The following is a 56,365-nucleotide window of genomic DNA, read 5'->3' as shown; positions in this document are numbered from 1 at the left end:
TTATGGTCTCCTCCTATGTTTCCCTTTTGATAAGTAAATTTAGTTTAGCACATTTTTTCCTTTTAGAAAAAAGACTATTTAATTGGACAAGCGCATACTATAGAATTAAATAAATAATGATGGGAAATTACAGTATTCAGGTTGTCATTCGAAACACAAGAACTTATAATAATACTTTGAGACAAGGAGGAGCAAGCCATTGTACTTAATGAAGAACTTTTTATTTGTAATCGCATGTATTGCGTTATTATCCGGTTGCGGCATGTCAGCTGAAGAAGAAATATTTACCCATTTAGAAAATGCGGTAGGATTGGAAGCCAATTTTGAAAAGCAACAACAGCCACTCGTTGAACTTGAAAAGAAGGAACAAACAATATATGAAAAAATCATTAAGCTGGGGATGTCTGAATTCGAACAAATCAAAGGGTTATCCCAAGAGGCTATAGAAGTTGTTAATGAGCGTGAATCAAGGATTGAAAAAGAAAAAGAAAGTATCGAATCATCTAAAAAAGAGTTTTTATTAACTGAATCAAAAGTTGGTAAACTTAAAGATGAAAAAATGAAGACCATTGCTGAAGATTTATTAAAGGTTATGAATCAACGTTATGAATCTTATGACAAGCTTTATAAAAATTATAAAAACGCAATTGCGTTGGACCGTGAATTATATGAAATGTTCCAAAAAGAAGAACTGACATTAGAACAGCTCGAAATGCAGGTCAAAAAAATTAATGAGATGTATGATAACGTTGTGAAGGAAAATGAAAGGTTTAACGAATTGACAGATACATACAATAAAAAGAAAAAGGAGTTTTATCTTGCTGCAGATTTGAATGTTGTATTTGATGATACAGCAAAATAACTCATTGATAAAGTCTACTTGGAAAGTGCCGTTCACTTTCGAGTAGGCTTTTTTTATGTAAACAAATCGATGTAATGTGGAACAGAGTTGTTGAATATATTAATACAGAAAAATTGACGAATATCACATATTACCACTATACTTATGATGTAAAGTTGAAATATAAGGGTGTTAAGACAATGCTTCCAACAGTGAAATTAGAATTGTTTAATTATTTGCTGTAGTATTATTGCTTTTGGATATAGTAATACATAATTTTGTGGGAGGGAGACATAACGAATATATAGGCTTTTGTGGAATGCAAATGGAATAGTTGAATAGGAATTGTGGGTAATATAATTCTGTATGAATAGTAATAGTTACCGTTTCTTTTGAAAACGATTGATATGAAGAGGTGAAAGTCATGATAGATAAAACGATTGTAACCAAAATTGAGGAAATGTTTAAAACCTTTCAAGTTCTGAATGAAGAAGGTCAAATTGTGAATCAAGAGGCCATGCCCGCATTATCTGATGACCAGTTGAAGGAATTAATGAGACGGATGGTTTATACGCGGGTATTGGATCAACGATCAATTTCTTTAAACCGTCAAGGTAGACTTGGTTTTTATGCACCGACTGCTGGACAAGAAGCTTCACAATTAGGCAGCCAATTTGCATTGGAAAAAGAAGACTGGATTTTACCGGGTTATCGTGATGTACCACAGCTCATTTGGCATGGGCTTCCGCTTCATAAAGCATTTTTATTTTCAAGAGGCCATTATGTAGGTAACCAAATGCCAGAGGGTGTAAATGCCTTGCCGCCGCAAATCATTATTGCCGCCCAAATTATTCAAGCTACTGGTGTGGCGTTAGGTTTAAAGAAACGTGGGAAAAAAGCGGTGGCCATCACTTATACAGGAGATGGCGGTTCCTCTCAAGGTGATTTTTATGAAGGCTTAAATTTTGCCGGTGCTTATAATGCGCCTGCGATTTTCGTTGTTCAAAACAACCAATTTGCAATTTCAACACCGGTTGAAAAGCAAACGGCTGCGAAGACAATTGCCCAAAAAGCGATTGCTGTGGGCTTTCCTGGTATTCAGGTTGATGGTATGGATATTCTTGCTGTTTATGCTGCTGTTAAAGAGGCTCGTGACCGTGCTATTAATGGTGAGGGTCCAACACTAATAGAGACGATTACCTACCGTTACGGTCCTCATACGATGGCTGGAGATGACCCAACTCGTTATCGGACAGAGGAATTGACAAATGAGTGGGAGAAAAAAGATCCAATTGTTAGATTCCGAAAGTTTTTAGAAGGAAAAGGGCTTTGGTCCAAAGAAGAGGAAGAAAAGGTGATCGAACAGGCCAAAGAGGATATTAAAGCCGCAATTAAGAAAACAGATGAAACACCTAAACAAAAAGTTACGGATTTAATAGATATTATGTATGAAAACCTTCCTTACAATTTAAAGGAGCAAAGGGAAGAATATGTACGAAAGGAGTCGAAATAATCAATGGCTCAAATGACAATGATTCAAGCAATCACTAATGCGATGAGAACTGAATTGAAAAACGATCCTAACGTTCTTATCTTCGGTGAAGATGTTGGCGTAAATGGTGGAGTCTTCCGGGCGACAGAGGGCTTGCAGCAAGAATTTGGGGAGGATCGTGTCTTTGATACCCCACTCGCTGAATCCGCGATTGGAGGCCTTGCCATTGGTCTTGCGCTTGAGGGCTTTCGACCTGTGCCGGAAATTCAATTTTTTGGCTTTGTATATGAGGTGATGGATTCTTTAAGTGGACAGATGGCAAGGATGCGTTATCGTTCTGGTGGAACATTTAAAGCACCAATTACAGTTCGCTCCCCGTTCGGTGGGGGGGTTAAAACACCGGAACTCCATGCTGATAGTCTGGAAGGCTTATTAGCGCAACAGCCTGGTTTAAAAGTGGTGATCCCGTCCACCCCTTACGATGCAAAAGGATTATTAATATCGGCAATTCGTGATAATGATCCTGTTATTTTCTTGGAGCATATGAAGCTTTATCGCTCATTTCGTGAGGAGGTACCTGAAGAGGAATACACGATTCCACTTGGAAAAGCTGCTGTTAAAAGGGAAGGAAAAGATCTTACAATTGTTACGTACGGCGCTATGGTACATTCTTCCTTAAAGGCTGCTGATGAGTTGGCCAAAGAGGGCATTAGTATTGAAGTTATAGATTTAAGAACGATTAGTCCAATTGATATCGATACTATCATTGAATCCGTAAAGAAAACGAATCGGGCCATTGTTGTTCAAGAAGCACAAAAACAGGCAGGTGTAGCCGCAAATGTGGTTGCGGAGATCACTGAACGTGCAATTTTAGATTTAGAGGCACCAGTATTACGTGTAACGGCTCCTGATACTGTATTTCCATTTTCAATGGCAGAGGATGTCTGGCTGCCAAATTACACAGATATTATTGAAAAAGTAAAAGTCGTTCTCAATTTTTAAGGAGGGAAAATTTGTGGCGTTTTCATTCAAACTACCAGATATTGGTGAAGGGATCCATGAAGGCGAAATCGTCAAATGGTTTGTAAAGCCTGGAGATAAGGTAAAAGAAGATGATATTCTATGTGAAGTCCAAAATGACAAGGCTGTTGTTGAAATCCCGTCTCCAGTAGATGGCACCGTGTTGGAAGTTAAGGTGTCGGAAGGAACGGTAGCTGTTGTAGGGGACACGATTGTAACTATTGATGCCGAAGGACATGAAGGCGGAGAAGCGGGAGCTGAAACTGAAGCACCTGCTGCTGTTGAAGAAAAAGTAGTGACAGCTGAAGAGAACAAAGAAAGTCCGCAAACTGCACCGCAAGCTCCAGAGGCCACCGCTTCAAATAAACGAGTGATTGCGATGCCATCAGTGAGGAAATATGCACGTGAAAAAGGCGTAAATATTTCGGAAGTAACGGGATCTGGTGAAAATGGTCGGGTATTAAAAGAGGATATTGAACGCTTCATGTCCGGTGGTGCACCTGTAGGTGCTGCTGAAACTAGTGTGAAGGACGAAAAGGTTGGACAGGAAACCGTTACAACTTTGGCTGCTCCAAGTGGTTACTACCCTGAAACACGCGAAAAAATGAGTGGAATTAGGAAAGCAATTGCTAAGGCAATGGTTAATTCAAAACATACTGCACCACATGTTACATTAATGGACGAAGTCGATGTTACAGATCTAGTTGCGCACAGAAAGAAATTTAAAGCAGTGGCCGGGGAAAAAGGCATCAAACTGACCTATTTGCCTTATGTTGTAAAAGCGCTAGTATCTGCATTAAGAGAGTATCCTGACTTAAATTCATCAATTGATGACGAGGCACAGGAAATTGTTCGCAAACATTACTATAATATCGGCATTGCAGCTGATACAGACAAAGGTTTATTAGTACCTGTTGTAAAGGATGCAGATAGAAAATCAATTTTTACGATTTCAAATGAAATTAACGAACTTGCAACAAAAGCACGTGATGGAAAACTGGCACCGGATGAAATGAAGGGTGGATCATGCACAATTTCAAACATTGGATCTGCCGGTGGTCAGTGGTTTACTCCTGTAATTAATTATCCGGAAGTGGCGATTTTAGGAATTGGCCGGATTGCCGAGAAACCGGTCGTTCGTAATGGTGAAATAGTTGTTGCACCGGTACTCGCCCTTTCCTTAAGCTTTGACCACCGAATGATTGATGGAGCAACAGCACAAAATGCGTTAAACCATATTAAACGATTATTACATGATCCACAATTATTAATAATGGAGGCTTAAAAAATGGTTGTAGGAGATTTTCCGATTGAAACTGATACTATTGTCGTTGGAGCAGGCCCCGGTGGATATGTAGCTGCCATAAGAGCAGCACAACTCGGACAAAAGGTAACGATTGTTGAAAAAGGAAATCTAGGTGGAGTTTGTTTAAATGTAGGTTGTATACCTTCAAAAGCTCTTATCTCAGCAGGACATCGTTATGAAACCGCAAAACATTCTGGAGACATTGGTATTCATGCAGAAAATGTTACGGTTGATTTTACAAAGGTTCAGGAATGGAAAGCAAGTGTTGTGAATAAGCTTACCGGTGGTGTCGGGGCATTATTAAAAGGAAATAAAGTCGAAATAGCTAGTGGTGAGGCTTATTTCGTTGATAGCAACACCGTACGTGTGATGAGCGAAAAATCCGCACAAACCTATAAATTTAAAAATGCAATTATTGCAACTGGTTCAAGACCGATCGAGCTTCCTGCTTTTAAATTTACGAAACGTGTGCTCGACTCCACTGGTGCATTATCATTACCGGAAATACCAAAGAAATTGATCATCATCGGTGGCGGCGTGATTGGAATTGAACTTGGTACAGCCTACGCAAATTTCGGCAGTGAGATTACCATTATCGAAGGTATGGAAGATATTCTAAATGGTTTCGAAAAACAAATGATATCCGTTGTGAAAAAACGGCTTAAAAATAAAGGTACTGTAGAAATCTATACGAAGGCCTTAGCAAAAGGCGTGGAAGAATCAGAGACTGGTGTGAAGGTTACTTTCGAAGTGAATGGTGAAGCAAAAACGGTTGAGGGAGATTATCTGCTTGTAACAGTCGGACGTAAGCCAAACACTGTGGAGATTGGTTTAGAAGGTGTAGGAATTGAGATGACAGACCGCGGACTAATAAAAATCGATAAGCAATGTCGAACATCTGTCAACAATATTTACGCAATTGGCGATATCGTCGAAGGCCCTCAACTGGCGCATAAGGCATCTTATGAAGGGAAAATTGCAGCTGAAGCAATTGCAGGGCATCCATCAGAAATTGATTATCAGGCTATTCCTGCCGTTGTATTCTCAGATCCAGAGTGTGCGACAGTAGGGTATTTTGAAAAACAAGCAAAGGATGAAGGCATTGATGTGACCGCAGCTAAATTCCCGTTTGCTGCAAATGGGCGTGCGTTGGCATTAAATGAATCTGATGGGTTTATGAAACTTGTTACCCGTAAAGAGGATGGTTTAGTGATTGGAGCACAAATTGTTGGACCTAATGCATCAGATATGATTGCTGAGTTAGGACTGGCGATAGAGTCTGGAATGACCGCAGAAGATATTGCGTTAACGATTCATGCTCATCCAACATTGGGGGAAATTACAATGGAGGCCGCTGAAGTCGCCATTGGAAGCCCGATTCATATTGTAAAATAGAAAAGCGGAAGCATCCGTTAAGCGAAGTTTACGAGTCGCTGGATGCTGGAGCTGGACAATAGAATAAATAAAAAGAAGGAGCTGTCTCAGAAGTATCATGCACGAAATACCACTAGGTATTATGTGGTGAGTGATACTTTTGAAACAGCCCTTTTTTGGCACGCAGAAAAGTAATTTTCTATTTAGTTTTTTGTTTCTCCATGGCATCCATAAGATGATTCATAATTTCTCTCTTACTTTTCTTGCCTTCAATACGTGTCTTTTCTTCTCCGTCTTTTATTACGATTAAGGTAGGATAGACACTTACATCGAACTTTTTAATCTTCTCATTCTTGTTCGTTGATTGAACAAGAATTACATCGGCCATTTCATTTGGAAATTTCTTGCGAAGGTCGAGTAAGACATCATAATAGTTGTTTTCCAGCTTTATTTTTTCTTCATCAGAAAAAAACAGTAGATGATAACCCTCGCCATCCAAATTAATATTAGCTAGTGCATCACTATCGACCGTACTACAGGCCGCTAATAAAAACATGGAAAAAAAGATCGATCCAAGTTTTAATTTCATTTGTTGCTCACTTCTTTCTGAAAGAGAAATTATGTATCTATACCTATGTCATATTTTATCATTCATTTTAAAAAGTGGAAGTATTGTCATCTATTTGTTACACAAATGAAAAATTCAAAATACTAGATATAGTGCTGAAATATTTCCTCATACCCATGTGATGATATACTATAATGGTAATAACGTATTTTCATAATATGGGGGGACAACAAAATGAAACTTCGATTACTACTTTTTCTATTTTTAATAATTGTATTATCGGCTTGTTCAGAAACAGAAGAGAGACAGGGGAAGGAGCAGGAAAAAATCAAGGAAGCTGTGGCCACTGTTGCGAAGGAATCAACCCCAGTGGTAACAGAGGTTGAACAAACTGTCGAACAAACCGAAATAACGAATGCCCCGAAAGTTTTGCCGCAGTATAAAATCAATCCAAAAAATTTTAACATTGAACCAATTGGTGATGCACCGGATCATGTCATTTTGTTAACTATAGATGATGCACCTGATAAGCATGCCCTTGAAATGGCAAAAACATTGAAGAATTTAAATGTGAATGCAATCTTTTTTGTCAATGGTCACTTTTTGCAAACGCCTGAACAAGAGGCTGTATTGAAGGCAATTCATGAAATGGGCTTTCTGATCGGAAATCACACTATGACTCATCAAAACTTAAAAACATTATCCAATGAAGAACAATACAAAGAAATTGTTGAATTAAATGATTTAGTTGAAAAAATAATTGGTGAAAGACCGAAATTTTTTCGGGCACCACATGGTGTTAATACGGATTATAGCAGACAAGTAGTGGCTGATGAAAAAATGGTCCTAATGAATTGGTCCTATGGTTATGATTTTATGAAAAATTACATGAGTAAAGAAGCGTTAACTACTATCATGGTTAACACAGAGCTGCTTCATAAAGGAGCCAATTTATTAATGCATGATCGTGAATGGACGAATGAGGCCCTACAAGACATTGTGATAGGTTTAGAGAATAAAGGGTATCAAGCCGCCGATCCCAACTTAATAGAAACTATAGAATAACTGTTTCCTTCGGGAGGCAGTTTTTTGTTTAAATAAATAAAAATTGGGAATAATGATGGAATGCATAAAAAGGAGGGTGGTCATATTTGAAAAAACTGCTCCTCTGTCTAGCTTGTATGATGTTTTTTTTTGGTTGTGAATCAAGTTATTTTCGGAATCATTCAAATGAATTAAAGCAGGAAACACCAGAAGAAAAGGAAAAGACGGGAAACGAGACGTGGACAGAAATACCATTTAAAAATGATGGTGAGGTAGTTTTAATACCAGTAGAGTCATTGATTAAAACGACAAAGGCAAAAGCAAATTTTGATGAAATTAATAAAACACTTATGTTGCATTCAGGTGAATACCAGTTTTATTTAATTGATACTATACCTGTAGTTCAGAAAAATGGATTACTATTACCTATTGCAACTGAGGATTTTAAAATCATAGGTGACGAGGCATGGCTATCAGTGGCCTTTTTACAAGAAAAATTAGGGCTGATGGTTAAAACTCAAAATGACAAAACATTTATTAATACATCAAAAATAATTGAACCGAAAATAAATAATGAAGTTACCGAGCTCTCGTACCTTGGCAGCGTTGAAAATGTAATTGAGATCATGGATATTCTTGAAAGTCCAATCAAAGGCGCGCAGGTAGATACAATACGATCCCACTTACCTGGCGCTAAGCGGGCATATCGCAACGGAGTCCATGAAGGAATGGACTGGTATGGGTTTTCCACAGGTGTGCCGATGAACGAACAAACAAAGGTATTTGCGATGGCGGATGGAATCGTTGTACGGGCTGATCACGAGTATAAGAGATACAGTTCGAAGGAAGAGCGAAATCAAGAACTGGGAATTGCGGCGGAAGTTGGGTTTACGCCAGCCTATATTTTAGATCGATTAAGAGGACGACAGGTTTGGATTCAATATGAAAATGGTCTTCAAGCGCGATTTGCTCATTTAGATCGGATTCCTGAGGATTTGCAGGTTGGTGATGGGGTAAGTGCTGATACCCTAATCGGTTATGTTGGCAATACTGGGACAAGCGGTGATGTGAAAGGAGACCGAACGGAATTACATCTCCATTTAGATCTATTGTATAGGGGAGAATTGTTTTGGAAAGGATTAACGGAAAAAGAAATTGAAAAAGTACTAAAAACAGTGTTTTCATAATCAAAGAGGCTGTCGAAAAGACAGCCTCTTTCTCACTTTATTTTTTATCGTAAAAGTACATAATTCTGCCGTTGAATAGATGAACCTCTCCGTTTAATTTGCGGCCTAAAAATTTAATGAATTCAACTGCTTTATTTTTATCGCCGAAATTAGCGGATTCAGGAAGGGCCACTTGAATGAAATTTTGCTTTCTTGCTGAACCGTCTTCTTCTTTAATTTCTTCGGAACCTACCCCTAAAAGGATAAAATTATATCGATCAGAAGTTCCTTTCAAATAAAACCATTCATGATTAGAATCTTCACGCTCTTTTATTTCATATGGGAAAGCGGAATTTTCATAATTCCAACCAAGTTGCTCACCAGTTTTACTTGTAATTTCCTGATAATAATTTAAATAATCTCTAAGATCATCTATAGTTACTTCTTGCTTATTTGATGCAGGTACAAGTTTTATGTATGCTGTTCTCGACATATAAAATCCCCCTCTAAACCGTATACTATAACCCGTCTAATATCATAGCATTTTTTAAAGTCCATTTACAACTAGGAAAAGGATTCCGAAAATGAGATTTGTTGAATTATGTAAAATTATGTCGGAGTTATTTTTAAATGTGTTATACCTAAAATGGTCTTGACACTAATAGTATGACATATTATCATGGAAATATGATAACTTATTAAACCGTTTCGAAGGGGATGAAATCAATCATGGGTACGATCGTCTGTCAGCAATGTGAAAACACAATTGACCACTTCGAAGATGAAAAAGTGACAACTCTTTACGCTAAATGCTGTGATTCTTGTGAGCATGAAGAAGTAGAAAAATAATTTTCACATTATTAAATTGTTATGAATTGAAATAATAAAGAGTGTGGCACATTTAGCTACACTCTATTTTTATTTATATTTTATTTGATTGCTCGGTATTCTTTAATTACACGAATTGTTTTTAATTCAGGGTCTTCAGGTCCCTGAACAGGTAAACCAACCTCAAGGTTCTCCTTAATATAATCAACGTTTTCCTGCGAAATAATCTCCCCTGGTATTAAAATCGGAATTCCCGGTGGATAAACCATAACAAACTCAGCGATAATTCTTCCGACTGATTCTTCAATCGAAACAACTTCAACCTCGGAATAAAAGGCATCACGAGGCGATAATGCCAATAATGGGATATTTGGAACATGAACTTCCAATGCTTTTGTGGATGATGTTATTTCAGTCCGGCTGTATGAAAGTTCACGAAGTGCTTCGACTAAAATATTGATCTCTTCTTCTGTATCTCCTGGTGTAACAATACATAAGATGTTATATAGGTCAGATAACTCAACCTCGATCGTGTAATGTTCACGGAGCCAAACTTCTACCTCATATCCTGTCAGACCAAGATCCTTCACCGATATAATTAACTTCGTAGGGTCATAATCATAGGTTGCTTTTGTACCAAGTATTTCTTCACCAACACAATACAAGTTCGGGATTTCGTTAATTCTTTTCCGGGCCAATCCAGCAAGACCTATTACTTTCTCAGCCAGTTCTTTTCCTTTAGTAGCCAATTGGCGGCGGGCACAGTCTAAAGATGCTAATAATAAATAAGAAGTAGATGTGGTTGTCAGCATACTAATAATGGCTTGTACATGCTTTCTTGATACTAATCCTTCTTTTATATTTAAGATTGAACTTTGTGTCATCGATCCGCCTAACTTATGAACACTTGTGGCAGCCATATCTGCACCAGCCTGCATGGCAGACATTGGAAGGTCATCATGGAAATGGATGTGGACACCATGTGCCTCATCCACTAATACCGGAATGTCGTAGGAATGGGCGATATCAACTATTTCTTTTAAATTAGCTGCGATACCAAAGTATGTTGGATTTATTACAAGTAAGCCTTTTGCATCGGGATGTGCCTCTAACGCTTTACGGACCGCATCTGTTGTTATTCCATGGGATATGCCGAGATTTTTATCGATCGCTGGATGGATAAAAATCGGTGTTGCACCAGAGAAAATAATCGCAGACATAATAGATTTATGGACATTTCTGGGCACGATTATTTTATCTCCGGGTTTGCATACGGACATAACCATCGTCATAATGGCGCCGCTTGTTCCTTGTACAGAGAAAAATGTATAATCAGCCCCAAATGCTTCTGCCGCTAATTCTTGTGCTTGCATGATAATCCCGTGAGGATGATGTAAGTCATCCAAAGGACCAATATTAATCAAATCAATGGATAAAGCATTTTTACCAATGAAATCTCTAAACTCAGGATCAATTCCTACTCCCTTTTTATGTCCAGGGATGTGAAATTGAATCGGATTTTTCTTTGCATGTTCTAATAGCCCTGTAAAAAGGGGAGTTTCATTTTGATTCAATTTAGACACCTCAATACGATTAACTTTAAACAAACATTTAAATTTTAACAGAAGCATAAAAATTTTCAAGAAAATTTCGCTTCTTTCTTTTATCTTTTCCCCAAAAACGTTTAAAATGAATAGATAACAAAGAATTTTAACGAACAAATGGGGAGGGTTTTTGATGGAATGGGAAACAAGAATTACAAACTTGTTAGGTATTCAATACCCAATCATTCAAGGAGGGTTAGCGTACTTAGCTTATTCTGATTTAGCCGCAGCTGTTTCAAATGCCGGGGGTCTTGGACAAATTACAGCTATGTCTTTACAAACTCCGGAGGAACTCAGGGAAGAAATACATAAAGTAAGGCAGAAAACAGATAAACCCTTTGGAGTGAATTATGCGATCGGCCAGCACGGCAGAAAATACGAGCATATGCTTCAAGTAGCCATAGATGAGAAAGTTCCCGCTATTACGATGACAGGTGGGAACCCAGCTCCTATTTTTGACATGCTAAAAGGGGTGGATATAAAAAAATTGGTGTTAGTCGCGGCAAGACGCCAGGCTGAAAAGGCTGAAGAACTAGGGGCGGATGCAGTGATGGTAGTTGGTCAGGAAGGCGGAGGCCATCTTGGTAGAAGTGATACCGGTACATTTGTTTTAATTCCGCAAGTAGTTGATGCTGTGTCAATTCCAGTTATTGCCTCAGGTGGGATTGGTGATGGTCGTGGGATGCTGGCAGCACTTGCTTTAGGTGCTGAAGGAATTGAAATGGGCACTAGATTTATTGCAACTAAGGAATGTGTCCATGCCCATGAACATTATAAAAATCGCCTTGTAGAAGGAACGGAGAATGATACAGTTGTAATTAAACGTTCTATCGGTGCTCCTGCTAGAGCAATCGCCAATGATTTTACAAATAAAATTCTTGAACTTGAAAAAGAGTTTGGTGATTATGAACATTTAAGAGAATTTATTAGTGGTGAAGCGAATAAACGTTATATTTATGATGGAAATGATCAAGAAGGCTTTGGTTGGGCCGGCCAAGTTATGGGCTTAATAAAGGATGTTCCGACAGTAGCTGAACTATTTGAAAGAATGATAGGTGAAGCTGAATCAATTAGAAGAAACTGGGTATAATTGGAGCTAGACAGCTAGACAAGTAAAGTGGGTGTATAAATTGGAAAATTACAGTTATCCATTATCGCTTGATTGGAATAAGCAGGAAATCATTGACGTGATTTATTTTTTTCAATGTGTAGAAGAAGCCTATGACAAAGGAGTTAGCCGTGAAAAGCTGTTAGCTTCCTATCGCCGTTTTAAGGAAATAGTCCCGAGTATTGGGGAAGAAAAACAACTATGCGGACAATTTGAGAAAGCATCGGGTTTTTCCTGCTACCGTACAATAAAACAAGCAAAAGATACTGACCAAGGTCAAAAAATAAAAATGTAGAAACAGATGATGGAGTGAACAAATTGAATTTTACAGGATTTTCACAAAAAGACTTTGAGATCTTTTCTGTTGAAGGATTAGAAGAACGAATGGAATTAATTCGTGGGAATATACAACCGAAATTTCAGAAAATTGGTCAAGTCCTTGCAGACGATCTTTCAATGAAACTAAGCAATGAAATGTACCTGCATATTGCAAAGCATGCAAGACGTACTGTAAATCCACCAAAGGATACTTGGTTGGCGATTGCTAATAATAAACGCGGCTATAAAAAACACCCGCATTTTCAAGTAGGACTGTTTGATGATCATGCCTTTATTTGGCTTGCGTTGATTTATGAATTACCCAACAAAAAAGAAATTGGCCAAGCTTTAATGAACAATATTAGCTTAATTAAGACTGTTCCAAATGACTATGTTATATCTTTAGACCATATGCAAAAAGGCTCGTTTTCCGTAACGGAAACTGATGAATTGGAAAAAGGGTTAGCTCGTTTCCGCGATACCAAAAAAGGTGAGTTTCTAATCGGGAAGCATTTTGACATGAATGACCCTGTTTTGAAAAATGGTGAACAATTTACACAGATTGTTAAGGATACCTTTGAAACATTAATTCCTATCTATAAGGTAACTTTAGTTGGGTGAAGACCGTTGCATCGGCTCTTCATCCTTTCTTTATCTAGCTACAATTACGCTTCCTTCACACCATCTGTCCCCTAATGTGTAATCAACTAAATAAAGACCACTTATATCATACGCTAATTTTTCATTACGGTTTTGAAGAACAGTACCGTTAGGAAGCTTTGAGCCATATTCAATACCAACAATGGGAGTTGTGTCAGTCACATATATTGTGGTTCTAGTTGCGTTTCTAAGCGGAAAAATCAACTTCATTAGTTTGCTCCTTTATATTGAATGATACTAAAACTATTTCCAAATTTGCCTGTTTTCAATCAATTTTGTTGCAAATCAATATCGTAGTTCATAGTATATACAAAGAATAAGGGACTCAGAAAATTCAGGCTATTATAAATTGAGATCATTAAAATGTAAAGGGGTGTTTGCACGGTGAAACAAGTTGTAAGAGTAATAAAAAGAAATGAAGCGGAAAAAAGATTACCTGTGCTAAGACTCGAGATTGATTATGAACTAGCAACACTTTATGATGCTATGGTCGCAAATGATGAAGCACAAATCAAAAAATCAAAATTAATCTTAGAGCAATTCAGACAAGAAATACTTCGCTTAAAGGCATAATAGAACTAGGGCGAACCTAAAAGTGGTTCGTCTCTTTATGTGCGGATTTGTGATAGATTATACTTATGGAAAACTTTGCATTATAATTATAGAAAAAAGGTTTTTATAAGGGGGGCTATTGATTTGGAAAAACATGACTGGGACAATGTCTTCAATTTTGCAAAAGTATTAGTTTTAGATGCTGGAGATCAAATTCGTTTGTCCTTTAAGCAAAAATTAATAATAGACTTTAAAGAAAATGCTTCCGATCTAGTAACGAATATGGATAAACAGATTGAAAAATTTTTTATCCAAAAAATTAATGAAAAATATCCATCACATCACATCCTTGGTGAGGAAGGATATGGGGAAGAATTGACTTCTCTTGATGGGATCGTATGGATCATTGATCCGATTGATGGGACCATGAACTTTGTACATATGCAGCGACATTTCGCAATTTCAGTGGGAATATATCATAATGGAGAAGGGGTTATTGGCTTTATTTACGATGTTGTTGCTGATGATCTTTATTATGCTGTAAAAGGTGGTGGTGCATTTGTAAACGGAGAAGCACTGCCACCGCTAAAGTCGACTGAAATTGGAAAAGCAGTTATTGGTATTAATGCGGCATGGGGAATTGAGAATAAACGGATAGATTCTTCTATTACCTCTGCGCTTATTAGGGATGTAAGAGGGACAAGATCATTTGGTTCAGCCACGCTTGAGATGGCTTATATTGCTTCAGGAAAAATAGATGGATACCTCTCCATGCGGCTCGCACCTTGGGACTATGCAGCAGGAAAGATATTAATTGAAGAACTTGGCGGAAAAATTTCTTCGGTAAGTGGAGAGCCATTACAGCTGTTAACGAAACAAACACCGGTGTTTGCAGCGAAACCTGGTTTACATGAATACATTTTGGAAAATTATTTTAAAAAATGAGAAAAGGGCTGTTAGAGCGCTTTTCTCATTTTTTTCTTTAGCGAAAAACCTAACCCCGTTATTAATACTGTGGCTGTAATCGAAAGGATGATGCCAAGTAAACTGCGATCAGCAATAGCAACACCTATGAGCATTAGGGCAATAACGGTAGCGATGGCTAGTCCTAAAAATAAAAAGTTAATATTTTTCATTTTTTGTCAACTCCTAAAAGAAACTTTTTTACATTTTATGATAATTGGTGTTATAATCTTTAAGTTGTGATAAAAATAACGAATACAACCTAAACTATAACACAAATAGTGAAGAATATATAGGAGATGACAAGTTTGAATTTAAGACAGGATATAAGAAACATTGCGATCATTGCACACGTAGACCACGGAAAAACAACACTAGTAGACAAGCTATTACAGCAATCTGGAACATTTCGTTCAAACGAACATGTTGACGAAAGAGCGATGGATTCTGGTGATATTGAAAGAGAACGTGGGATTACCATTTTAGCGAAAAATACTGCCATTAATTACAAAGGCACCCGTATTAATATTATGGATACTCCGGGACACGCCGACTTTGGCGGTGAAGTTGAACGGATCATGAAAATGGTGGATGGCGTATTACTTGTAGTTGATGCTTATGAGGGATGCATGCCACAAACACGATTTGTTTTGAAAAAAGCGCTAGAACAAAAATTAACTCCAATTGTCGTTGTTAATAAAATTGACCGTGACTTTGCAAGGCCTGAAGAGGTTGTAGATGAAGTTTTGGACTTATTTATTGAGTTGGGTGCAGATGAGGAGCAATTAGAATTCCCCGTCATTTATGCTTCAGGAATCAATGGTACAGCAAGTTTGAATCATCATACACAGGACGAGGATATGACAGTCCTATTTGAAGCTGTAATAGAGCATATCCCGGCTCCGATTGATAACCGTGAAGAACCGCTTCAATTCCAGGTAGCACTGTTAGATTACAATGATTATGTCGGACGTATCGGAATTGGACGTGTTTTCCGAGGAACGATGAAGGTTGGCCAACAAGTAGCACTAATGAAACTTGACGGTTCGGTGAAGCAGTTCCGCGTTACGAAGATATTTGGTTTTATTGGTTTGAAGCGTGTTGAAATTCAAGAAGCCTATCCTGGGGATCTTGTGGCGGTTTCTGGAATGGAAGAAATCAATGTTGGCGAGACAGTGTGCCCAGTAGAACACCAAGAGGCTTTACCTGTGTTAAGAATTGATGAACCGACTTTGCAAATGACATTCTTAGTAAACAACAGTCCATTCGCCGGACGGGAAGGGAAATGGATTACAAGCAGAAAGCTTGAGGAACGCCTTCGTCAGCAATTGCAGACTGATGTAAGCTTACGTGTTGACAACACAGAGTCACCTGATGCTTGGATAGTCTCAGGACGTGGTGAACTCCATTTATCGATATTAATTGAAAATATGCGCCGTGAGGGCTACGAATTGCAAGTGTCAAAACCTGAGGTTATTATTCGTGAAATCGATGGTGTTAAATGTGAACCGGTAGAACGTGTCCAAATTGATGTTCCAGAAGAGCACACCGGTGCTATAATTGAGTCATTAGGTTCTAGAAAAGGCGAAATGTTAGACATGGTTAATAATGGGAATGGTCAAGTGCGAATGGAATTTTTAATTCCATCACGCGGTTTAATCGGTTATACAACTGATTTTATGACATTAACCCGTGGTTTTGGAATTATCAACCATTCGTTTGATAGCTATAAACCTGTTATTCACGGACAAGTTGGTGGCCGTCGCCAAGGTGTACTCGTTTCCATTGAAGCAGGAAAAGCAACTGCGTACAGTATTCAGGCATTAGAAGATCGCGGCGTTATTTTCATAGAGCCGGGAACAGAAGTATACGAAGGCATGATTGTAGGGGAACATACCCGCGAAAATGATTTGTCAGTAAATATTGTTAAGGTCAAGCATGCTACCAATGTTCGTTCAGCAACTAAAGATACAACTGTAACTATTAAAAAAGCTAGAACAATGTCATTGGAACAATCCTTGGAGTATTTAAATGATGATGAATATTGTGAGGTAACACCACAATCGATCAGGCTTCGTAAGAAACTTTTAAATACAAACGAACGTGAAAAAGCAGCTAAGAAAAATAAATATGCTGTAGTTGAATAAATAGAAAAATCAGTATTACCAGGTGAGAGGAGTGGCTAAAATGGAGGAAGTAACGAAGATTGACCCTTCGATGCTATCAGCCTTTGCCGAACTTGTAGGAGTACACAATAATATCGAGAGAGGAATGCTTCTTCTTTATATCATCATTGTAATATTAACGATTATTGTATTTAATCTTGGTTTTGCCCGAAAGCTTTCAATCGTTAAAACAATCATTGTCTATATTTTATTATTTATCGGCTGTTCACCTCTCACTTTATTAGGTGTACGCTTGCCCGTTGCGGAAGGTTTAGTTATCACTGCTGTAGTACTTGGCATCTATAGATTCCGAATGTATCAGCAACGGAAAGAACGACAAAATGAAAAAACAGAATAAGGGGTATTCGCTGTGAAAAGTTTACAAGATGCTTTTTACAATTGGTTGAGCATTAAAGTAGTGAGTGATGCTAGACCAAATGATAAAGCAGCCAAAGAGACTCTTGAACATTTTGAATTAGTATTAAAAGAGGACCACAAAATCGAAGAAGTAGTACGCCTTGAGTATAATGAAGATCTATATTTTGTTTATTACCTATTAAATGGTGAAGAAAAGTCAATGCGGTTTCCAAAGGATTTAATCGATTTCATGTTAAATGCAATCGAAAGGGAACCAGATAAGTATCCAATTATTGAAGAATAAAAAAAAGCTAGCGCACTTAATTGTGTCAGCTAGCTTTTTTATTTCAAAACTTTTCTCCGTAGTCACTGTGTTTGTATAGTCTAAATTTCCCCGTTTCCTTTCTTTCTTCGGTTTTTGTCCCAATTCTTGAGCTGCACTCTTCACACATATATGTATGGATCGGTCGGTTTCTTAATCTTTTTGCAATTTGAGATTCATCATCTATTACATTTATTTTATCGCAAAGGACACATTTAACCCTCATTTCATTCACCTCGAATTTCATTATAAGTTAAATTGCAAATAAATTTAAGTATAGGTTTTAATTAGTTCTAAAAAAGGTATAGTAAATTAAGAAAGTATTAAGAAAGTATTATGAGGAGGTTTTTTAAATGGCTAATCAAGTTGAACAGCAGTTGACAGAGGAGCTTATGCCTTTTTTACAGAAGGAAAGATATGCAACCATTGCTACTGTTGATTTCGAAACAAATGGTCCAAACGTAAATGCGATTTCATGGGTATACGCTCCCGATCATAACACACTATACTTTGCTGTAGATAATCGCTCAAGAATCGTTCAAAATATTAAACATAACCCTAACGTCGTGTTAACCACGATCGCAAATGGAACTACATATTCAATAAGTGGAAAAGCACATATTAAAGCCGAAAAACTTGAAGATACTCCACTTAAACTTGGACTAATTGCTATTGATGTTGAAGCAGTACGTGATGTTATGTTTTATGGTTCAAAAATTTCTGCGGATATTTCCTATGAGAAAACCTATGATCAAAATGCTGCGGAAAAGTTGGATCGACAAGTAATGGATGCAATGAAAAAAGCTTAGTCAGGGGCGTTCCCCGCTAAGCTTTTTTCATTTATTTAGCTTTCGATTGTTCTTTCTGGATCTGATCCAGTTGCTTTTTTTCCCCTTTTTTCAATTGCTTGTTGTTTCCTTCATTAGGTCCTTCATCTGTATTAATATCATAAGGAATTTGGGGCATGAGACGACCGACGATAGCTGCCAGTTCATTCATTACACCTGAGACAGGTTTGCCGTTTTGTATATCCTTCCGCATTTCTCGAAGTCGTTCTACCGTGTCTGCATCAGCCACTACAACAGCCTTGGCTCCATAAGGGTCATCCTTTAACGTTTCAGCAACTGAATATTTAACTGATCCAACACGCGATCTTTCCAAGTCCTTGTCGACATCGATTCCAACTACAGCGTAATTTCCGGCAACAACTGCCGTAGCATCCTTAACATCGGGATTTCTTGTTGCTAAATCAACGAGATGTTCTGCAATTTGTTCCCCTGTAAGTTGCCCTTTTACATTATTGTTTGGTTGATTAACTGTTATGAAATTATTTTGTCCATTGTTAAGGGCTGTTTTTTCATCATTGTTTCCAGCGCAGCCTGCTGCAACAAATAAAAATGAAATGGTTGTTAACAATAATTTTCGCACCACTTCTCCAACCTTTCCATATAATTTTAAAAAATAATGTTTATTGATTTATTGTTCATATATTCGTCTAAGATTATTCGTCCATTCATATATTTAAAACAAAAGCCGTCCAAATAAAATCTCCTTTTAAGATAGTCAAAAATAGAGGTCAGGGGGAGAAGTGTTGAAGAAAATTTATGTCCTAGATACAAACGTATTACTTCAAGATCCGTATTCAATCTTTTCATTTGATGACAACGAAGTAGTAATACCAGCAGTAGTTTTAGAAGAGGTTGACTCTAAAAAAAGAAATATGGATGAAGTTGGGAGAAACGCAAGGCAAGTTTCAAAACTGATTGACCGCCTCCGGACGCAAGGCAGAATTCATCAGGGAATACCGCTCGAAAATGGTGGGACTTTTAGGATAGAATTAAATCATCGTTCCTTTATTAAGCTGCAAGAGATATTCGATGAAAAAACGAATGACAATCGCATTTTAGCTGTCGCCCTTAATCTCGATCTTGAAGAGCAAAAAAAGGAAGATGGAAGGAGAGTTATTCTTGTAAGTAAGGATGTATTAGTAAGGGTAAAGGCTGATGCAGTCGGCTTACTTGCGGAAGACTTTTTAAGTGACCGTGTTGTCGAATATGATGACAATATATATTCTGGATTTCAGATTGTATTTATAAGTAAGGAGTTGTTAAATGAGTTTTATGAGAAATCAATTTTAGATATTTCAAAGCTTCCGGGTTTTAGTTATTTTCCAAACCAATTCATCATTATGAAGGATATACTCGGAACATCTCAATCCGCTGTTGGGATTATCGATGAAAAAGTAAAAAACGTCAAAAAATGCTTGTACGATAAAGATCACGTCTGGGGAATTAAAGCACGAAATGTCCAACAAATTATGGGCTTTGAAATGCTGCTAAAGCCCGATATCCCACTTGTTACGTTAATTGGTAAAGCAGGTACGGGAAAAACTTTATTAGCACTGGCTGCAGGTCTCTACCAAACGGAGGATCTCGGAATTTACAAGAAAGTATTAGTAGCGAGACCCATAGTACCTGTGGGGAAGGATATTGGCTACTTGCCAGGTGAAAAAGAGGAAAAATTAAGGCCATGGATGCAGCCAATTTATGATAACTTAGAGTATTTATTTAATACAAAAAAACCTGGAGAGTTAGATGCGATCTTAGCTGGAATGGGTTCCATCCAGGTTGAAGCGCTCACATATATAAGGGGCAGAAGTATCCCTGAACAATTTATGATCATTGACGAGGCGCAAAACCTTTCTAAGCATGAAGTGAAAACAATCTTAACAAGGGTAGGGGAAAAAAGTAAAATTGTCTTAATGGGTGACCCTGAACAAATTGACCATCCATACCTTGATGAATACAACAATGGCTTAACCTATGTTGTCGAAAAGTTTAAACAAGAAAAGATTAGCGGACATGTTCGTTTTTTGAAAGGGGAACGATCATCGTTGGCGCAATTAGCAGCAGACTTGTTATAGGAAAAGCGTAAGCGTCTGTTCAGCGACGTATAAAATGGAGCGCATCGACTGAGATATAGGAAACACGATGAGGTTACGAATCGATGTTGACTACGCAAAAGAGGTGGGTGAAGTTTACTAGTCGCTAGTCGCTAGTCGCTGGAGCTAGACAAGTATGAACCCCTCTATAGTACGGCATAATTATTATGCGGTGTCCATTGATATTCCTTGCATTTTTGCCTATAAAACGATAAGATTGAAAAATAGGAATGGACTTGTTTTTATTGGAGGGATTACATGTCTAGAGAGGTTGCCTTAGATCATAAAGAAAAGGCATATGCCCTTCTTAAGGCTGATGCTGATAAAATATTAAAGCTTATTAAAGTGCAAATGGACAATTTAACAATGCCCCAATGTCCTTTATATGAGGAAGTTTTAGATACCCAAATGTTCGGTTTATCACGGGAAATAGATTTTGCTGTTCGGCTTGGGTTAGTGGAAGATATAAATGGGAAAGCATTGCTTGAGTCGCTGGAAAGGGAATTGTCAGCCCTTCATGAAGCTTCTTTAAAAAATAAGTAATTGGGCTGTCTTAAAAGGATAAGACAGTCCCTTTTCTTTTAGGTTGGAGAGACAAAAGAGTATGGTAAAAAAAATGTTAAGATCCTATGACTATACACTTGTATTGGCGCCCATTATTTTGAGTTTATTCGGCCTTATAATGATCTACAGCTCAAGTATGGTTGTGGCTGTATCCGATAAATATGAAGGAACACCAGATTTGTTTTTCATGAAACAATTAAAATGGCTTTTCCTTGGGATATTTGTGTACATAATTGCATTGGTTTTTCCATACAAAGCGTATAAAAGGTTATTAAAGTTAATTTTTTTCGGTGCACCAATAATACTTTTAGGTGTTTTGCTTTTTGGGACGACAACTAATAATGCGACAAGAGGGTTTCTGGGCATTCAACCGGCAGAGTTTATAAAACTAGGTGTTATTATTTATTTAGCTGGGGTTTTTTCAAATAAACAATCGTATATTGAAAGGTTCGTTCCGGCTTTTGGTCCACCGTTAACATTTATTATTATAATATTTTTACTAGTATACAAGCAGCCGGACCTTGGAACAGGTCTGCTTATATTAGCGACTTCAGGAATGATTATATTTTGTTCGGGTATTCGCCCTAAGCATCTTAGTCGATTGATACTTGTAGCTGTAGTAGGAGTAATGCTTTTATATCCATTTTTATCGGACGAGCAGTTGGGACGAATTGAAGCCGCATATAATCCTTTTCATGAAGAAATAGCTGATTCAAACGGTTATCAACTCATTAATTCGTATATCGCTATAGCAGCAGGCGGTGTTACAGGGGAAGGTTTAGGCAAGAGCATCCAAAAATTTGGTTATCTTCCCGAGCCACATACTGACTTTATTATGGCGGTTATTTCGGAAGAACTCGGCATCTTTGGTGTTGGTTTTGTTTTATTCATGTTACTGTTGATGATTTGGAAGGGTTTTACCGTAGCGATGAAGGCGAATGACCCGTTCGGTAGTTTAATAGCAATTGGAATTTCAGGTATGATTGGTATTCAGTCCATTGTTAACTTAGGTGCTCTTACAGGGTTACTTCCGATCACAGGTGTCCCGCTACCCTTTGTAAGTTACGGTGGTTCGTCCCTTGTCATATTAATGATTTCGATGGGTATCTTGAACAATATTGCGATGTATTCTAGATTAAAAGGTTCAGAAAAACAGAATAATGAAGAAAAAAAGATTGCCTATCTCTAGGCAATCTTTTTGTTATTATTAATTTCGTTTTTCTTGCTTCTTGATGAAAGAAGGACAAGATAGCTAAGGACACAGAATAAAACTGTTATGAAAGTAGCATGTGCTAAAGTAACAAATAGATTTACTCTAGTGTAAATGATGAATGCCCCGGATAAAGGCTGCAGGATTATTAAGACGATAGCGGAAACCGCACTCCAGAACAATACTCGTTTCGAGCGATAATGTTTAATAATATGAACCGACAGTATGATAATCCATGTGAAGAAAAGTAAAGCTGCAAAGCGGTGTCCCATTTGTACCCATTCAAACTCATTCGATGGTAAAGAAAATATCGCGCTATTATCGCAGAATGGAAAATCTAAACATGCTAAATGAGCTTTTTTATGGCGAACAAGGGCACCTGTGTATACAACAATATAACAATAAATACTGATTGCATAAATTTGCGAGCGTAAACTTTTATCGATAATCAAAGACTCTGCGTCAAATTTTTTATCCACTTCAAAAATGAGCAAAGTTAATAAAAAGACAGATGCAACTGAAACTAAAGAAACACCAAAATGCAGGGCCATAATAACAGGGTCTTGTCCCCAAATAACAGCTCCAGCTCCAAGCAAAGCTTGAACGATTAAGAAAAATACAGATAGAAATGCTAGAAATTTAGTTTCTCTTACATGTCCTATCTTTTTCCAGGACCAGATTGCAAGCCATGTTACAAGAATGACCGATAATCCCGATACAAGCCTATGCGAAAGCTCAATAAGTAACTCACCATTAATTTCGCTAGGTAAAAATTGACCATGACAAAGCGGCCACGAACGACCACAGCCCATCCCTGATCCAGTCTTAGTAACAAGGGCTCCGCCAATTAGTACCAAAAGCATGACAATACTTGAAGCAACAGATAAAATTTTTAAACCTCTATTCAAGTCCACTTCACCTTCTTTATAAAAAATATTACAAAAAAATAATTATTCCATCCCTACTTTACGTTAAATATATCACACATAGCAGGATGGAAACAGGAGTTGTTTTTGTCAAAAATGTGAACACGATTATAAAAATGGGTGTATGAACATATATTTTTTAACAAATAACACCGTTACTACTATATTAATATTGTTTTTTAACTTTCAAACTTAACTATAATAAAAAATACGATAATAGTAGTTTACTAAAAGAGATAACGTGGTACTATGATATAAGTGATAATTTTGTTAATAATGTATCATTGGAGGTGTAATTAGAAAATTCTAGTATAAATGTAAAAATAATTTCATTATTATTTAACAAATTCTTCATGATTTGTGGTTTAATAAAGTTGGAGATTCAAATTCTATGATATTTATCACAGTAATAATATTTTTTATGAATGTCAAAGTAGGCTATTTTTGGTCGACGTAGCTTTAGACAACGGTAAAGGAGGAAATAGTCGATGGACAACTCTAGAATTATAAATAGCGCTCGGAATCCTATGTTTGAAGCTGCTGCTCATAGAGAGAGTGATATTCAAACGACTTCATTATGGAATGACTTTCTATCACTTGTTAAGATTGGAATTGTAAATTCCAATTTAATCACAGCCTTTACTGGGATTTGGCTTGCACTTTATTTCACTAACCAAACTTTTATTGAATCAATAGACAAAGTCTTACTTGGAATGTTTGGAAACGCATTAGTAATTGCTGGTGGATGTGTTTTAAACAATTATATTGATAGTGATATTGATCATGTAATGGAACGAACAAAAACTAGACCAACCGTGACAGGAACAATTGGCAGAACGAAGGTTCTAATACTTGGCCTTTCTTTTTCATTAATTGGTTTACTGTTATTATTAATGGCGTCCATTCCAGCGGCAATATATGGCTTTATTGGCTTATTTACGTATGTTGTACTATATACTCTTTGGACGAAGCGCCGCCATCCTATAAATACAATTGTAGGGAGTATTTCTGGTGCCGCCCCTCCATTAATTGGATGGGCAGCGATTGATCCCAATCTGTCAATAGAAGCGTGGATATTATTTCTTATTATGTTTATTTGGCAGCCGCCGCATTTTTACGCGTTAGCAATGAAAAAATGTGAAGAATACCGAAAAGCAGGAGTACCAATGCTGCCTGTAGTGCGCGGGTTTGCTGAGACTAAAAAGCATATTATTGCTTTTGTTGCTTGCTTAATTCCATTGCCATTTTTCTTAACATCATTAGGACCAGTGTTTTTAATTGTTTCATTGCTACTAAGTGTAGGCTGGCTAGTGGTCGGGGTTTATGGGTATTTCATAAAAGACGATTTAAAATGGGCGAAATGGATGTTTATTTATTCACTGAATTATTTAACAATCATTTTTGTATTAATGGTCATTGTAACAATCTAATAGGATGCTAGTGAGAATGATCTCACTAGCAGTTTTTCGACATATTTTTTATATATTTATATTTACTTAATATTATAAGTCTCAAAAGTCTACAAAATACGACAAAGAAAATACATACAATAGGATGACAAGCTTTCTATTATAAGCGTGTTATAAAATACCTATCAATTTGTTAATACTGTTGAGAGGTATTTAAAATAAATAGATTTATTTAAAGAAAGAGGGGTTAGGATGTAATGAATCATGTAGGAAGGAAAGGCCGTTTGTTTGTGGTTGTTTCGATGCTTTTGCTAGTGTTGGCCGGCTGTAGTGGGAAACCATATTTATCGGCTCTCACACCACAAGGGGAAAATGGTGAGATGTTGTATGACTTAATGATGTTAACAACTGTGCTCATGACAATTGTTACTCTTGTAGTAGTTTTAATTTTTATTTATGTTGCAACAAAGTTTCGTAGAACAAAACAGAAAGAAAATATGATTCCAAAACAAGTAGAAGGTAGTCACAAACTCGAGATTACTTGGACTGTTATTCCTATTATTATCTTACTAATTATTGCTGTACCGACAGTATCAGCTACATTCAAATTGGATCCTAAGCAAATTGACATTCCAGAGGATGCAATCCATGTTAATGTAACTGGTAAGCTTTATTGGTGGGAATTTGAATATCCAGATGAAAAGATTATTACTTCTCAAGATTTAGTAATCCCAGCTGGTGAAAGAGTTTACTTATCATTAATAGCTGGCGATGTTAAGCATTCATTCTGGGTACCAGCATTAGCAGGTAAGATTGATGTAAATACAGACAATGAAAACGAGATGTGGATTCATGCTTACAATGAAGGTGTTTATTACGGTAAATGTACAGAACTTTGTGGTCCTTCACATGCGTTAATGGACTTCAAAGTCAAGGTATTATCTAAAGAGGATTACAATAAATGGTTAGCTGATATGCAGAAGCCAACGGAAGTTCCTGTGGATGCTACTGCTAAAGCTGGTCAAGAAGTTTTTGCGAAGAGCTGTATTGGCTGTCATGCGGTAGATTCAAATGATCCTCGACCTGCGCCAGCAAGACTTGCACCTAATTTATCAAACTTTGCAGATCGTGAGCGGGTTGCTGGTATTAAAGAATTGACTCCTGAAAATGTTCACGCTTGGATTGCAGATCCTGAAGCGATGAAACCAGGAAATAAAATGAGCAACACTTATAAATTAAACCCAGATGAAATTGAAGCAGTAACGCAATACTTGCTTACGCTTTCAAAAGAAGCTAAATAGGGTTAGGGAGGTTTAGATGGTGAGTACGTTGGCACAAAAAAGGGGTGTCGGTGCAGTTATCTGGGATTACTTAACAACAGTAGACCATAAGAAAATTGCCCACTTGTATCTTTTTGCAGGTTTATTACATTTTGTCATTGGCGGAATTGAAGCATTATTAATGCGTATTCAATTAATGTATCCAGAGATGAATTTTTTAGTAGGGAATTCATTTAATGAAGCACTTACAGCTCATGGAACAACAATGTTATTCTTTGTTGCCATGCCAATTATCTTTGCATTGGCGAATGCGGTTGTACCAATTCAAATTGGGGCCCGTGATGTGGCGTTTCCATTTTTGAATTCACTTGGTTTTTGGTTATATTTTTTCGGAGCTTTATTTTTTAACTTTGGTTGGTTTTTAGGTGGAATGCCAGCTGCAGGTTGGACAAATTATGCATCACTTGCGATGGCTGACCCAACCCATGGTGTAGACTTTTACTTAATCGGACTACAGATTTCTGGTTTTGGTACATTAATCTCTGCCATTAACTTTTTAGCAACTATTATTACAATGCGTACAGCTGGTATGACGTTTATGCGTATGCCGATGTTCACATGGACGATTTTCGTTTCATCTTCATTAATTTTATTTGCGTTCCCACCGTTAACAGTAGGGATTTTCTTAATGATGTTTGACCGTTTATTTGGTGCTAAATTCTTTGATATTGCCCTTGGTGGAAACACGATTCTTTGGGAGCATTTATTCTGGATCTTTGGACATCCAGAGGTTTACATCTTAGTATTACCAGCGTTTGGAATTTTCTCAGATGTTATCTCTACATTCTCAAGAAAAAGAATATTCGGATATACATCAATGGTATTCGCTACAGTATTAATTGGATTCCTCGGGTTCATGGTATGGGCGCACCACATGTTTACAACAGGTATGGGTGCTGTAGCTAACTCAATCTTTGCGGTAGCAACAATGACAATCGGTGTACCTACTGGTATTAAAGTGTTTAACTGGCTCTTTACGATGTGGGGCGGTAATATTCGTTATACGGTACCAATGTTGTATGGGGTATGGTTTGTTCCAACATTCGTAATGGGTGGGGTAACAGGTGTTATGCTTGCGTCAGCAGCACAAGATTACATTTACCATGATACTTATTTCGTTGTTGCACACTTCCACTACATTATTGTTGGTGGTATCGTATTAGGTTTATTTGCCGGTATCCATTTCTGGTGGCCAAAAATGTTCGGTAAAATGCTAAATGAAACATTAGGTAAAATTACATTCTGGGTATTTTATATTGGTTTCCATTTAACATTCTTTATCCAGCATTTCTTAGGACTTTGGGGTATGCCACGCCGCGTATTCACGTACTTGCCAAACCAAGGCTGGGATACTGCAAACTTTGTAAGTTCTGTCGGTGCTATTTTAATGGGCGTCGGTGTTTTAATACTCGTTATAAATATGGTTATGTCATTCTTTAATAAAGAAAAGCTTCCTAACGATCCATGGGGTGATGGACGTTCACTTGAGTGGGCGATTGCTTCTCCACCACCAGAGTATAACTTTAAACAATTGCCGCTTGTACGCAGCTTAGACCCGGTTTTCTATGAGAAAATGAACGGAAATAAGGAACTAATTCCGGCCGAGCCGCTTGGTGATATTCATATGCCAAATGGATCAATTAATCCGTTTATCATTTCTGTAGGTTTGTTTATCGCAGGATTTGGCTTTATGTACCATGATCTTGGAACTAATAAGCTAGCCTTAGCCGTTGGGATCATTGGATTGGTAATTATGTTTGGGGCTATGTTTACTCGATCTGTTAAAGATGATCACGGTTACCATATCCATAAAGAAGACCTTGAACGTGAAGGAGGTTTAAATGCGTAATGGCAGCGGAACAAGTTTTAACTAAAGAAAACTTCCCAGCAGAGCCGGAAAAGGCGACGATGGAAGGAAGAAATAAATTTATTGGTTTTTGGTTGTTTCTTGGTGGAGAAACAGTCATGTTTGCATCATTGTTCGGTACATTCTTAGCACTTCGCAATTCAACAATGAACGGGCCGACATCACAAGAGCTTTTCTCAGTGCCACTAGTGTTTTTGGCAACAATGTTTTTATTATTTAGTAGTTTAACAAGTGTATACGCTATGTATCAAATGAAAAATAATAATTACAAAGGCATGTTAACTTGGATGTGGGTTACAGTTATCCTTGGTGCTTGTTTCCTTGGATTAGAAATTTATGAATTTAACCATTACGTTCATGAGGGCTTAACCTATACAACAAATGCTTTTGCTTCAGCTTTCTATACACTAACAGGATTCCATGGAGCTCACGTTGCATTTGGTCTTTGCTGGATTATCACTCTTTTGGTTCGTAATGCAAGACGTCCTCTTAGTCTTTACACTGCACCAAAGTTTTATGTAGCTAGTTTATACTGGCACTTTATTGACGTTGTTTGGGTATTCATCTTTTCAGTCGTTTATTTAATGGGAAAGGTGGGCTAAGCTAAATGGATATGAATTCAAATTCAACTACTGATACAAAATGGGAACTTCGAAAGGCTGCCAATAAGGAGGAAATGAATCAACAATTTATTGTCTTTGCTTTAACAATTTTATTAACGATTCTTGCCTTCGCAGCCGTTGTTTTTACGGATACAGTTAGTATGTGGTTTGTTGCACCGTTCATTTTTGTTTTAGCGGTTATTCAAGTAATTTTTCAGTTGTTTTACTTTATGCATATGAAACATAAAGGTCACGCGGCACCTATTCTGTTTATTTTCTCAGGTGTTCTAGTAGCAGCTGTTAGTATCCTAGCTTTGATGACAGTTGTTTGGTGGTAAAAATTTAAAAAATGGGACCCAAGCTTTAGTAGGGTCCCTTTTGAAGTATAATGAGGTGAATATTGTGCTTGAGAATCTGTCTATGTTTGGATTTAGAGCCTTGTGGAGTCCTTGGTTTTTCCTTTGTTTAGTTGCTATTGCAGTACTGTACTTTATGTTTATTAAAAATCCTACAAAGAAACAAAGAATATTGTTCATAACTTCACTTGTCTCGCTATATATTGTTAAAGGAAGCCCTGTTGATTTACTTGGACATTTGAATTTTAGTATTCACATGATCCAAATGTCTGTCCTATATTTAATCCTACCGCCGTTATTTTTGCTCTCTATTCCGAGCGGGTACTATCGTAAGTTATTGTCCATTAAGGCGGTTAGCCGTCCGTTTTTATTTTTAACCAAACCATTATTTGCCGTTCTTTTATTTAACGGTGTATTTTCCATTTATCATTATCCGGTTATTTTTGATGGTATTAAAACAAATACAATCCTTCACGCAAGTGTAACTATTTTCATTTTTATTACAGCTATCATTATGTGGTGGCCATTAGTATGTCCACTACCTGAGTATCGAAAATTAAGTGGCCTGCAAAAGTTAGCCTATATTTTTGCCGATGGAATGCTGTTAACTCCAGCATGTGCGTTAATAATCTTTTCAGGCGTACCAATATACGAAACCTACACCAATCCCGCTGCTTGGGCAAAGGCATTGGAATTATGTGTTCCAGCAAGTATGCTTGCAAATATTGATATAAACAGTGTACAAATGTTTTCCTGGCTGTCACCATACGACGATCAACAGCTTGGTGGGGTTATTATGAAAATTATGCAAGAGATTTCTTATGGATATACCCTTGGGGCTGTATTCTATCAATGGGTTCGCGAAGAAAAACGAAAAGAACAGCAACAAACGGCTATCTATCCTTCTCCACAACCATTAAAATAAAAGAAGACTGGGACAAAGGAGATGTTGATTTTGGCTCAAATTTTTACAGACCGGCTGCTTTTGATGAAGTGTCCGTTGGATTTGGCAAAATCAATCATTTTGAACCGTAAGGAATTGGAGGAACGATCGCCCATTTTCATACCCTCAGATTGGCCGTCCATCCAGTTGAAAAGTATTTTACCATATTATATCGAAATGCTTGAAAAGGCGCCTCGGACGGATAATCTGCAAATCTGGTTGATCATTGATGCCTACGAAAGAAAATTAATTGGTTCCATAAGGCTTAAATGTTTTCCAAATGATGCTAAAACGATCGATCTTGGGTACGAAATCATTGCTTCTTATCGTAATCAAGGATTTGGTTATGAAGCTGTTCAGGCTGTTGCAGATTGGTTATTTAAAAGCGGAAATGCGATGAAAATAACGGCAGAATGCGAGCAAACAAACATGGCATCAATCAGAATTCTTGAGAAGCTTGGGATGCGCCGTATAGCGAAGGAAGCGCCATTTTTAAAATGGGAGTTACATTGAATCAATTAATGGAGGAATGAAAATGATTAAGAAAATGCTGGAAAGGGGAACTTTAAATATTTCAGAGGACGTTTTTGCGATTATTTCATCCATCGTTATAGACGAAATGGAGGGAATAGCCAGTACTGTTTCCGATTTTAAAGATGATTTTATCCGGGTTGTAAATAAAAAGGGGAACCAACGAGGAATCAGCATTAATCAAAACGAAGAGGAACTATTAATTGACATCAAAGTCTCTGTCTATCTGGAAGAAAATATTTGCGATTTATGCATTGAACTTCAAAAAAGAATTATTGATGAAATTAAAATAATGACCGGTATCGAGGTCAGCGGTGTAAATGTAATGATCGATTCAATTCGTATGAAAGAAGAAAAATAACAAAGACGCATGGGGCTTTCCCTCATGCGTCTTTTTGCTGTCGTTTATGTCTAGCCCCAGCACCTAGCGACTAGTGGACTTCACTAATCGGGCGCTTCCGCTTTTCTTATTTTACAGCTTCTGCTAATTGTTTGCTTACAACTTCGAGAATTGATTTTGATTTTTCTACTACATTATTTGGTATTACTTCATCATCACCATATTCAACACCATGTGGGTAATAATGTTTACCAAGGATTGGTGTTAAAAGTTTAATTTTAGCATGATTAGAATCAACATTACCTTCTACTGCATAGCCTTGAACACGTAAATAAAATACTTCTTTCGTATCTAATTGTTCAAATTTGCGGTCAAATGAAATACGCTCATAATCCCATTGTTCTCTAGATAATAATTGATATTCACCTAGTACTTTGCGAAGCAGTGAAATATCATATACTTTGTCATCTAGCCCCGTTCCTTCAAATCTCACTATGTATCCCTCCTAAATTTCAAAACACTCTAAATCTATAATAGAAGAAAAGCGTTTAAGATGCAATAAAGACTCGAAAAAAGTTCCTTTTGAAAAAATTTTGTATGAGAAATTTTTAATATTTTGGTCACAATATAAAAGTCAAAATAACAATTTCATGAAAGGAGTTTTTTGCCTGAAAAAGTTTATTGTATCCGTTTTATTTTTATTAATGCTCGGAGCAGGGGCCGCAATAGGGAATGCACAAACGCAAACTTATACCGTTCAACCGGGTGATACGATGTGGAAAATTGCTGTAAGGTATCAAATTGGTTTAAGTGAATTGATCCAGGCAAACCCACAAATTAAAAATCCGGCATTGATTTATCCAAAACAAAAATTGAATATCCCAACCATGAATGGAGAAAAAAGCATTGAAACACAGGTTATTCAATTAACAAACCAACAAAGAGCTAAATATGGGCTCCCAGCTTTAGCTACCGACTGGGAACTATCAAGAGTGGCACGTTATAAATCCGTTGATATGAGGGATAAGAATTATTTTAGCCATACGTCGCCAACTTACGGATCACCATTCACGATGATGAAAAACTTTGGTATTCGATATACAGCTGCAGCAGAAAATATTGCAGCGGGTCAAACCTCACCACAAGAAGTTGTAAACTCTTGGATGAATAGCCCAGGACATCGACAAAATATTTTAGATTCAAGAATGACCCACATTGGGGTTGGTTATGCTAAGGGTGGGTCATACCAGCACTATTGGACACAAATGTTTATTAAAAAATAGTATTTGGAGGAATCCCTTATGAAAAGTGTTCGTGATGTAATGTCAACTAATGTTGAGTACTGTACACCAGTGGATAATGCTTTTGAAGTAGCGACAAAAATGAAGGATTTAAATGTAGGAGCTATCCCGATTGTAGAAAATGGAAATTTATTAGGGATGATTACGGATCGGGATTTAGTAGTCAGGGGAATTGCGGAAAAACGTTCAGGCTCCAATGCCGTAACCAACCTTATGAGCCAAGAATTAATAACAGTCTCCCCTACTTCGTCCGTTCATGAAGCAGCACAAATCATGGCGGAAAAACAAATCCGTCGTCTTCCTGTTGTCGAAAATGGCCAGTTAGTAGGAATTGTGTCACTGGGTGATCTCGCTGTTGAAAATGATTCTGACCAAAAAGCAGGATATGCTCTAAGTGAAATATCCGAACCGCCACAGATGTAATATACTTAAGCGGAGGTGCCTTCTTAGGAAGGCACCTCTATTTTTTTATACTATAAGTTTAATTTTTAAGGATTATAGTATAAGAAAAGAGGGCCTTTAGGTACATTGATATTTGCCATTGTGGACAAATATCTTGTTTTTCTAAGGAATAAAATTAAATCCCGCCTATATAATGGTATAGAAAGTAAGGACAAGCAGGGGGGCATTTTATGAGAAAAAACATCCTTTCTTTTTTTATACTATTAACTTCGGTGCTCGTATTAGCTATTATCTTCGTAAGATTACCTAGTGAAACAGTACAGACAACCTCTACTAAACCGATGAATCTAGGCATGGGAGAGAAAGAAATAGAGTTACCTTTTCCGAAGGAAACAAGGAAGCTGTACGAGTTAATTGGAAAAGACAGGGAAGATGTAATTGAATTACTAGGACAACCACGAAGAATAGATGCGTCAGAATATGATTATGATTGGTGGATCTATAATGAATCTCTCGCCAACTATTGCCAAATAGGAATAGAAAATGACAAAGTAGTCACCGTGTATGTGATGGGCGAAAACAATGAGATTGCCCCCTTTCAAATTGGTCAAACCCGTAATACCCTGGAAACGATAGTTAATCTTTCAGATAAAATTGCATTGGAAGTTGATAAAAATTTATACCAATTCGAATTAACGAACGAAGAGGTGGAAACTGTACCGCTCATCCAATATAAAAATATATGGGCCCAAGTCTATATTGATAAATTTAGTAGAACGGTTTCTAGTATAAGGTTTCTTGATGCAGAAACGTTGGTTAAAATTAGGCCGTACGAGCTTGTATATCGAGGTAATTTAATTTCTGCGAAGGAAATTGACTCTAAAATGTGGTATGAAATTGAAAAGGGGAAGGCTTTGCAAATATTAGATATGACGAATGTAGTAAGAGAACGTAATGGGTTAAGTCATGTAAATTGGGATGAATCAACGGCTGTTGTTGCCTATAGCCACTCAAGGGAAATGTTTGAAGAGGAGTATTTTTCACATAGTTCACCAACTCAGGGAGATTTATCCGACCGCTTAGTTAACGGAGGTGTTGATTTTAGGGTGGCAGGTGAAAATATAGCTGCACGTTATGTTGATGCCATCTCAGCTGTAGAGGGATGGCTGAATAGTGAAGGGCATCGTACAACCCTTTTAAATAAAGAATTTACCCACTTAGGGGTTGGGGTGTATGAGAAGTATTATACTCAAAATTTTATAAAGGCATGGTAAAATGGGCGGACATTTGAGCGCAGATGTTAGTAACCTATAGTAGGCCAAATATGTAATTTATGCTAAGGCGTATCTGATACCATTGAGGTGAATATTATGGGGAAGCTACATCCGAAGGTTGCTGAATTTAAAAAGTTTGTAGAACGTCATCCTGGAATAGTGAAAGAAGTCCGTTCAAAAGAGAAAAGCTGGCAGGAACTTTTTGAAGATTGGTATATGTTTGGAGAAGAGGATTCCATGTGGGAAAAGTATAGATCTGGTTTTGAAAATGTAAGCGAAATAGCAACTAAAAAGGACAACCCAAAAAAGGATTCTGACTTCATGAGCCAGATTTTGTCAATTGTTAAAAATATCGATATGAATGAAATGCAAAAGCATATTAGTAATGTAAGTGGGGCCATTGCGAACGTCCAACAAATCATTGAACAATTCCAAGGTTTTAAACAAAACAACACAAATAATAATCCACGAATGAACGGTCCAAGAAACCCTCGTCAGCCTTTTCAATATAATAAGGATTAAATCCGTTTGGAGTTGTTTGAAAAATGCGCCGCGAAATCCAATCTTATTTGCAAGGTAGACCTGATATGCTCATGTTTGTCCGTGAAAATCCAGGATGGTATCGTAAGTTGTCGAGAAGCCCTGAAAAGGTATTTGAAATTGAACAGGAAGCAAAAATTTTTTATGGCAGAACTTTCCCGCAAAGAATGGATCGGCTAAATGAAGGTATCCAATTTGCCAACATGCTCCTTGGTATGATGAATGTGATGGGCGATAATAATTAAAACATAAATTGGGCCATCGGCCCTTTTTTTATTTGTCCGTTTAAGATTAATTTTTGCCATGGAAGACAACAATAAGACAAAGAAATAAACATTTAAAGGTGGGATATGCTGTGAAAAAAATGATACTTGTCATCACCTCTCTGATTTTCTTTATGATGGTCAATCCGGCAATGGCTTCAAATATAAACCCTATGTCTGTTAAGCACCAAGTAAAGGGTAAGGATATTTATGTGGAATGCGTAATTTCCAATTTTACATTTTCAAAAAAAGACCATAAAAAAATTAATCAAAATGGATTCGGTTACATGCAACTTTATTTAAATAATCAAAAAATCGATAATATTTATACAGCCGCTTTTATTGTAAAAGGCTTGCCAGCAGGAAAGCATCAAATCAAACTGGAGCTCGTCCATAATGATGGGACCCCCTATAATATACAGAAGGAATTTGATGTAACTATATAGCTTTCATGGTATGATTATGTGGGAGGTGTTAAAAAAGGTGTTAGCAACAGAAGAAAGGATGAACATACTCAATATTACAGATGAGTTGTCTGAAATGATTCTTAAATCTGATGTGGTGGACCATTATTATCAGAGTTTATATAAATTAAGACAAGACGAAAAGGCAAGGAACTTAATCCAAGCCTTTACAAAGCAAAAGGAAATATATGAAGAAGTCCATCGAATTGGAAAATATCACCCTGATTATTTAAAGGTGATTAAAGAAACGAGGGAATTAAAAAGAGATATGGACCTATTAGAGTCTGTATATGAATTTAAAAAGGCCGAAAATGCATTGCAAAACCTCTTGGATGAAATTAGTGTTTTAATCGGTCATTCCGTGTCTCGGCAAATAAAAGTACCGACAGGGGATCCATTTTTCGAATCGTCGTCAGGATGTAGTGGTTGTGGCAGTGGAGGCCATAGCTGTGGGTAAATACGTTATTCTTGCAAAAGAATAGATTTTCGTGCTATTCTGACAATGTGATTGTTTTTATAAGGGAGATTTAATTATGAATTTTGGTAATCGACAGGGAATTATAGTTTGGGTTCATTCCTTAAAGCAAGTTAAGCAATTAAAACGTTTTGGAAATATCCATTATGTTTCAAAAAAACTTAAATATATCGTGATCTATATGGATATGGAGCTAGTGGAAGATGCTGTTGATAAGATTAAATCCTTGTCGTTTGTAAAAAAAGTGGATCTTTCATATAAACCATTTTTGAAAACTGAATTTGAAAACTCTAAGCCGGATAAGGCAAAAGAGTATGATTATAAAATTGGAATTTAACTTAAAAATAAAGGGGCTGACTCAAAGAGTCAGCCCCTTTATTTTACTGCATAGGCGGGATAAAACGGTTCATTCTAAGAATGCCTACTAAATGCTGATAATAAAGATCTGTCTCGGCAAAAATCGTAGAAGGCTTAACCTCAAATGAAATAATTTCTTTTCCCAGTTCCTCGGCTAATTGCTTAAATAAACCAAAGCGCTTATTTGGCTTTTTTTCAGGATTTGGGACGCCTTCTCTACAGATGTAAATCGGCTGAAAATCCCCTGTTGTTGTTGGATTTAAGACAACAGCCAAAGAAGTAACATCTTTTTCATTCATTTTCGTATGAAATGCCATGAAATGAACAACTCTATGTTTATTTGTTCTGGCAATTTCTAGAAGTTCATATAGGTCAGAATATCCTTGTCCGAGTTCGATAAATCGCTGTATCATAATTCATGCTCCTTTCAATACAAATCAAGTTTCACTTTACCAATTGATTGAAAAAACGTCAAAATTTTTTTTCAATTTCATATGTTAAACGCTTCTTATTTTTGGTATCGTAATATATGGTTACAAGTTACGGTCCGGGGGTATGTATGGTAAAGAAAATTATAATCATTTTGATATTCTTAATAATTATTATAGCGGGATTAACAGGATATCAATGGCTAATGTATGACAAACTTGAAAAAACGACTGAAAGAGTGCAAATAGAAAATTTAGAGATTGAAGCTGAAATAGTACATAAAAATGGACAACTTTCGTTCACTCAAACTGTTTCAAAACTAGGTCAGGACAGCTTCCTGATTAAAATTCCTAGTGGAGCAAAAGATTTCGAATGTCTATTTGCAAATGGTGAGAACTGTGAAACGAGGAAGGAATCAAATTATAATCGTATCGAGGTTGGGAGCGAATCACTTATAACATTTAAATATACAGTTCCATTTGATGAAGCTAAAAATGACTATTGGCTAGAAAATGGTTTTGTTCAACTTTTTTCAAATGACGAAACACCGCTTTTAGAAAATTTCACCGTAACCATATTAGAGGATGTTAATAAATCAAATCGGTGGTTTTCAGGTGCATTAAGTGAGGTACGTGTTGATAAAGAACATATTTCGTATTTTGCATGGACGAAAAAGGATACAACGTTGTTCCCTTTGTATATGTCAAAGGTCCAATTAAATAAACTTGAAAAGTTCGAGCCTCACCTTTCCTTTTTTTCATTAAATACAACTGATGAAGATATTGATTTTAATAATAATTGGCATAAACAATTACCGTCTAATAACGGACTTACTATCGTGCAATCTAATCATAGACAAGTATATACAGCACCATTATTAGTCGTTATTCCAAAAGATTATAACGCCAAAAAATTAGAGGAACTAGCCATTCAGGCATATTTGCAAAATTATAAAAGGCCAAAATCTCACGATTACGAATGGGTCTGGAACGTTCTGCCTTCCTTTATTCTTGACCGTCCGACAGGTGAAGGAAAAGAAATAGAAATGTCTAAAGAGCTGCTTGGAAATCTTCGGCCAGAGATTAAAGATGCCTTTGCGTCGTGGCTTCTCAAGCAAAATCAGGATATGACGGAAATAACGTTAGCTGAGCTTGATAAACAGCTATCAGAATTATGCAGCTTAAAAACATTATTTTTTGAAAAAAATGAAAGTCAGACTAATTCATTCGTTCCGTTATATTATATTGATAAGAGAAATGTTTTTTACGGGGATAAAGAAGTGAGTTTAAAAGGGAATGCTGTGATAAAAAACAATAATCTCCTTTTTCCTTTCCGAGAAACGCTGGAAAACACAGGATTTGAAGTAAATCTTATTACAGATCAGAATAAATACGAAATAATAAAGGCTGAAAACCGGTGGATCTTCTCATTGGAGGATGGAGCAAATCCGAATCCGTTAGAGTTAATAGGGGAGGATTTGTATATATCGGAAAACGGGCTTGAAGAATTTCTAAAGACAGAAGTTATTAAACGAAATGAAGGAATTTATTTACGATAAGGCAAAAAATAAAAAAACCCCTGCTTTCGCAGGGTCCTTCTATTTTTCCTGAAAGCCTATGTTGACTTCCATTTCAAGAAGGCAAAGGGAGAGGAGAAACCGGAGGAAGAACTTATGGGGAAACGTAAGTCTTCTCCGCGGTTGGCAACAACATCAGAAAATGATGTTGTTACTATCCATTATGACCAAAACTTTTTTCTATATACATCTTATTTTGTCTTCACTATTGTTGATGGTTGTATATTTATGGTAGGATGGAAAAGTAAAATTGTAGAAGTTGGAATTATGCATAGGGTATATAGGTGATTGATATGAGAGTTATTGCTGGAAAATGTAAAGGTCGACCACTTAAAGCAGTCCCAGGAATAAATACAAGACCTACAACTGATAAGATTAAAGAATCAATTTTTAATATTATTGGTCCTTATTTTGATGGTGGAGAAGGCTTAGATTTATTCGGGGGCAGCGGCGGGCTTGGTTTAGAGGGATTAAGCCGCGGACTTGATAAAGTGATCTTTGTTGATCGAGACCGAAAAGCAGTAGATGTTATTAAGCAAAATATTAAGTTTTGCGGGTTTGAAGATCAAGCGGAAGTGTTTTGCAATGATGCCAACCGGGCCCTTAAGGCAATCATGAAAAGGGGATTCAAATTTTCGCATATATTTTTAGATCCACCTTATAAGCTCAAGGAATTGGAAGCAATAATAGCCGATATTGATAAGGCGCAGCTTTTATCCGAAAGTGGGCTGATTATTGCAGAGCATGGTATCGAGCTGATGCTTCCGGATACAATCGGCGGTCTTCGCCTACAAAGAAGGGAAGTTTATGGAAGTACAACAGCTGTTTCTATTTTGAATTATAAATAAATTACTGAAAATTCAATCAGCTAACTTTACTCAGTAGGGGAAGGGGAGAGTGTATGGCAAGTATTGCTGTTTGTCCAGGAAGTTTTGATCCGATTACTTATGGGCATTTAGATATCATTAAACGAGGGGCAAAGGTATTTGGAACACTTTATGTTTGTGTATTGAACAATTCTTCAAAAAATCCGCTTTTTTCTGTTGACGAAAGAATTGAACTCATAAAAGAGGTTACAAAAGAAATTCCGAATGTAGTTGTTGAATCATTTGACGGATTGTTAATTGAATATGCTCGGAGAAAAAGTGCAACCGCGATTTTAAGGGGATTAAGGGCGGTATCGGACTTTGAATATGAAATGCAAATAACATCAATGAACAGAACATTGGGTGAGGAAATTGAAACCTTTTTTATGATGACAAATAATCAATACTCATTTTTAAGTTCCAGTATTGTTAAAGAGGCTGCAAAATATCACGGGAATATTTCAAGTCTTGTTCCTAAGGCAGTGGAATCAGCATTAAGAGAAAAATATAGAGGCTGACCAGAACTTGGTCAGCCTTTGATCTAGTGAAAATTGGCTTTTGTATAAACAATAATGTACAAGCATAAAGAAGCGAGCGTAATTAGTGCACCGTATTGCAATAAAAAATCCCAATACATATAAAGCCAGGAAAGACCTTGATCATTGGCTAAAGCGGGAATCACTTCTTGTTTATCGTTCATTGTATAGAGATTGACATAAAGCGGCTTCCACAATAAAAATGCAAAAATTGATGAAAAGATGCCTTGCATAATTCTAGCGATAAAAAACGGCTGAAAGCGAATATCTGTTTCGGCTAAAATACTTGCTACCTGTGCCTGAACAGAAAACCCACTAAATGCGAGAATAAAGCTAGTTATGATCACTTTAAAGAACAGATCGACCTCTTCCGTTTGACTAGTAAGTTGACTCCCCAGTGTTATTTCAAACAGCCCTGAGATAAGCGGCAAAGCGAGTTCGGTTGAAATATGAAATAGCGAAAGTATAAAGCCGACAAAAACAGCTACAACCTCGGTGATATTCACTATGTAGAGCAAGCGATTAAATACAGAAAACAAAATAATAAATCCACCAATCATTAAAAGTGTGTGGATCGATGAAGTAACCGCATCTCCCAACATTTTGCCGATCGGTCTACTATTACTTATTCTCGTTTCATGGAGCGAATGAAAAGCCTCCTTAACAGAAAAATAAACTTTTTTATATGGAACTTCACTTTCAACATTATGTCTCCCGTGAAATCTCATCATAAGGCCAACACAAAAGTTCCCCAAATAATGGGCAGCCGCTAATAAAATGCCGACATTGGCATTATTAAAAAAACCAACTGAAACAGCTCCAAAAATAAATAATGGATTAGAGGAGTTTGTAAAGGAGGCCAATCGTTCCGCTTCGATCGCTGTTAATTGTTGTTCTTGTCTTAGCCGAGCGGAAAGCTTTGCACCAGCTGGAAAGCCTGACGCCATGCCCATCGCCCAAACAACTCCTCCTACACCTGGAACTTTGAATAAAGGACGCATAAGGGGTTCGAGGAGGATTCCAATGAACTTTACTACACCATATCCAATTAATAGTTCAGAGACGATGAAAAATGGTAGTAAGGATGGAAAAACGACCTCCCACCACATCACCAAGCCGCGCCTTGATGCTTCTAATGATTCTTTTGGGAAAAAAATCAATCCGAATGCCACAAGTGAAATTGAAATGGCGAGTAGGATTGTTTTTAGTTTAGAACGTGTCACGTATAGCCCCCCAGCGAATTCTTGAGTTCTTAATTCTATACTTGCTGAATATAGAATGGTAAAATAAGGTCAAATCAATCTCGTCCTACTATAAATATACGAATTTCAAATTAGAATAGACCTAATTTAAGGAAAAGGACAATGGAGGGAAACTTTTGAGAAAACCAAAAATAGGCTTAGCACTAGGTTCAGGTGGAGCTAGGGGGTTTGCTCATCTAGGTGTAATTAAAGCTTTACACGAAGCCAACATACCAATTGATTGTATTGCAGGAAGCAGTATGGGGGCATTGGTTGGTGGATTATACGGGTCGGGTCACGATCTTGAGCGTTTATATAAGTTGGCGGCTGCATTTAGAAGGAAATATTACCTTGACTTCACCGTCCCTAAAATGGGCTTTATAAGTGGCCAAAAAATAAAGGAATTTATCCGCATTTTTACGATGGGGAGAACAATAGAGCAATTATCCCCCACTCTTTGGATCGTGGCTACCGATATTAAAACGGGTGAAAAGGTTATTTTTAAGGACGGTCCTTTAGCAAATGCTATTAGGGCAAGTATTTCGATACCAGGTATCTTTATTCCGGAAAAAATAAACGGGCGTCTTCTTGTGGATGGGGGAGTTGTCGATAGAGTTCCGGTCTCTGTTGTGAAAGAAATGGGAGCGGATATCGTAATAGCTGTCGATGTTTCACATGTGAAAGGTGATGTAGAGATTACATCGATATTTGACGTGATTATACAGAGTATTGACATCATGCAGGATGAATTAGCCAGATTAAAACAATTTGATGCAGATGTAATGATTAAACCGCGTGTGGAGCAATATAGTGCTAAGGCCTTTACAAATACTGAAGATATCATCCGTATCGGTGAAGAGGAAGCACTAAAGCAAATTCCGTTAATAGTAGATGTTATACAGAAGTGGAAGGAGTCGCAACATGAATAAGCTGAAAAGTATGTCAAAAAGCTGGATCATCATTCTTGTCATAACCCTTTTACTAACCTTCGTTCAGCTCCCCTATTATATCTCATCACCAGGAATGGCGACAGAGCTGGCTCCAATTGTAAAAGTAGAAGGTGGAAGTAAGGAAAGGGGAAGCTTTTCTTTAACAACCGTTCGGATTGGTAAGGCGAACGTAGTTCAATATGCGTGGGCAAAGGTAAATGATTATTATGAAATTTATCCTGAGGACTACATACGCCCGGATGGTGAAACAGAGGATGAGTATTCCAACCGCCAGCTTCATATGATGGAAAATTCAAAGGAACAAGCTACCGTTGTCGCTTACACAAAGGCCAAAAAAGACATTGATATCAAATATAACGGTGTTTTTGTTATGAGTGTTATACCGGGAATGCCGGCGGAGAAGGTTTTAAAAGTAGGTGACCGCTTATTTTCAGTTGATGGTCATGTTATGAAGTCGTCAGAAGAGTTCATTAAATATGTTTCAACGAAGAATAGTGGAGACACAGTAAAGCTAAAATTGGAAAGAAAGGGAAAAACGATGGAAGTGAAAGTACCATTAGCTGTTTTTCCTAAAGAACAAACTGGTGAACAAAAAGATAAGGTAGGCTTAGGAATCCTTCTTGTAACGGATCGTAAAGTAGAAGTGAATCCCCCTGTGACAATCAATACAGAAAAAATTGGTGGACCGTCTGCCGGATTAATGTTTTCACTTGAGATTTACAATCAATTAATTGATGAGGATTTGACAAAGGGCTATAAAATTGCCGGCACCGGCACAATTAGTTATGAGGGAGTAGTCGGGCGTATTGGCGGCATCCATCAAAAAATTGTTGCGGCGGATAAATCTAATGTTGAAATTTTCTTTGCACCAAATGAGTATGGTAAAACCCGTATTGATAAAAATGGAGAAAAAATACTAACAAATTACCAGGAAGCACTGGAAACGGCGAAGGATATAAAATCTGACATGAAGATCATCCCAGTCAATACATTTGACGAAGCAATTGCCTATCTAGAAAAATTACCACCGAAAAAATAAAAAAGCGGAAGAGGCTGTTGGGTTACAAAATTTTAGCCTCTTTCGCTTTTTTTTTTTACAAAAATTGTTTATTGTTTTGATCATACCGTATCGGTGGATTCGAAAATTCACTCTTTATCATATTTGAACGATAAGGCTCATTTAAACAAGATGCATAAACATTCGAAGCCTTTATATCAAGCATGACTTGCTCATTAGAAAAGGATGCAAGACGTGAAACAAACGGAATAGCTACTTTCTTTTTGATGGAGTTTAAATACTCCTGACCAGCAAGTGAAGTACCTAATAAACGAATATAGGTCGGATACTCACTGTTTTCTCTCATTAGGGATTTCGAAGTATTTGTCAATATATGTACACAAAGCCGCTGTAATCTTGTCCATGTATATCGCTTTGTTTTTATCTTTTCCATAAACTCCTTAAATGTCGCAGCAGACGTTATATTTTGCAATAGGCGATTTTCTAGTCCTTCTTCTACTTCATAGATTTGTCTGAGTTCTTCAGGTGTTGAGGTAAGAAGCTTGTATTTAAAATAAGCGTAGTAATTTTCCCAATGATGGAACATTCCAAAGCTTTTCTTGTAGGACAAAAGATGCGAGTAGGTAGTATCTGGAATAACATTTTGTATTTCTTCCAAATTTGTTCTTTCTGAAAAAAGGCTCGAACGGATGCTAGTTGCACTTGCAATATGTTGGTCTGCGATATGTTGATCATGATACCCGGCCTTTGTACGTTGTATCGTAAATGGTTGTATCCTACTGCCCAGTTTATCAACGGCTTCTACATAATGGAAACCTAAAATATTATTTGGTTGTGAAAGATCAACCGCCGAATCTACAAATTGTAAAGCATGAAATGCATCTGAGGTTGCTCTTGGATAGCTTTTTCCTTCTTCTAATGCTTGTTTAATGAATTGATCAAAGGAGCCTTTCCTTGCTTTCATTTCTTTTAGTGTGTTTTGAAAAGAGTAAATATCACCGTTTTCACTGCCAAAGCAAATACTATCAACCTCCAAGGCATGCAATAAACTTACCGCACCAAATGCAAACACCTCAGCCTTTTGGGTAGCAAATACATAAGGCAGTTCGATCACTATATCTGCTCCACCTTCAAGCGCCATTTTTGTCCGTGCCCATTTTGATACTAATGCAGGTTCACCACGCTGTAGAAAATTACCGCTCATGACTGCAACAACTAAATCTGCCTCTGTTACTTTTCGTGATTCTTGGATATGATAGTAATGACCGTTATGAAAGGGATTATATTCCACTACGACACCAACAGCTCTCATACATAAATTCCTTTCTTTTTTCACTTTTTTATATATTCTACTGTAAAGAAAAAATATTGACAAATATGTTGGTGAAAGCTATAATTACCTTTGTTGCCTTGAGGTGAAATGAATGAAATGGTATATGAATCAATTAAATCAACTCCGAAATAAAGGGATTATTGTTGATGAAATGGTTGATGTAAATGAACTTATTGATATATCTGAAATTAGAAGAATTCCGCCTGTCCATGTTAAAGGGCATGGCGATTTTGGGTCTAATAAAGTTACATTTACACTAACAATTGAAGGGACAATGATTCTTCCCTGCTCTCGGACATTAAAGGATGCTACGCATTCATTTAAGATTGAAACAAGCGAAACCTATTTATTATCACCGGAAGGCTTTGGCCATCCGGATGAAGAAAATCTTCATCAGGTTGAAGGAGAAGTTCTTGACTTATTGCCGATGATCAAGGAAAATATCCTCTTGGAGATACCTATTCAAATCTTTTGTGATGACCCTTCTGGAGAAGGAGGAGCACCACAATCGGGACAAGACTGGGAAGTGATCACGGAGCATGATAAGAAAGATAAGATCGATCCTAGATTGGCAGCCCTGAAAGATTTCTTTAATGAAGACAAAAACAATGAATAGTTAACCTTTTAAGGAGGTGGGAATAATGGCTGTACCTTTTAGAAGAACATCTAAAACTGCAAAAAGAAAGCGTCGTACACACTATAAATTACAAGTGCCTGGTATGGTAACATGCCCTAACTGCGGAGAAATGAAGCTTGCTCACCGCGTTTGTAAAGAATGTGGTACTTACAAAGGTAAAGAAGTAGTAAACGACTAATAAGAAAAGCGGAAGCGCCTGTTTAGCGACGTATAAACTGGAGCTAGACAATGAAAAAAGCGCAGAGAATTTAATTCTCTGCGCTTTTTTATATAATTAAAGCAGGAATTTATGATAAGAAAGCAAATATTTAATAAATGGTTATTTTTACAAAAAAGGAAGAAGGGTAAGGGAATGGGAAAAGTTTTGCTAGAAAGAACTGAAAATGGGGTTGTATGGCTGACGATTAATCGCGTAGAAAAAAGGAATGCGATAGATTTTGACGTGATGGACAGCTTTAAAAGAGTTATAGACGAGGTTGAAGGTAACAAAAGTGATAAAGTGTTAGTAATAACAGGGGCTGGGAATAAAGCATTTTGTTCGGGCGGTGACTTATCAGTATTTCATGATCTTCATACAAAAGAGGAAGCCTATCAGATGCTCGCCAAAATGGGAGAAATATTGTATTCATTAGCAACGTTAACAAAACCAACAGTTGCTCTTTTAAATGGTGCAGCGATCGGTGGCGGTTGTGAAATTGCCTCTGCCTGTGACTTTCGGGTTGCAAGTGAAAATGCCAAGTTTGGATTTGTTCAAGGCAAGTTAGGCATTACAACAGGCTGGGGAGGAGCATCTATGCTTCTAGAAAAGCTGCCCTATGACAAGGCGATGACATTACTTATGACGGCAAACCGATTTTCAGCACAGGAGGGTCAAGGGCTTGGTTTTATTCATAAGATATTTTCAGAACAAAACCTTAAAGTGGAGTGCGAGGATTGGATTCAAGCTTATGTTGAACAGAGTTCTGGTGTACTAGCAGCCTATAAACAAGCTGCGGTTAAAAAATGGGAAATTGCCAATTTAAGAGACAGGATGTTTGCAGAAATTAATCAGTGCAGCATTCTTTGGGAATCGGATGAGCATCATGAAGCGGTGCAATCATTTTTAGATGCTAAATAACATGGAAGTACAAACAATACAGTGTTTTTAACTAGATTTTAGATTCTATCTTTTCTATTTGTTGCATAGAAATAAAAATAAAAACAATAGGAGAGATAGATATATGACGACATTAAGACAGGATGCATGGACGCAAGATGAAGATTTATTGCTTGCCGAGGTTGTGCTAAGACATATTAGAGATGGAAGTACACAATTGGCTGCTTTTGAGGAAGTTGGTCAAAAACTATCAAGAACAGCAGCAGCGTGTGGTTTTAGGTGGAATTCAGCTGTCAGAAAACAATATAAGTCAGCAATTGAAATTGCCAAAAAACAAAGAAAAGGTGAAAAAGCCGTAGAACCACCAAAACCAGTACTTGAAGCTGTGGAGAAAAAATTTAAAAGCAAGGTAGAGAAAGTTGATCAATCAGAGCAGCCAAATGAGTCAAAATCATTAGTGTCCTTCGATTCTATTATTGAATTTTTGTCATCAGTGGAGTCAACCGTTAAGAATACTGAAAACCTTAGCGAAGAAAATGAAGCGCTTAAAAATGAAATCAGTGAATTACAGAAAGAAAGAAACGAGCTGCTTATTAAAGTTGAAAAACTAACGGAAAATTACCACTTAATTGAAGAAGATTATAAAGCTCTTATTGAAATAATGGAAAGAGCACGCAAGATGATTGTCTTACAGGAAGAAGAAGGCTCCCGCTTTAAGTTCCAAATGGACAAAAACGGAAACCTTGAGAGAGTGAAAAAATAAAAGCTGACCAAATGTCAGCTTTTATTAATTAAACAACATCATTAATTTATTTTGTTTTCTGTTAAATGATCAGGATACCAGACTAATAGTTTTTCAGGCACATCCGCTGTGATCGGTGTGAAAGGCATAAAGCCCATTCTGTTCCAGAATCCCTCAGAGTTAATTCTAGGGCTTGTAATAATTGGAAGGTTAAAGCTTTTAGCGAACTCAATTAAGTTCTTTCCAAAACCTCTTTCACGATATTGTGGAAGTACTTCAAGTTTTGACAAGAAGAGATAATCTCGTTTTTCGTCGAATAAATAATCAAATTTTTTATCAGTATGATATAAGCTCATGCGTGCAACAAGCTTATTGCCATAATAAATACCATAGAATGGCGAATGTTTGCAATCGTTTTCAACAATGCTCCCTTTTAAGTCATCAAGCATTTGTAGCTCCTGATTGCCGTATTCTTTAAAACTCTTAAAATCCTCTAACGTCTTAAAATTGATTGATAACTTTTCAATTGGCATGATTTCCATGAAGGTAAACCTCCTTTTTCATACTGTTATATTTGCATTATAATACATTTAACAGAAAATTTCTTCTAATATATACTTTTTTAAAAAAGTTCAATAATTCAAAAAACTTGAGGGTAATTATTGACGCCAATATTCCCTATTTTTTGTTAAAATGATACTATAATTAAGACTTATGGAGGTTTTCGGGTGAAGGTCGCAATTATTGGCGGTGGTGCCGTCGGAATGCTTGTTGCCGCTTATTTTAATAAAGCAAATATCAATTCAGTCATTTATACTAGAAGAAGAGAACAAGCCCAGTTTTTGCATGAAAAAGGCTTAGAACTTATAAAGAACGGGATGACAACAACAAGCAAAGTCATGGCGCTCCCTTTTTCGGAGGGCCTTTTGGAAGATGCAGATTTCATTTTTATTACGGTTAAACAATATGATTTAGATCCGATACTTGATTATTTAAAGAAAAACAAAATCAAAATACCTATTGTTTTTTTGCAAAATGGAATGAGTCATACTCTCATGATATCCGATTTATACTCGGAATCGATTTATTTGGGCATTGTTGAGCACGGGGTTCTTAAACAATCGGACAATTGCGTTATTCATACTGGTGAAGGACGCCTTAAAATTGCAAACTATAGTGGAGAGCCGGGAAAAATCATAGCTATATCAGATGCATTAAATTCGATTGGTTTTCCTATTATCATTGAGGAAAATTGGTATGAAATACTTGCGGGGAAACTCGTTGTCAATGCGGTTATCAACCCACTTACAACCCTTTATGGCATTCGGAATGGGGGGTTACTGGAAAATGATTTTTATTTTTTAAATATGAGATCTGTTTTCCTTGAAGTGATACAAGCGCTTGCTTTAACAAACATCGACAACTTGTGGAATGATGTAATCTCCATTTGCCAAAATACAGGAAGCAACTATTCAACGATGTATAAGGATATTGAACAAGGCCGAAAAACAGAAATCCAGTCTATTATAGGTTATATACTAGAAGAAGGTGAAAAAAGAATGGTGCCAATGCCTAGACTTATGTTTTTGTATAATAGTATTAAAGGTATGGAAGCCAAAGGGAAGGAAGAGAGGAATGATTAATTTATTTTCAACATTCGTAGCAACTATAGTCACAGTGCCGATCCTTGTAATTTTTATCGTGTACTGGATCAGTCGCATCGTCACAAAGAACAAAAAAAAATCGCTACATTTATCAGTGGACATTTCGACTCTCTTTTTTATCATTGCCGTTCATTTCTCTATTATGGTTATTTGGGAAAAATCAGTGCTGTGGATCATCCTTCTTTTATTAATATTTATTGCTTCGATTTTTGTTTTTCTACAATGGAAAATCAACAATGAGATTATTTTCAAAAAGGTATGGAAAGGATTTTGGCGGTTTAATTTTCTGTTATTTTCGTTTAGCTATTTTTCACTCATTATTTTTGGATTAGTTCAAAGGCTAAATAATTTATAAGCATTATTTTTGGGGGTGTTCATCATTATTTGTTATACTCTTATAAAATGTTGTGTTATGTATAGAAGAAAGGAAGTATCTGCATGGAAATACAGGACGTCTCCCAGGCGTTAGCGAATAAAATTGCCTCTTCTTATATAAGCGGGGAGGACGAGGCAGCCTCTTTTTTTGACTATCCCAAAATTCAAAATGAAGAGACATACAAGAAGCGATTAGAAGAGTTGAGTAATCGGCAATTTCCACGACAAGAATTGGTTGACTATTTATTAGAGTTTCATAAAAACTTCGATGCTTCTGATAAAACGATCTCAAATATTAAAAGAATGTTGGATCCCAAAAGTGTCGTTGTCATTGGCGGCCAACAAGCAGGATTGCTAACGGGTCCACTTTATTCGATACATAAAATTATTTCCATCATTAAGTTTGCAAAAGAACAAGAGCAATTATTAAATGTTCCGGTTCTTCCTGTGTTTTGGGTTGCGGGGGAGGATCATGACTTTGCTGAGATTAATCATACTTACGTGCTGCACAATGGAAGGGTTGAAAAACGTGCCATAAAACAAAAGCATTTCAAAAAAAGCCCTGCATCTAAAGTGATCATTGATCAAAACAAGGCTGAAGATTGGATTAAGGAGATTATCGGTACATTCGGTGAAACGATTTATACAAATGATATTTTAAATCATCTTTATGATGATTTAAGAAAGTCTTCTACCTATGTTGATTTTTTCATCAATATTGTTTTTAGATTATTTAAAGATCATGGACTTATTATTGTTGATTCGGGTGATGCTGGCTTTAGAAAAATTGGATCACCTTTTATGGAAACGATCATCCGTAACAATTCGAAATTAGGGGAAAAGGTGCTATGTGGCCAATTGACCCTTAAGGAATTGGGCTATGGGCAACCGATTGAAATGAATGAACATAATGCCCATCTTTTTCTTATTCATGATGGGGAAAGGATTCTGTTAGAAAGATCCAAAACACAATTTGTTGGAAAGAATAAGGAATGCCATTTTGAACATACAGCGTTATTAGAGTTAAATCATAATCAACCGGAATTATTTAGTAACAATGTAGCGACAAGACCGCTTATGCAGGAGTATGTATTCCCGACATTGGCTTTTATTTCAGGCCCTGGTGAAATTGCCTACTGGGCAGCATTAAAGAAAGCATTTCATTTGTTTGGCTTTAAAGTGCCTCCTGTGATTCCGAGATTAATGATTTCCATCTTAGACAGGAAGACTGAAAAATACGTGAAAGAGCTGGGCCTGGATATAGCGAAGGTTGTGAACCGTGGATGTCAAAACGAGAGAGAAGATTGGCTTAAAAAACAACAGCCGTTTCCGATCGAGCAAATGACAGAGGAAACGATAACACAGATTTTGAATGCACATAGACCTTTTAAAGAGCTGGCCATCCAAGTTGATCCTCATCTTAAGGATTTGGCAGAAAAAAATGCAGAGCTTATTCAATCACAAATATATTACTTAAAGCAGAAAATGGAAAAGTCAATCCGTTTTCAACATAAAGTTGAGTTGGACAAATTTGACCATATCAATCATTTTATCAAGCCTTTGAATGCACCGCAGGAGAGAATATGGAATATTTTTTACTATATTAACCTTTATGGTTACTAAATTATCGATGAAATGTTAGATCTAAATTATCAATGGAATAACCAACATAAGGTTATTACTATTTAAATGCTATAAACTATAAAAAATGACGTATTATAACAATTTAAGTTCCGAATTTGTCGAGCAAAAACCTGTGATGTATGCAGGTTTTTTTATTTTTTTTCACGAATAATTCATAAAGTAAGTGGTGGAAAGTGGTGATTTGTGGTATTCTATGGTCAGAAAGTGGGGCGTAATGTATGTTCATGGGGGAATATCATCATACCATTGATCAAAAAGGCCGTATGATTATTCCGGCTAAATTTAGGGAACTCCTTGGAGAAGGCTTTGTACTAACAAGGGGTTTAGATCAATGCTTGTTTGGTTATTCCTACGATGAATGGCAAACCTTAGAAAATAAATTAAAAACCCTTCCTTTTACTAAGAAAGATGCTCGAGCGTTTACACGTTTTTTCTTCTCTGGTGCAACTGAATGTGAAGTGGACAAGCAAGGAAGAGTAAATATTGCTCCTCCACTAAGAGATTATGCCAAACTCGATAAAGACTGCGTCATTGTAGGTGTTTCCAATCGTTTTGAGATTTGGAGCAAATCAATTTGGGATACATACGTTACGGAGTCTGCAGAATCATTTGCTGAAATTGCAGAAAGTATGGTTGATTTCGATATTTAGATGCAAAATAGCATTATGAAGCAACAGGAAAAAGACTAGGGTGGAGTAGATGTATAAATGTTTGAACACATAACTGTTTTAAGAGAAGAAGCTGTTGAAGGGTTAAATATAAAGCCGGATGGAATCTATGTTGATTGTACTTTAGGTGGTGCGGGACATAGCGAACTCATTTTATCGAAGCTTTCCAAGTCTGGCAGATTATATGCTTTTGACCAGGATGAAATGGCGATAGCGCATGCTGCTGAAAAATTAGCGGCATATAAAGATCAAGTCGTCTTAATAAAAAGCAACTTCCGCTATCTGAAAGAAGAGTTGCAAGAGCGGGGCGTAGAGGGAGTAGATGGAGTCCTTTTTGATCTTGGCGTATCATCACCACAACTTGACATTGCTGAAAGAGGATTCAGCTACCATCAAGATGCACCGCTGGACATGAGAATGGATCAAACGGCGCCAATATCGGCTTATGATGTCGTTAATCACTGGAGCTATAATGATCTTGTTGGAATATTTTTCCGATATGGAGAGGAGAAATTTTCGAAACAAATTGCAAGGAAAATTGAAGCTTTTCGTAGTGTTAAACCAATTGAAACGACAGGGGAGCTTGTAGAGTTAATAAAAGAAGGCATTCCTGCACCGGCAAGACGAGCTGGAGGACATCCGGCTAAACGGGTTTTTCAAGCTATTCGGATCGCTGTAAATGATGAACTTAAAGTATTCGAAGAGGCGATTGAGGATGCGATTTCGATCACCAAACCAGGTGGGAGAATAGCGGTTATTACGTTTCATTCATTAGAGGACAGAATTTGTAAGACAACATTTAGTAAATGGAGTAAAGGTCCCGAATTACCTCATGGACTTCCGATCATTCCGGAAGAATATAAAGCTAAGCTAAAGCTAATAACTAGGAAGCCAATATTACCTTCAGAAGAAGAAATGGAGCAAAACAAACGAGCGCGGTCTGCAAAATTAAGAGTGGCCGAGAGACAATAACACATTCTAGCAGGAGGTTTTAGTTTTGAGTAATCTTGCCTACCAGGTTCAACCCAAAAAACAGCAGCAGAATAAACCAAACTTGAAGCCTCGAGTAAAGGTGAAAAAGAAAGGTATTATCACAACTGGAGAAAAATTACTGCTTTCACTTTTGCTCATTTTTAGTACAATAGGTTGTACGATGATCATTTCTAAGCAAGCAGCTATTTTTCAACTCAATAATGATATTCAAGTTTTGGAATCCAAAATTACCGAACAGCAAAAGGTCAATAGTGGTTTAGCAGAGGAAATAACTGAATTGTCAAGACCACAGCGGATATTAAAAATTGCTAGTGAACAAGGATTAACAATCACTGATAATAATGTCCAAGTAATCGGTAATTAATTTCAGTAATTAGTTTTTAGTGTGGTGAGAAAATGAGTAAAAAAACAACAGTACATATTAGAGTTGGAGCGAGGATATTATCATTAATATTTGTCCTGCTCTTTTTTATTTTAACAGGTCGTTTTATTTATATACAGACCGTAAAAGAAGTTGATGGACATGATTTAACCGTTTTAGCCGATGAAAAGTGGGGAAAGGAACGAACTATTGAAGCTTCACGTGGACAAATACTTGATCGTAACGGACAAGCAATTGCAAAGGATGTACCTACTTATTCGTTGTATGTGGTTATTAGTGATAAATATTCAAAAAATTCTCCTGTCCCCCTTTATGTTATTGATAAGCATGAAACGGCAGAAAAATTAGCTCCATTATTGAATATGCAAGCTTCAGAGATTGAGAGACGGTTAAACCCTGCTAATCCAAATGCTGTTCAAGTAGAATTGGGACCGAAAGGCAGAAATATTAATCATCAATTAATGGAGGAAATTAAGGCACTGAACCTTCCGGGTGTTTATTTTACCCGGGAGAAAAAGAGATTATATCCGAATGGTATTTTTGCTTCCCACGTAATCGGGTTTGCACAGCCTGATGAAAAAGGTAAATTGGTTGGTAAAATGGGTGTTGAAAAAACTTTTGATGATCTCTTGCAAGGGAAAGATGGTCGTGTAACATTTCAAAGTGACCGGAGTGGCTTCAAGTTGCCCGATCCAAAAGAAATGATTCAGGCTCCTGAAAACGGGAAGAATGTTTATTTAACATTGGATCAAAAAATCCAAACATTTTTAGAAAATGCATTAAGCTATGCTGAGAAGGAGTATGAACCCGAGAACTTGATTGGAATTGTCGCTGATGCGAAAACGGGTGAAATATTGGCTATGGGTACTAGACCAAGCTTTGATCCGAATACTCGTGAAATTTCCAATTATATGAATGAAGTAATATCATCGAGCTTTGAGCCAGGTTCAACAATGAAAATATTTACGATAGCTGCAGCAATTGATGCAGGTGTATTTCGTGCAAATGAAACTTATCAATCAGGATCTTACCGGATCTCGAAGAAAGACAAGGCCATTAGAGACCATAACCGTGCTGGTTGGGGAACAATCACGTATTTGGAGGGGGTTCAACGATCCTCCAACGTTGCTATGGCCAAGCTTGTAAACGAAAAGCTTGGCGGTGATAAATTTCTTGAATATTTACGAAAATTCCATTTTGACAAAACAACAGGAATTGATTTACCGAATGAAGTACCAGGTAATATCTTATTTCGATATCCAATTGAAAAAATTACGACCTCTTACGGACAGGGAACAACCGTAACTCCAATTCAGCAAATTCAAGCGGCTACCGCTATTTCAAATGGCGGCAAAATGATGAAGCCATATATTATCAAAAAAATTGTTGACCCAAAGACAGGGGAAGTTATTAAACAACAAGAGCCAACAGTTGTTGGAGAGCCTATTAAAAAGGAAACTGCTAAAGAAGTTCTTGATATTTTAGAGACCGTCATCTCATCTGAAGCAGGTACTGGTAAATCATATGCCATTGAAGGTTATCAAGTTGCCGGAAAAACGGGTACTGCTCAAATTCCTGATCCAAAAACCGGAAAATATATGACAGGTCATGGAAATAATATCTTTTCGTTTTTAGGCTTTGCACCAAAGGATGATCCGAAACTAATTGTCTATGTATCTGCGAAAAGACCAAAACTTGAGCCTACTGAGCTTGGTTCCGCTCCAGTATCTTATGTTTTTAAAACAGTCATGAAAAATAGTCTAAACTACTTGAATATTGCACCAACAGAGGCTACAAATATTGAAAAACCGGTTGTGAAAGAAGGTATCGAGACTCCAAAAGTTATTGGAAAAGGGTTAGATGAAGGGGCGAAAGAACTCTCGCAAGCAGGTCTTACTGTCATTAAGCTAGGTCAGACCGGTAGTGTAACAAAGCAAATTCCTTTGCCGGATTCGAAGGTGCTAGAAAAGGAGAAAATTATTATCAAGGCAAATGGCAAGATGAAAATGCCTGATATGACCGGATGGGCTTTTAGAGATGTGACCAAAATAGCTGATATTGCCGACTTAAAGCTAAACGTAATTGGAAAAGGCTATGTAACGAAGCAAAGCATCCAGGCAAATTCTGAATTTAAAGATGGAGATTATTTAGTGGTGGAATTAAATCCACCGTTTGAGGAAAAAGAGCCCTTAGTAAAGCTTGAAGATGAGGTGAATTTAAAGGGGAAAGAAGATCAACAAATATTCGAACTATTGAATAGCGTCCAAGATTAAATTAAAGAGCTTCTGCTAATGCTTCTTGGGCTATTCCATGTTCTATTCCGCACTGTACAAGCATAAGATGAAACAAGCTAAGTCAAGGAGGTAAGACGATCTTTGAGAGTTTCAAATGTTACGGTGCGGAAACGTTTAGTTACAGTATTATTAATTGGATTATTACTATTTTTGGTAATAGATGTAAGGCTAGGGTATGTACAGTTAGTAATGGGAAATTGGTTGAGTGATAAGGCTATGGATTCCTGGGGAAGAGATATTCCTTTTGAGCCGGAACGAGGAGAAATTCTCGATCGAAACGGGGTTCCACTAGCAACAAATGTAAGTGCTCCGACTGTTTATGTAATACCAAGACAAATAGAAGACCCAGCTGACGCAGCCAAGAAATTAGCTGCTGTTTTGAATGCTTCGGAGGAAAAAGTATATAAATCGATGACGAAGAACTCTTTAAATGAGCGCATTACGGAAGGAAGAAAACTGTCGAATGAAAAAGCCAATGAAGTACGAGCTCTTAATTTGAAGGGGGTCTATATCGCTGAAGATTCAAAACGGCATTATCCGTTTGGGAGCTATCTATCACATGTCTTAGGATTTACTGGGATTGATAATCAAGGTCTAATGGGACTTGAGCTTTACTACGATGAAAAGTTGAGTGGAAAAAGGGGGCATATATCGTATATTGCCGATGCAAAAGGTAGAAAAATGCCCAATTCCACTGACGAATATACACCGCCAATTGATGGTCTGAATATGAAGTTAACAATTGATTCCCGTGTTCAAACCATTATCGAAAGGGAATTAGATATTGCTGAAGCAACCTACAACCCAGATGGTGCGATTGCGCTTGCAATGGATCCAAAAACTGGCGAAATTTTAGGAATGTCATCAAGACCTGATTTTGATCCGGAAAAATATCAAACTGTACCTCAAGAAGTATATAATCGGAACCTCCCGGTGTGGAGTACATATGAGCCAGGATCTACTTTTAAAATTATTACGTTAGCGGCTGCACTAGAGGAAAAGTTAGTAGATCTGGAAAAAGATCATTTTAATGATCCAGGTGCGATTAGAGTTGAAGGTGCAACGTTACGCTGTTGGAGACGGGGCGGACATGGATCACAAACATTCCTAGAGGTTGTCCAAAACTCATGTAACCCCGGCTTTGTAACTTTAGGGCAGAAATTGGGTAAAGACCGTTTATTTCAATATATTAAGAATTTTGGATTTGGTCAAAAAACAGGGATTGACCTGCAGGGTGAAGGAACTGGAATCCTTTTTAAAATGGATCGTGTCGGTCCTGTAGAGTTAGCTACAACTGCTTTTGGTCAAGGGGTGTCTGTTACTCCGATTCAGCAGGTAACAGCTGTTGCTGCTGCTGTTAATGGTGGCTTTTTGTATCAGCCCTATATCGCCAAGGAATGGGTCGATCCGATAACCGGTAAGGTCATCAGCCGCAATACCCCTATTATGAAAAAAAGGGTCATTTCTGAGGAAACATCGAAGCAGGTAAGATATGCGCTAGAAAGTGTTGTAGCTCAAGGTACAGGAAAAGGGGCATTTGTCGATGGGTATCGTGTCGGCGGCAAAACCGGTACAGCCCAAAAAGTAAAAGATGGACGATATATGGAAAATAACCATATTGTTTCATTCATTGGTTTTGCTCCAGCAGATGACCCGCAAGTTGTTGTCTATACAGCAATCGATAACCCAAAGGGGACAGTTCAATTCGGAGGAGTTGTTGCTGCTCCAATTGTCGGAAATATATTGGAAGACAGTCTCAGGGCTCTTGATGTTAAAAAGAGAAGCGGGCAGATTGAGAAGGAATACACATATCCTGATCCAAGAATGGTTGAAGTTCCAAACATTGTTGGTTTAAAAACGAATGAATTGCAGAAATACCTAATTGATCTAAGATTAGAAAAGAGTGGTGTAGGTTCAATTGTCATCGATCAAACACCAGAACCTGGCGAAAAGGTTGAATCCGGTGCAACAATTCGCATATTATTAGGTGGAGAATAACTCTTTCCTTGAAGCGCCTAGCCCAAAATAAAGCTAGGCGTTTGCACTTTCAAAGAGAAATGAATGCTAAAATCAAATGCGCCTTGGCGTATTTGCGCCCAGATTTTTTCGAGCTTGCTCGAAAAACTAC

Annotated in this window: 67 protein-coding genes; 54 read left to right on the top strand and 13 right to left on the bottom strand. The window is 37.1% G+C overall.

The window, feature by feature from the left end; translation table 11 throughout:
• The first annotated feature begins 208 nt into the window (after positions 1–208).
• The 5 genes from BAZO_RS04085 (at position 209) to lpdA (ending at position 6,054) form a co-directional block, all read left to right on the top strand.
• Positions 209–862 carry a YkyA family protein gene (locus BAZO_RS04085; RefSeq protein WP_039956996.1) on the top strand — a complete coding sequence of 218 codons (654 nt, stop codon included), beginning with the start codon at positions 209–211 and terminating at the stop codon, positions 860–862.
• A 403-nt stretch (positions 863–1,265) separates the two neighbouring features.
• A complete protein-coding gene (gene pdhA / locus BAZO_RS04080) occupies positions 1,266–2,354 on the top strand; it encodes a pyruvate dehydrogenase (acetyl-transferring) E1 component subunit alpha (RefSeq protein ID WP_003330022.1) in 1,089 nt (362 codons plus the stop codon).
• Positions 2,355–2,357: 3 nt separating this feature from the next.
• Positions 2,358–3,335, top strand: coding sequence for an alpha-ketoacid dehydrogenase subunit beta (locus tag BAZO_RS04075; RefSeq protein ID WP_003330021.1), 978 nt, complete (start codon positions 2,358–2,360; stop codon positions 3,333–3,335).
• Positions 3,336–3,348: 13 nt separating this feature from the next.
• On the top strand, positions 3,349–4,638 hold the full coding sequence (locus BAZO_RS04070; protein ID WP_003330020.1) for a dihydrolipoamide acetyltransferase family protein: 1,290 nt from the start codon (positions 3,349–3,351) through the stop codon (positions 4,636–4,638).
• 3 nt (positions 4,639–4,641) lie between these two features.
• Positions 4,642–6,054, top strand: a complete 1,413-nt coding sequence (gene lpdA, locus BAZO_RS04065) for a dihydrolipoyl dehydrogenase (RefSeq protein WP_003330018.1) — start codon at positions 4,642–4,644, stop codon at positions 6,052–6,054.
• A gap of 178 nt (positions 6,055–6,232) precedes the next feature.
• On the opposite strand, the gene BAZO_RS04060 is transcribed toward lpdA, so the two are convergent.
• Positions 6,233–6,622 carry a thioredoxin domain-containing protein gene (locus BAZO_RS04060; protein WP_003330017.1) on the bottom strand — a complete coding sequence of 130 codons (390 nt, stop codon included), beginning with the start codon at positions 6,620–6,622 and terminating at the stop codon, positions 6,233–6,235.
• 213 nt (positions 6,623–6,835) lie between these two features.
• Here BAZO_RS04060 and BAZO_RS04055 point away from each other — a divergent pair, with 213 nt between their 5' ends.
• Both BAZO_RS04055 and BAZO_RS04050 read left to right on the top strand, forming a co-directional pair.
• Entirely contained in the window at positions 6,836–7,666 is an 831-nt protein-coding gene (locus BAZO_RS04055; RefSeq protein WP_003330016.1) for a polysaccharide deacetylase family protein, read from the top strand.
• A gap of 86 nt (positions 7,667–7,752) precedes the next feature.
• Positions 7,753–8,832, top strand: a complete 1,080-nt coding sequence (locus tag BAZO_RS04050; protein WP_003330015.1) for a M23 family metallopeptidase — start codon at positions 7,753–7,755, stop codon at positions 8,830–8,832.
• Positions 8,833–8,869: 37 nt separating this feature from the next.
• Here the strand turns inward: BAZO_RS04050 and BAZO_RS04045 are convergent, their stop codons facing one another.
• Positions 8,870–9,304 carry a DUF1885 family protein gene (locus BAZO_RS04045; protein ID WP_003330014.1) on the bottom strand — a complete coding sequence of 145 codons (435 nt, stop codon included), beginning with the start codon at positions 9,302–9,304 and terminating at the stop codon, positions 8,870–8,872.
• A 236-nt stretch (positions 9,305–9,540) separates the two neighbouring features.
• Here BAZO_RS04045 and BAZO_RS04040 point away from each other — a divergent pair, with 236 nt between their 5' ends.
• A complete protein-coding gene (locus tag BAZO_RS04040; RefSeq protein ID WP_003330013.1) occupies positions 9,541–9,660 on the top strand; it encodes a GapA-binding peptide SR1P in 120 nt (39 codons plus the stop codon).
• A gap of 80 nt (positions 9,661–9,740) precedes the next feature.
• On the opposite strand, the gene BAZO_RS04035 is transcribed toward BAZO_RS04040, so the two are convergent.
• Positions 9,741–11,213, bottom strand: coding sequence for an aminotransferase class I/II-fold pyridoxal phosphate-dependent enzyme (locus BAZO_RS04035; RefSeq protein ID WP_003330012.1), 1,473 nt, complete (start codon positions 11,211–11,213; stop codon positions 9,741–9,743).
• Between the two features lie 163 nt (positions 11,214–11,376).
• On the opposite strand from BAZO_RS04035, the gene BAZO_RS04030 reads away from it, so the two are divergent.
• Genes BAZO_RS04030 through BAZO_RS04020 form a run of 3 tightly spaced genes read left to right on the top strand, consistent with a single transcriptional unit; the run spans position 11,377 to position 13,290 of the window.
• Positions 11,377–12,333, top strand: a complete 957-nt coding sequence (locus BAZO_RS04030) for an NAD(P)H-dependent flavin oxidoreductase (RefSeq protein WP_003330011.1) — start codon at positions 11,377–11,379, stop codon at positions 12,331–12,333.
• 40 nt (positions 12,334–12,373) lie between these two features.
• Positions 12,374–12,646, top strand: a complete 273-nt coding sequence (locus tag BAZO_RS04025; protein ID WP_003330010.1) for a UPF0223 family protein — start codon at positions 12,374–12,376, stop codon at positions 12,644–12,646.
• A 23-nt stretch (positions 12,647–12,669) separates the two neighbouring features.
• Positions 12,670–13,290 carry a YktB family protein gene (locus BAZO_RS04020; RefSeq protein ID WP_003330008.1) on the top strand — a complete coding sequence of 207 codons (621 nt, stop codon included), beginning with the start codon at positions 12,670–12,672 and terminating at the stop codon, positions 13,288–13,290.
• A gap of 30 nt (positions 13,291–13,320) precedes the next feature.
• Here BAZO_RS04020 and BAZO_RS04015 read toward each other — a convergent pair whose 3' ends face one another.
• Positions 13,321–13,539: a hypothetical protein gene (locus tag BAZO_RS04015; protein ID WP_003330007.1), complete on the bottom strand. Its 219-nt coding sequence runs from the start codon at positions 13,537–13,539 to the stop codon at positions 13,321–13,323.
• A gap of 174 nt (positions 13,540–13,713) precedes the next feature.
• Here BAZO_RS04015 and BAZO_RS04010 point away from each other — a divergent pair, with 174 nt between their 5' ends.
• Together BAZO_RS04010 and BAZO_RS04005 are read left to right on the top strand one after the other, a co-directional pair.
• Complete coding sequence (locus BAZO_RS04010) at positions 13,714–13,902, top strand: hypothetical protein (protein ID WP_003330006.1); 189 nt, start codon at positions 13,714–13,716, stop codon at positions 13,900–13,902.
• Between the two features lie 123 nt (positions 13,903–14,025).
• Positions 14,026–14,826: an inositol monophosphatase family protein gene (locus BAZO_RS04005; RefSeq protein ID WP_003330005.1), complete on the top strand. Its 801-nt coding sequence runs from the start codon at positions 14,026–14,028 to the stop codon at positions 14,824–14,826.
• Positions 14,827–14,837: 11 nt separating this feature from the next.
• Here BAZO_RS04005 and BAZO_RS04000 read toward each other — a convergent pair whose 3' ends face one another.
• On the bottom strand, positions 14,838–15,017 hold the full coding sequence (locus tag BAZO_RS04000; RefSeq protein WP_003330004.1) for a DUF5325 family protein: 180 nt from the start codon (positions 15,015–15,017) through the stop codon (positions 14,838–14,840).
• A gap of 135 nt (positions 15,018–15,152) precedes the next feature.
• Here BAZO_RS04000 and typA point away from each other — a divergent pair, with 135 nt between their 5' ends.
• From typA to BAZO_RS03985, 3 genes are read left to right on the top strand one after another with little or no spacing between them, the layout of a single operon-like run.
• On the top strand, positions 15,153–16,991 hold the full coding sequence (typA, locus tag BAZO_RS03995; protein ID WP_003330003.1) for a translational GTPase TypA: 1,839 nt from the start codon (positions 15,153–15,155) through the stop codon (positions 16,989–16,991).
• A 40-nt stretch (positions 16,992–17,031) separates the two neighbouring features.
• Entirely contained in the window at positions 17,032–17,367 is a 336-nt protein-coding gene (locus BAZO_RS03990) for a YlaH-like family protein (protein WP_003330002.1), read from the top strand.
• Positions 17,368–17,379: 12 nt separating this feature from the next.
• A complete protein-coding gene (locus BAZO_RS03985; RefSeq protein WP_003330001.1) occupies positions 17,380–17,670 on the top strand; it encodes a hypothetical protein in 291 nt (96 codons plus the stop codon).
• Between the two features lie 43 nt (positions 17,671–17,713).
• Here the strand turns inward: BAZO_RS03985 and BAZO_RS03980 are convergent, their stop codons facing one another.
• Complete coding sequence (locus BAZO_RS03980; protein WP_003330000.1) at positions 17,714–17,914, bottom strand: YlaI family protein; 201 nt, start codon at positions 17,912–17,914, stop codon at positions 17,714–17,716.
• Between the two features lie 127 nt (positions 17,915–18,041).
• Here BAZO_RS03980 and BAZO_RS03975 point away from each other — a divergent pair, with 127 nt between their 5' ends.
• Positions 18,042–18,497, top strand: a complete 456-nt coding sequence (locus BAZO_RS03975; protein WP_003329999.1) for a pyridoxamine 5'-phosphate oxidase family protein — start codon at positions 18,042–18,044, stop codon at positions 18,495–18,497.
• Positions 18,498–18,528: 31 nt separating this feature from the next.
• Here BAZO_RS03975 and BAZO_RS03970 read toward each other — a convergent pair whose 3' ends face one another.
• Complete coding sequence (locus tag BAZO_RS03970) at positions 18,529–19,116, bottom strand: YhcN/YlaJ family sporulation lipoprotein (protein WP_039956991.1); 588 nt, start codon at positions 19,114–19,116, stop codon at positions 18,529–18,531.
• Positions 19,117–19,279: 163 nt separating this feature from the next.
• Here BAZO_RS03970 and BAZO_RS03965 point away from each other — a divergent pair, with 163 nt between their 5' ends.
• The 3 genes from BAZO_RS03965 to BAZO_RS03955 all read left to right on the top strand — a co-directional run bounded on the left by BAZO_RS03965 (position 19,280) and on the right by BAZO_RS03955 (position 22,382).
• Entirely contained in the window at positions 19,280–20,611 is a 1,332-nt protein-coding gene (locus BAZO_RS03965; RefSeq protein ID WP_003329996.1) for a PhoH family protein, read from the top strand.
• Between the two features lie 276 nt (positions 20,612–20,887).
• Positions 20,888–21,172 (top strand): Fpa/YlaN family protein, encoded by a 285-nt coding sequence (locus tag BAZO_RS03960; protein WP_003329995.1) that lies wholly within the window; start codon positions 20,888–20,890, stop codon positions 21,170–21,172.
• 61 nt (positions 21,173–21,233) lie between these two features.
• Positions 21,234–22,382 carry an FtsW/RodA/SpoVE family cell cycle protein gene (locus BAZO_RS03955; protein ID WP_003329994.1) on the top strand — a complete coding sequence of 383 codons (1,149 nt, stop codon included), beginning with the start codon at positions 21,234–21,236 and terminating at the stop codon, positions 22,380–22,382.
• On the opposite strand, the gene BAZO_RS03950 is transcribed toward BAZO_RS03955, so the two are convergent.
• Entirely contained in the window at positions 22,379–23,311 is a 933-nt protein-coding gene (locus BAZO_RS03950) for a COX15/CtaA family protein (RefSeq protein WP_003329993.1), read from the bottom strand. The two genes, BAZO_RS03955 and BAZO_RS03950, sit on opposite strands and share 4 nt — an antisense overlap.
• Before the next feature lie 506 nt (positions 23,312–23,817).
• Here BAZO_RS03950 and cyoE point away from each other — a divergent pair.
• From cyoE to BAZO_RS03910, 8 genes are all read left to right on the top strand, one after another.
• Entirely contained in the window at positions 23,818–24,759 is a 942-nt protein-coding gene (gene cyoE, locus BAZO_RS03945) for a heme o synthase (protein WP_003329992.1), read from the top strand.
• A gap of 236 nt (positions 24,760–24,995) precedes the next feature.
• Positions 24,996–26,039 (top strand): cytochrome c oxidase subunit II, encoded by a 1,044-nt coding sequence (gene coxB / locus BAZO_RS03940; protein ID WP_003329991.1) that lies wholly within the window; start codon positions 24,996–24,998, stop codon positions 26,037–26,039.
• Positions 26,040–26,058: 19 nt separating this feature from the next.
• On the top strand, positions 26,059–27,927 hold the full coding sequence (locus tag BAZO_RS03935) for a cytochrome c oxidase subunit I (protein WP_003329990.1): 1,869 nt from the start codon (positions 26,059–26,061) through the stop codon (positions 27,925–27,927).
• A complete protein-coding gene (locus BAZO_RS03930; RefSeq protein WP_003329988.1) occupies positions 27,927–28,547 on the top strand; it encodes a cytochrome (ubi)quinol oxidase subunit III in 621 nt (206 codons plus the stop codon). The genes BAZO_RS03935 and BAZO_RS03930 overlap by 1 nt, the downstream gene beginning before the upstream one ends.
• Positions 28,548–28,552: 5 nt before the next feature.
• Positions 28,553–28,885, top strand: a complete 333-nt coding sequence (ctaF, locus tag BAZO_RS03925; RefSeq protein WP_003329987.1) for a cytochrome c oxidase subunit IVB — start codon at positions 28,553–28,555, stop codon at positions 28,883–28,885.
• A gap of 64 nt (positions 28,886–28,949) precedes the next feature.
• A complete protein-coding gene (ctaG, locus tag BAZO_RS03920) occupies positions 28,950–29,828 on the top strand; it encodes a cytochrome c oxidase assembly factor CtaG (protein ID WP_039956994.1) in 879 nt (292 codons plus the stop codon).
• Between the two features lie 30 nt (positions 29,829–29,858).
• Entirely contained in the window at positions 29,859–30,359 is a 501-nt protein-coding gene (locus BAZO_RS03915; protein ID WP_003329985.1) for a GNAT family N-acetyltransferase, read from the top strand.
• 22 nt (positions 30,360–30,381) lie between these two features.
• Positions 30,382–30,738, top strand: coding sequence for an Asp23/Gls24 family envelope stress response protein (locus BAZO_RS03910; RefSeq protein WP_003329984.1), 357 nt, complete (start codon positions 30,382–30,384; stop codon positions 30,736–30,738).
• 106 nt (positions 30,739–30,844) lie between these two features.
• Here the strand turns inward: BAZO_RS03910 and BAZO_RS03905 are convergent, their stop codons facing one another.
• Complete coding sequence (locus BAZO_RS03905; RefSeq protein WP_003329983.1) at positions 30,845–31,210, bottom strand: YugN family protein; 366 nt, start codon at positions 31,208–31,210, stop codon at positions 30,845–30,847.
• A gap of 157 nt (positions 31,211–31,367) precedes the next feature.
• On the opposite strand from BAZO_RS03905, the gene safA reads away from it, so the two are divergent.
• The 8 genes from safA to BAZO_RS03865 all read left to right on the top strand — a co-directional run bounded on the left by safA (position 31,368) and on the right by BAZO_RS03865 (position 35,773).
• Positions 31,368–32,000, top strand: coding sequence for a SafA/ExsA family spore coat assembly protein (safA, locus tag BAZO_RS03900; protein ID WP_003329982.1), 633 nt, complete (start codon positions 31,368–31,370; stop codon positions 31,998–32,000).
• An 18-nt stretch (positions 32,001–32,018) separates the two neighbouring features.
• On the top strand, positions 32,019–32,441 hold the full coding sequence (locus BAZO_RS03895; RefSeq protein WP_003329981.1) for a CBS domain-containing protein: 423 nt from the start codon (positions 32,019–32,021) through the stop codon (positions 32,439–32,441).
• A 209-nt stretch (positions 32,442–32,650) separates the two neighbouring features.
• Positions 32,651–33,694 (top strand): CAP domain-containing protein, encoded by a 1,044-nt coding sequence (locus BAZO_RS03890; RefSeq protein ID WP_003329979.1) that lies wholly within the window; start codon positions 32,651–32,653, stop codon positions 33,692–33,694.
• A gap of 96 nt (positions 33,695–33,790) precedes the next feature.
• Positions 33,791–34,216: a YlbD family protein gene (ylbD, locus tag BAZO_RS03885; RefSeq protein WP_003329978.1), complete on the top strand. Its 426-nt coding sequence runs from the start codon at positions 33,791–33,793 to the stop codon at positions 34,214–34,216.
• Positions 34,217–34,239: 23 nt separating this feature from the next.
• Positions 34,240–34,479 (top strand): YlbE-like family protein, encoded by a 240-nt coding sequence (locus tag BAZO_RS03880; protein WP_003329977.1) that lies wholly within the window; start codon positions 34,240–34,242, stop codon positions 34,477–34,479.
• Positions 34,480–34,598: 119 nt separating this feature from the next.
• On the top strand, positions 34,599–34,943 hold the full coding sequence (locus BAZO_RS03875; protein WP_039956993.1) for a methylenetetrahydromethanopterin dehydrogenase: 345 nt from the start codon (positions 34,599–34,601) through the stop codon (positions 34,941–34,943).
• 37 nt (positions 34,944–34,980) lie between these two features.
• Entirely contained in the window at positions 34,981–35,418 is a 438-nt protein-coding gene (locus tag BAZO_RS03870) for a YlbF/YmcA family competence regulator (protein WP_003329975.1), read from the top strand.
• Positions 35,419–35,494: 76 nt separating this feature from the next.
• Positions 35,495–35,773: a YlbG family protein gene (locus BAZO_RS03865; protein WP_035195605.1), complete on the top strand. Its 279-nt coding sequence runs from the start codon at positions 35,495–35,497 to the stop codon at positions 35,771–35,773.
• Positions 35,774–35,816: 43 nt separating this feature from the next.
• Here BAZO_RS03865 and BAZO_RS03860 read toward each other — a convergent pair whose 3' ends face one another.
• Complete coding sequence (locus BAZO_RS03860; RefSeq protein ID WP_003329973.1) at positions 35,817–36,206, bottom strand: DUF7147 family protein; 390 nt, start codon at positions 36,204–36,206, stop codon at positions 35,817–35,819.
• 146 nt (positions 36,207–36,352) lie between these two features.
• Between BAZO_RS03860 and BAZO_RS03855 the strand changes: the two genes are divergently transcribed.
• The 4 genes from BAZO_RS03855 (at position 36,353) to coaD (ending at position 39,182) form a co-directional block, all read left to right on the top strand.
• Positions 36,353–37,780, top strand: coding sequence for a hypothetical protein (locus tag BAZO_RS03855; RefSeq protein WP_003329972.1), 1,428 nt, complete (start codon positions 36,353–36,355; stop codon positions 37,778–37,780).
• A gap of 114 nt (positions 37,781–37,894) precedes the next feature.
• Positions 37,895–38,086, top strand: a complete 192-nt coding sequence (locus BAZO_RS03850) for a hypothetical protein (protein WP_003329971.1) — start codon at positions 37,895–37,897, stop codon at positions 38,084–38,086.
• Positions 38,087–38,091: 5 nt separating this feature from the next.
• Positions 38,092–38,646, top strand: a complete 555-nt coding sequence (gene rsmD, locus BAZO_RS03845; protein ID WP_003329970.1) for a 16S rRNA (guanine(966)-N(2))-methyltransferase RsmD — start codon at positions 38,092–38,094, stop codon at positions 38,644–38,646.
• Positions 38,647–38,699: 53 nt separating this feature from the next.
• Positions 38,700–39,182: a pantetheine-phosphate adenylyltransferase gene (gene coaD, locus BAZO_RS03840; RefSeq protein WP_003329968.1), complete on the top strand. Its 483-nt coding sequence runs from the start codon at positions 38,700–38,702 to the stop codon at positions 39,180–39,182.
• A gap of 23 nt (positions 39,183–39,205) precedes the next feature.
• On the opposite strand, the gene ylbJ is transcribed toward coaD, so the two are convergent.
• Complete coding sequence (gene ylbJ / locus BAZO_RS03835; protein ID WP_003329967.1) at positions 39,206–40,423, bottom strand: sporulation integral membrane protein YlbJ; 1,218 nt, start codon at positions 40,421–40,423, stop codon at positions 39,206–39,208.
• A 155-nt stretch (positions 40,424–40,578) separates the two neighbouring features.
• Between ylbJ and BAZO_RS03830 the strand changes: the two genes are divergently transcribed.
• Positions 40,579–41,370 carry a patatin-like phospholipase family protein gene (locus BAZO_RS03830; protein WP_003329966.1) on the top strand — a complete coding sequence of 264 codons (792 nt, stop codon included), beginning with the start codon at positions 40,579–40,581 and terminating at the stop codon, positions 41,368–41,370.
• Complete coding sequence (locus BAZO_RS03825) at positions 41,363–42,430, top strand: SepM family pheromone-processing serine protease (RefSeq protein WP_003329965.1); 1,068 nt, start codon at positions 41,363–41,365, stop codon at positions 42,428–42,430. Before BAZO_RS03830 ends, BAZO_RS03825 begins: the two co-directional genes overlap by 8 nt.
• 55 nt (positions 42,431–42,485) lie before the next feature.
• Here the strand turns inward: BAZO_RS03825 and BAZO_RS03820 are convergent, their stop codons facing one another.
• Positions 42,486–43,721: a nucleotidyltransferase gene (locus tag BAZO_RS03820; protein WP_003329964.1), complete on the bottom strand. Its 1,236-nt coding sequence runs from the start codon at positions 43,719–43,721 to the stop codon at positions 42,486–42,488.
• A 112-nt stretch (positions 43,722–43,833) separates the two neighbouring features.
• Between BAZO_RS03820 and BAZO_RS03815 the strand changes: the two genes are divergently transcribed.
• The 4 genes from BAZO_RS03815 to BAZO_RS03800 all read left to right on the top strand — a co-directional run bounded on the left by BAZO_RS03815 (position 43,834) and on the right by BAZO_RS03800 (position 46,238).
• Positions 43,834–44,358 carry a YceD family protein gene (locus BAZO_RS03815; protein ID WP_003329963.1) on the top strand — a complete coding sequence of 175 codons (525 nt, stop codon included), beginning with the start codon at positions 43,834–43,836 and terminating at the stop codon, positions 44,356–44,358.
• A gap of 25 nt (positions 44,359–44,383) precedes the next feature.
• Positions 44,384–44,557, top strand: a complete 174-nt coding sequence (rpmF, locus tag BAZO_RS03810; protein ID WP_003329962.1) for a 50S ribosomal protein L32 — start codon at positions 44,384–44,386, stop codon at positions 44,555–44,557.
• Positions 44,558–44,731: 174 nt separating this feature from the next.
• Positions 44,732–45,496, top strand: coding sequence for an enoyl-CoA hydratase/isomerase family protein (locus BAZO_RS03805; protein WP_003329961.1), 765 nt, complete (start codon positions 44,732–44,734; stop codon positions 45,494–45,496).
• A 103-nt stretch (positions 45,497–45,599) separates the two neighbouring features.
• Entirely contained in the window at positions 45,600–46,238 is a 639-nt protein-coding gene (locus BAZO_RS03800) for an RsfA family transcriptional regulator (protein WP_003329960.1), read from the top strand.
• Positions 46,239–46,279: 41 nt separating this feature from the next.
• Here the strand turns inward: BAZO_RS03800 and BAZO_RS03795 are convergent, their stop codons facing one another.
• Positions 46,280–46,759, bottom strand: coding sequence for an N-acetyltransferase (locus BAZO_RS03795; protein ID WP_003329958.1), 480 nt, complete (start codon positions 46,757–46,759; stop codon positions 46,280–46,282).
• A 186-nt stretch (positions 46,760–46,945) separates the two neighbouring features.
• Between BAZO_RS03795 and BAZO_RS03790 the strand changes: the two genes are divergently transcribed.
• The 8 genes from BAZO_RS03790 to BAZO_RS03755 all read left to right on the top strand — a co-directional run bounded on the left by BAZO_RS03790 (position 46,946) and on the right by BAZO_RS03755 (position 56,235).
• The gene (locus tag BAZO_RS03790) at positions 46,946–47,860 is read left to right on the top strand and encodes a 2-dehydropantoate 2-reductase (RefSeq protein WP_003329957.1); all 915 of its coding nucleotides are present in this window, start codon (positions 46,946–46,948) and stop codon (positions 47,858–47,860) included.
• On the top strand, positions 47,853–48,236 hold the full coding sequence (locus BAZO_RS03785; RefSeq protein WP_003329956.1) for a DUF3397 domain-containing protein: 384 nt from the start codon (positions 47,853–47,855) through the stop codon (positions 48,234–48,236). The genes BAZO_RS03790 and BAZO_RS03785 overlap by 8 nt, the downstream gene beginning before the upstream one ends.
• A gap of 83 nt (positions 48,237–48,319) precedes the next feature.
• Positions 48,320–49,879, top strand: a complete 1,560-nt coding sequence (gene bshC, locus BAZO_RS03780; RefSeq protein ID WP_003329955.1) for a bacillithiol biosynthesis cysteine-adding enzyme BshC — start codon at positions 48,320–48,322, stop codon at positions 49,877–49,879.
• Between the two features lie 239 nt (positions 49,880–50,118).
• Positions 50,119–50,550, top strand: a complete 432-nt coding sequence (mraZ, locus tag BAZO_RS03775; RefSeq protein WP_003329954.1) for a division/cell wall cluster transcriptional repressor MraZ — start codon at positions 50,119–50,121, stop codon at positions 50,548–50,550.
• Between the two features lie 57 nt (positions 50,551–50,607).
• Positions 50,608–51,540, top strand: coding sequence for a 16S rRNA (cytosine(1402)-N(4))-methyltransferase RsmH (gene rsmH / locus BAZO_RS03770; RefSeq protein WP_003329953.1), 933 nt, complete (start codon positions 50,608–50,610; stop codon positions 51,538–51,540).
• Positions 51,541–51,565: 25 nt separating this feature from the next.
• Positions 51,566–51,925, top strand: a complete 360-nt coding sequence (ftsL, locus tag BAZO_RS03765) for a cell division protein FtsL (RefSeq protein WP_003329952.1) — start codon at positions 51,566–51,568, stop codon at positions 51,923–51,925.
• Between the two features lie 32 nt (positions 51,926–51,957).
• On the top strand, positions 51,958–54,216 hold the full coding sequence (locus tag BAZO_RS03760) for a penicillin-binding protein (protein WP_003329951.1): 2,259 nt from the start codon (positions 51,958–51,960) through the stop codon (positions 54,214–54,216).
• Between the two features lie 102 nt (positions 54,217–54,318).
• A complete protein-coding gene (locus BAZO_RS03755; protein ID WP_003329950.1) occupies positions 54,319–56,235 on the top strand; it encodes a stage V sporulation protein D in 1,917 nt (638 codons plus the stop codon).
• The last annotated feature ends 130 nt before the right edge of the window (positions 56,236–56,365 follow it).

It is taken from the genome of Schinkia azotoformans LMG 9581 (assembly GCF_000307855.1).
In the GTDB taxonomy this organism is placed as follows: Bacteria; Bacillota; Bacilli; order Bacillales; family Bacillaceae_J; genus Schinkia; species Schinkia azotoformans.
This window is presented reverse-complemented; position numbering and strand designations above follow the sequence as displayed.

What these genes read in the sequence shown, in the direction of transcription:
- BAZO_RS04085 (WP_039956996.1), top strand. Translation starts at nt 209, where the DNA reads ATGAAGAACTTTTTATTTGTAATCGCATGTATTGCGTTATTATCCGGT.
- pdhA (WP_003330022.1), top strand. Translation starts at nt 1,266, where the DNA reads ATGATAGATAAAACGATTGTAACCAAAATTGAGGAAATGTTTAAAACC.
- BAZO_RS04075 (WP_003330021.1), top strand. Translation starts at nt 2,358, where the DNA reads ATGGCTCAAATGACAATGATTCAAGCAATCACTAATGCGATGAGAACT.
- lpdA (WP_003330018.1), top strand. Translation starts at nt 4,642, where the DNA reads ATGGTTGTAGGAGATTTTCCGATTGAAACTGATACTATTGTCGTTGGA.
- BAZO_RS04060 (WP_003330017.1), bottom strand. Translation starts at nt 6,622, where the DNA reads ATGAAATTAAAACTTGGATCGATCTTTTTTTCCATGTTTTTATTAGCG.
- BAZO_RS04055 (WP_003330016.1), top strand. Translation starts at nt 6,836, where the DNA reads ATGAAACTTCGATTACTACTTTTTCTATTTTTAATAATTGTATTATCG.
- BAZO_RS04045 (WP_003330014.1), bottom strand. Translation starts at nt 9,304, where the DNA reads ATGTCGAGAACAGCATACATAAAACTTGTACCTGCATCAAATAAGCAA.
- BAZO_RS04040 (WP_003330013.1), top strand. Translation starts at nt 9,541, where the DNA reads ATGGGTACGATCGTCTGTCAGCAATGTGAAAACACAATTGACCACTTC.
- BAZO_RS04030 (WP_003330011.1), top strand. Translation starts at nt 11,377, where the DNA reads ATGGAATGGGAAACAAGAATTACAAACTTGTTAGGTATTCAATACCCA.
- BAZO_RS04015 (WP_003330007.1), bottom strand. Translation starts at nt 13,539, where the DNA reads ATGAAGTTGATTTTTCCGCTTAGAAACGCAACTAGAACCACAATATAT.
- BAZO_RS04000 (WP_003330004.1), bottom strand. Translation starts at nt 15,017, where the DNA reads ATGAAAAATATTAACTTTTTATTTTTAGGACTAGCCATCGCTACCGTT.
- BAZO_RS03990 (WP_003330002.1), top strand. Translation starts at nt 17,032, where the DNA reads ATGGAGGAAGTAACGAAGATTGACCCTTCGATGCTATCAGCCTTTGCC.
- BAZO_RS03980 (WP_003330000.1), bottom strand. Translation starts at nt 17,914, where the DNA reads ATGAGGGTTAAATGTGTCCTTTGCGATAAAATAAATGTAATAGATGAT.
- BAZO_RS03975 (WP_003329999.1), top strand. Translation starts at nt 18,042, where the DNA reads ATGGCTAATCAAGTTGAACAGCAGTTGACAGAGGAGCTTATGCCTTTT.
- BAZO_RS03960 (WP_003329995.1), top strand. Translation starts at nt 20,888, where the DNA reads ATGTCTAGAGAGGTTGCCTTAGATCATAAAGAAAAGGCATATGCCCTT.
- BAZO_RS03955 (WP_003329994.1), top strand. Translation starts at nt 21,234, where the DNA reads ATGGTAAAAAAAATGTTAAGATCCTATGACTATACACTTGTATTGGCG.
- cyoE (WP_003329992.1), top strand. Translation starts at nt 23,818, where the DNA reads ATGGACAACTCTAGAATTATAAATAGCGCTCGGAATCCTATGTTTGAA.
- coxB (WP_003329991.1), top strand. Translation starts at nt 24,996, where the DNA reads ATGAATCATGTAGGAAGGAAAGGCCGTTTGTTTGTGGTTGTTTCGATG.
- BAZO_RS03930 (WP_003329988.1), top strand. Translation starts at nt 27,927, where the DNA reads ATGGCAGCGGAACAAGTTTTAACTAAAGAAAACTTCCCAGCAGAGCCG.
- ctaF (WP_003329987.1), top strand. Translation starts at nt 28,553, where the DNA reads ATGGATATGAATTCAAATTCAACTACTGATACAAAATGGGAACTTCGA.
- BAZO_RS03910 (WP_003329984.1), top strand. Translation starts at nt 30,382, where the DNA reads ATGATTAAGAAAATGCTGGAAAGGGGAACTTTAAATATTTCAGAGGAC.
- safA (WP_003329982.1), top strand. Translation starts at nt 31,368, where the DNA reads ATGAAAGGAGTTTTTTGCCTGAAAAAGTTTATTGTATCCGTTTTATTT.
- BAZO_RS03895 (WP_003329981.1), top strand. Translation starts at nt 32,019, where the DNA reads ATGAAAAGTGTTCGTGATGTAATGTCAACTAATGTTGAGTACTGTACA.
- BAZO_RS03890 (WP_003329979.1), top strand. Translation starts at nt 32,651, where the DNA reads ATGAGAAAAAACATCCTTTCTTTTTTTATACTATTAACTTCGGTGCTC.
- ylbD (WP_003329978.1), top strand. Translation starts at nt 33,791, where the DNA reads ATGGGGAAGCTACATCCGAAGGTTGCTGAATTTAAAAAGTTTGTAGAA.
- BAZO_RS03880 (WP_003329977.1), top strand. Translation starts at nt 34,240, where the DNA reads ATGCGCCGCGAAATCCAATCTTATTTGCAAGGTAGACCTGATATGCTC.
- BAZO_RS03875 (WP_039956993.1), top strand. Translation starts at nt 34,599, where the DNA reads ATGATACTTGTCATCACCTCTCTGATTTTCTTTATGATGGTCAATCCG.
- BAZO_RS03865 (WP_035195605.1), top strand. Translation starts at nt 35,495, where the DNA reads ATGAATTTTGGTAATCGACAGGGAATTATAGTTTGGGTTCATTCCTTA.
- BAZO_RS03860 (WP_003329973.1), bottom strand. Translation starts at nt 36,206, where the DNA reads ATGATACAGCGATTTATCGAACTCGGACAAGGATATTCTGACCTATAT.
- BAZO_RS03855 (WP_003329972.1), top strand. Translation starts at nt 36,353, where the DNA reads ATGGTAAAGAAAATTATAATCATTTTGATATTCTTAATAATTATTATA.
- BAZO_RS03850 (WP_003329971.1), top strand. Translation starts at nt 37,895, where the DNA reads ATGGGGAAACGTAAGTCTTCTCCGCGGTTGGCAACAACATCAGAAAAT.
- rsmD (WP_003329970.1), top strand. Translation starts at nt 38,092, where the DNA reads ATGAGAGTTATTGCTGGAAAATGTAAAGGTCGACCACTTAAAGCAGTC.
- coaD (WP_003329968.1), top strand. Translation starts at nt 38,700, where the DNA reads ATGGCAAGTATTGCTGTTTGTCCAGGAAGTTTTGATCCGATTACTTAT.
- BAZO_RS03825 (WP_003329965.1), top strand. Translation starts at nt 41,363, where the DNA reads ATGAATAAGCTGAAAAGTATGTCAAAAAGCTGGATCATCATTCTTGTC.
- BAZO_RS03820 (WP_003329964.1), bottom strand. Translation starts at nt 43,721, where the DNA reads ATGAGAGCTGTTGGTGTCGTAGTGGAATATAATCCCTTTCATAACGGT.
- BAZO_RS03815 (WP_003329963.1), top strand. Translation starts at nt 43,834, where the DNA reads ATGAAATGGTATATGAATCAATTAAATCAACTCCGAAATAAAGGGATT.
- rpmF (WP_003329962.1), top strand. Translation starts at nt 44,384, where the DNA reads ATGGCTGTACCTTTTAGAAGAACATCTAAAACTGCAAAAAGAAAGCGT.
- BAZO_RS03805 (WP_003329961.1), top strand. Translation starts at nt 44,732, where the DNA reads ATGGGAAAAGTTTTGCTAGAAAGAACTGAAAATGGGGTTGTATGGCTG.
- BAZO_RS03800 (WP_003329960.1), top strand. Translation starts at nt 45,600, where the DNA reads ATGACGACATTAAGACAGGATGCATGGACGCAAGATGAAGATTTATTG.
- BAZO_RS03795 (WP_003329958.1), bottom strand. Translation starts at nt 46,759, where the DNA reads ATGGAAATCATGCCAATTGAAAAGTTATCAATCAATTTTAAGACGTTA.
- BAZO_RS03785 (WP_003329956.1), top strand. Translation starts at nt 47,853, where the DNA reads ATGATTAATTTATTTTCAACATTCGTAGCAACTATAGTCACAGTGCCG.
- bshC (WP_003329955.1), top strand. Translation starts at nt 48,320, where the DNA reads ATGGAAATACAGGACGTCTCCCAGGCGTTAGCGAATAAAATTGCCTCT.
- mraZ (WP_003329954.1), top strand. Translation starts at nt 50,119, where the DNA reads ATGTTCATGGGGGAATATCATCATACCATTGATCAAAAAGGCCGTATG.
- rsmH (WP_003329953.1), top strand. Translation starts at nt 50,608, where the DNA reads ATGTTTGAACACATAACTGTTTTAAGAGAAGAAGCTGTTGAAGGGTTA.
- BAZO_RS03760 (WP_003329951.1), top strand. Translation starts at nt 51,958, where the DNA reads ATGAGTAAAAAAACAACAGTACATATTAGAGTTGGAGCGAGGATATTA.